Origin of the sequence: Enterobacter sp. CCUG 70166 (assembly GCF_020224095.1) — a bacterium.
Taxonomy (GTDB): domain Bacteria; phylum Pseudomonadota; class Gammaproteobacteria; order Enterobacterales; family Enterobacteriaceae; genus Enterobacter; species Enterobacter intestinihominis.
The window spans coordinates 113,144-169,712 of the sequence record NZ_NRIQ01000028.1; the positions used below are offsets into that span (position 1 = coordinate 113,144).

The 56,569-nt window shown below is 55.4% G+C and carries 54 protein-coding genes and 2 tRNA genes (2 of these 56 cut by a window edge); 30 read left to right on the forward strand and 26 right to left on the reverse strand.

Going from position 1 to position 56,569, the window contains the following annotated elements; genetic code table 11:
- Positions 1-1,104, forward strand: partial view of an Obg family GTPase CgtA gene (gene cgtA, locus CKK19_RS12765; protein WP_003861823.1) — the 3' portion only. It extends 72 nt beyond the left edge of the window; the window shows 1,104 of its 1,176 coding nt (coding positions 73-1,176); the start codon falls outside the window, past its left edge; it ends in the stop codon at positions 1,102-1,104.
- A 33-nt stretch (positions 1,105-1,137) separates the two neighbouring features.
- On the opposite strand, the gene pmrB is transcribed toward cgtA, so the two are convergent.
- Genes pmrB through dacB form a run of 3 tightly spaced genes read right to left on the reverse strand, consistent with a single transcriptional unit; the run spans position 1,138 to position 4,276 of the window.
- Positions 1,138-2,181 carry a two-component system sensor histidine kinase PmrB gene (pmrB, locus tag CKK19_RS12770; RefSeq protein WP_063853595.1) on the reverse strand — a complete coding sequence of 348 codons (1,044 nt, stop codon included), beginning with the start codon at positions 2,179-2,181 and terminating at the stop codon, positions 1,138-1,140.
- A complete protein-coding gene (gene pmrA / locus CKK19_RS12775; protein ID WP_003861819.1) occupies positions 2,178-2,840 on the reverse strand; it encodes a two-component system response regulator PmrA in 663 nt (220 codons plus the stop codon). The genes pmrB and pmrA overlap by 4 nt, the downstream gene beginning before the upstream one ends.
- Positions 2,841-2,842: 2 nt before the next feature.
- The gene (dacB, locus tag CKK19_RS12780) at positions 2,843-4,276 is read right to left on the reverse strand and encodes a serine-type D-Ala-D-Ala carboxypeptidase (protein ID WP_063853596.1); all 1,434 of its coding nucleotides are present in this window, start codon (positions 4,274-4,276) and stop codon (positions 2,843-2,845) included.
- Between the two features lie 228 nt (positions 4,277-4,504).
- Here dacB and greA point away from each other — a divergent pair, with 228 nt between their 5' ends.
- Complete coding sequence (gene greA / locus CKK19_RS12785) at positions 4,505-4,981, forward strand: transcription elongation factor GreA (protein WP_225455150.1); 477 nt, start codon at positions 4,505-4,507, stop codon at positions 4,979-4,981.
- Between the two features lie 151 nt (positions 4,982-5,132).
- On the opposite strand, the gene yhbY is transcribed toward greA, so the two are convergent.
- The gene (yhbY, locus tag CKK19_RS12790; protein ID WP_003861814.1) at positions 5,133-5,426 is read right to left on the reverse strand and encodes a ribosome assembly RNA-binding protein YhbY; all 294 of its coding nucleotides are present in this window, start codon (positions 5,424-5,426) and stop codon (positions 5,133-5,135) included.
- A 127-nt stretch (positions 5,427-5,553) separates the two neighbouring features.
- On the opposite strand from yhbY, the gene rlmE reads away from it, so the two are divergent.
- From rlmE to CKK19_RS12820, 6 genes are all read left to right on the forward strand, one after another.
- Complete coding sequence (gene rlmE / locus CKK19_RS12795) at positions 5,554-6,180, forward strand: 23S rRNA (uridine(2552)-2'-O)-methyltransferase RlmE (RefSeq protein WP_003861812.1); 627 nt, start codon at positions 5,554-5,556, stop codon at positions 6,178-6,180.
- A 102-nt stretch (positions 6,181-6,282) separates the two neighbouring features.
- On the forward strand, positions 6,283-8,217 hold the full coding sequence (gene ftsH / locus CKK19_RS12800; RefSeq protein WP_003861810.1) for an ATP-dependent zinc metalloprotease FtsH: 1,935 nt from the start codon (positions 6,283-6,285) through the stop codon (positions 8,215-8,217).
- Between the two features lie 98 nt (positions 8,218-8,315).
- Complete coding sequence (gene folP / locus CKK19_RS12805; RefSeq protein WP_063853597.1) at positions 8,316-9,164, forward strand: dihydropteroate synthase; 849 nt, start codon at positions 8,316-8,318, stop codon at positions 9,162-9,164.
- Positions 9,157-10,494 carry a phosphoglucosamine mutase gene (glmM, locus tag CKK19_RS12810; RefSeq protein WP_003861804.1) on the forward strand — a complete coding sequence of 446 codons (1,338 nt, stop codon included), beginning with the start codon at positions 9,157-9,159 and terminating at the stop codon, positions 10,492-10,494. Before folP ends, glmM begins: the two co-directional genes overlap by 8 nt.
- A 222-nt stretch (positions 10,495-10,716) precedes the next feature.
- A complete protein-coding gene (gene secG, locus CKK19_RS12815; protein WP_003861803.1) occupies positions 10,717-11,049 on the forward strand; it encodes a preprotein translocase subunit SecG in 333 nt (110 codons plus the stop codon).
- Between the two features lie 9 nt (positions 11,050-11,058).
- Positions 11,059-11,145, forward strand: a tRNA-Leu gene (locus CKK19_RS12820).
- Positions 11,146-11,332: 187 nt separating this feature from the next.
- Here the strand turns inward: CKK19_RS12820 and argG are convergent.
- Entirely contained in the window at positions 11,333-12,679 is a 1,347-nt protein-coding gene (argG, locus tag CKK19_RS12825; RefSeq protein WP_022649518.1) for an argininosuccinate synthase, read from the reverse strand.
- 287 nt (positions 12,680-12,966) lie between these two features.
- On the opposite strand from argG, the gene CKK19_RS12830 reads away from it, so the two are divergent.
- The 12 genes from CKK19_RS12830 (at position 12,967) to mtr (ending at position 26,637) form a co-directional block, all read left to right on the forward strand.
- Positions 12,967-13,043 (forward strand) — tRNA-Met (locus tag CKK19_RS12830).
- Positions 13,044-13,250: 207 nt separating this feature from the next.
- Positions 13,251-13,703, forward strand: a complete 453-nt coding sequence (rimP, locus tag CKK19_RS12835; protein ID WP_014833432.1) for a ribosome maturation factor RimP — start codon at positions 13,251-13,253, stop codon at positions 13,701-13,703.
- 28 nt (positions 13,704-13,731) lie between these two features.
- The gene (gene nusA, locus CKK19_RS12840) at positions 13,732-15,234 is read left to right on the forward strand and encodes a transcription termination factor NusA (RefSeq protein WP_003861798.1); all 1,503 of its coding nucleotides are present in this window, start codon (positions 13,732-13,734) and stop codon (positions 15,232-15,234) included.
- A 24-nt stretch (positions 15,235-15,258) separates the two neighbouring features.
- Positions 15,259-17,946 (forward strand): translation initiation factor IF-2, encoded by a 2,688-nt coding sequence (gene infB / locus CKK19_RS12845; RefSeq protein WP_022649517.1) that lies wholly within the window; start codon positions 15,259-15,261, stop codon positions 17,944-17,946.
- Positions 17,947-18,052: 106 nt separating this feature from the next.
- A complete protein-coding gene (gene rbfA, locus CKK19_RS12850) occupies positions 18,053-18,457 on the forward strand; it encodes a 30S ribosome-binding factor RbfA (protein WP_003861793.1) in 405 nt (134 codons plus the stop codon).
- Entirely contained in the window at positions 18,457-19,407 is a 951-nt protein-coding gene (truB, locus tag CKK19_RS12855) for a tRNA pseudouridine(55) synthase TruB (RefSeq protein ID WP_023298718.1), read from the forward strand. Before rbfA ends, truB begins: the two co-directional genes overlap by 1 nt.
- Positions 19,408-19,561: 154 nt before the next feature.
- On the forward strand, positions 19,562-19,831 hold the full coding sequence (gene rpsO, locus CKK19_RS12860) for a 30S ribosomal protein S15 (protein ID WP_003861789.1): 270 nt from the start codon (positions 19,562-19,564) through the stop codon (positions 19,829-19,831).
- 242 nt (positions 19,832-20,073) lie between these two features.
- Positions 20,074-22,212 (forward strand): polyribonucleotide nucleotidyltransferase, encoded by a 2,139-nt coding sequence (gene pnp, locus CKK19_RS12865; protein ID WP_022649515.1) that lies wholly within the window; start codon positions 20,074-20,076, stop codon positions 22,210-22,212.
- Positions 22,213-22,322: 110 nt separating this feature from the next.
- Positions 22,323-23,207: a lipoprotein NlpI gene (gene nlpI / locus CKK19_RS12870; RefSeq protein WP_003861782.1), complete on the forward strand. Its 885-nt coding sequence runs from the start codon at positions 22,323-22,325 to the stop codon at positions 23,205-23,207.
- 107 nt (positions 23,208-23,314) lie between these two features.
- Complete coding sequence (gene yrbN, locus CKK19_RS12875; protein ID WP_097397692.1) at positions 23,315-23,395, forward strand: protein YrbN; 81 nt, start codon at positions 23,315-23,317, stop codon at positions 23,393-23,395.
- Positions 23,388-25,250: a DEAD/DEAH family ATP-dependent RNA helicase gene (locus CKK19_RS12880; RefSeq protein WP_225455151.1), complete on the forward strand. Its 1,863-nt coding sequence runs from the start codon at positions 23,388-23,390 to the stop codon at positions 25,248-25,250. Before yrbN ends, CKK19_RS12880 begins: the two co-directional genes overlap by 8 nt.
- A 142-nt stretch (positions 25,251-25,392) precedes the next feature.
- A complete protein-coding gene (mtr, locus tag CKK19_RS12885) occupies positions 25,393-26,637 on the forward strand; it encodes a tryptophan permease (RefSeq protein ID WP_058677039.1) in 1,245 nt (414 codons plus the stop codon).
- Between the two features lie 84 nt (positions 26,638-26,721).
- On the opposite strand, the gene CKK19_RS12890 is transcribed toward mtr, so the two are convergent.
- From CKK19_RS12890 to ubiU, 3 genes are all read right to left on the reverse strand, one after another.
- Entirely contained in the window at positions 26,722-27,729 is a 1,008-nt protein-coding gene (locus CKK19_RS12890) for a luciferase-like monooxygenase (protein ID WP_063853598.1), read from the reverse strand.
- Between the two features lie 77 nt (positions 27,730-27,806).
- Positions 27,807-28,685 carry a U32 family peptidase gene (locus CKK19_RS12895; RefSeq protein ID WP_022649511.1) on the reverse strand — a complete coding sequence of 293 codons (879 nt, stop codon included), beginning with the start codon at positions 28,683-28,685 and terminating at the stop codon, positions 27,807-27,809.
- Positions 28,686-28,692: 7 nt separating this feature from the next.
- Entirely contained in the window at positions 28,693-29,688 is a 996-nt protein-coding gene (gene ubiU, locus CKK19_RS12900) for a ubiquinone anaerobic biosynthesis protein UbiU (RefSeq protein ID WP_022649510.1), read from the reverse strand.
- 221 nt (positions 29,689-29,909) lie between these two features.
- Between ubiU and ubiT the strand changes: the two genes are divergently transcribed.
- Positions 29,910-30,434, forward strand: coding sequence for a ubiquinone anaerobic biosynthesis accessory factor UbiT (ubiT, locus tag CKK19_RS12905; RefSeq protein ID WP_003861771.1), 525 nt, complete (start codon positions 29,910-29,912; stop codon positions 30,432-30,434).
- A complete protein-coding gene (locus CKK19_RS12910) occupies positions 30,428-30,931 on the forward strand; it encodes a GNAT family N-acetyltransferase (RefSeq protein ID WP_022649509.1) in 504 nt (167 codons plus the stop codon). The genes ubiT and CKK19_RS12910 overlap by 7 nt, the downstream gene beginning before the upstream one ends.
- On the opposite strand, the gene CKK19_RS12915 is transcribed toward CKK19_RS12910, so the two are convergent.
- Positions 30,918-31,247, reverse strand: a complete 330-nt coding sequence (locus CKK19_RS12915) for a GIY-YIG nuclease family protein (protein ID WP_003861768.1) — start codon at positions 31,245-31,247, stop codon at positions 30,918-30,920. The two genes, CKK19_RS12910 and CKK19_RS12915, sit on opposite strands and share 14 nt — an antisense overlap.
- A gap of 14 nt (positions 31,248-31,261) precedes the next feature.
- On the opposite strand from CKK19_RS12915, the gene CKK19_RS12920 reads away from it, so the two are divergent.
- On the forward strand, positions 31,262-31,696 hold the full coding sequence (locus CKK19_RS12920; protein WP_022649508.1) for a YhbP family protein: 435 nt from the start codon (positions 31,262-31,264) through the stop codon (positions 31,694-31,696).
- Here CKK19_RS12920 and CKK19_RS12925 read toward each other — a convergent pair.
- Positions 31,676-32,194 carry a type 1 glutamine amidotransferase domain-containing protein gene (locus tag CKK19_RS12925; RefSeq protein ID WP_015571965.1) on the reverse strand — a complete coding sequence of 173 codons (519 nt, stop codon included), beginning with the start codon at positions 32,192-32,194 and terminating at the stop codon, positions 31,676-31,678. The genes CKK19_RS12920 and CKK19_RS12925 overlap by 21 nt on opposite strands.
- Before the next feature lie 128 nt (positions 32,195-32,322).
- On the opposite strand from CKK19_RS12925, the gene CKK19_RS12930 reads away from it, so the two are divergent.
- Both CKK19_RS12930 and CKK19_RS12935 read left to right on the forward strand, forming a co-directional pair.
- A complete protein-coding gene (locus CKK19_RS12930) occupies positions 32,323-32,967 on the forward strand; it encodes an NAD(P)H-binding protein (RefSeq protein ID WP_063853599.1) in 645 nt (214 codons plus the stop codon).
- A gap of 40 nt (positions 32,968-33,007) precedes the next feature.
- A complete protein-coding gene (locus CKK19_RS12935; protein ID WP_063853600.1) occupies positions 33,008-34,045 on the forward strand; it encodes a permease in 1,038 nt (345 codons plus the stop codon).
- Positions 34,046-34,095: 50 nt separating this feature from the next.
- Here CKK19_RS12935 and dolP read toward each other — a convergent pair whose 3' ends face one another.
- The 4 genes from dolP to CKK19_RS12955 are packed head-to-tail and all read right to left on the reverse strand — an operon-like array spanning position 34,096 to position 37,784.
- Positions 34,096-34,671 (reverse strand): division/outer membrane stress-associated lipid-binding lipoprotein, encoded by a 576-nt coding sequence (gene dolP / locus CKK19_RS12940; protein ID WP_022649505.1) that lies wholly within the window; start codon positions 34,669-34,671, stop codon positions 34,096-34,098.
- A gap of 9 nt (positions 34,672-34,680) precedes the next feature.
- On the reverse strand, positions 34,681-35,271 hold the full coding sequence (diaA, locus tag CKK19_RS12945; RefSeq protein WP_003861754.1) for a DnaA initiator-associating protein DiaA: 591 nt from the start codon (positions 35,269-35,271) through the stop codon (positions 34,681-34,683).
- A 21-nt stretch (positions 35,272-35,292) separates the two neighbouring features.
- Positions 35,293-35,688, reverse strand: a complete 396-nt coding sequence (locus tag CKK19_RS12950) for a YraN family protein (RefSeq protein WP_022649504.1) — start codon at positions 35,686-35,688, stop codon at positions 35,293-35,295.
- The gene (locus CKK19_RS12955; RefSeq protein WP_022649503.1) at positions 35,646-37,784 is read right to left on the reverse strand and encodes a penicillin-binding protein activator; all 2,139 of its coding nucleotides are present in this window, start codon (positions 37,782-37,784) and stop codon (positions 35,646-35,648) included. Before CKK19_RS12955 ends, CKK19_RS12950 begins: the two co-directional genes overlap by 43 nt.
- 60 nt (positions 37,785-37,844) lie before the next feature.
- Here CKK19_RS12955 and rsmI point away from each other — a divergent pair, with 60 nt between their 5' ends.
- A complete protein-coding gene (gene rsmI, locus CKK19_RS12960; RefSeq protein WP_063146524.1) occupies positions 37,845-38,708 on the forward strand; it encodes a 16S rRNA (cytidine(1402)-2'-O)-methyltransferase in 864 nt (287 codons plus the stop codon).
- 67 nt (positions 38,709-38,775) lie between these two features.
- On the opposite strand, the gene CKK19_RS12965 is transcribed toward rsmI, so the two are convergent.
- From CKK19_RS12965 to kbaZ, 11 genes are all read right to left on the reverse strand, one after another.
- The gene (locus CKK19_RS12965) at positions 38,776-40,665 is read right to left on the reverse strand and encodes a hypothetical protein (protein WP_063853601.1); all 1,890 of its coding nucleotides are present in this window, start codon (positions 40,663-40,665) and stop codon (positions 38,776-38,778) included.
- A 16-nt stretch (positions 40,666-40,681) separates the two neighbouring features.
- Positions 40,682-41,854, reverse strand: a complete 1,173-nt coding sequence (locus CKK19_RS12970; RefSeq protein ID WP_023307051.1) for a MalY/PatB family protein — start codon at positions 41,852-41,854, stop codon at positions 40,682-40,684.
- A 12-nt stretch (positions 41,855-41,866) separates the two neighbouring features.
- Entirely contained in the window at positions 41,867-43,438 is a 1,572-nt protein-coding gene (gene malX, locus CKK19_RS12975; RefSeq protein ID WP_022649499.1) for a maltose/glucose-specific PTS transporter subunit IIBC, read from the reverse strand.
- Between the two features lie 116 nt (positions 43,439-43,554).
- Entirely contained in the window at positions 43,555-44,427 is an 873-nt protein-coding gene (kbaY, locus tag CKK19_RS12980) for a tagatose-bisphosphate aldolase subunit KbaY (RefSeq protein ID WP_003861740.1), read from the reverse strand.
- Positions 44,428-44,439: 12 nt separating this feature from the next.
- On the reverse strand, positions 44,440-45,585 hold the full coding sequence (locus CKK19_RS12985) for an SIS domain-containing protein (protein WP_023298709.1): 1,146 nt from the start codon (positions 45,583-45,585) through the stop codon (positions 44,440-44,442).
- Between the two features lie 246 nt (positions 45,586-45,831).
- Positions 45,832-46,965 carry an N-acetylglucosamine-6-phosphate deacetylase gene (gene nagA, locus CKK19_RS12990; protein WP_046620854.1) on the reverse strand — a complete coding sequence of 378 codons (1,134 nt, stop codon included), beginning with the start codon at positions 46,963-46,965 and terminating at the stop codon, positions 45,832-45,834.
- On the reverse strand, positions 46,962-47,396 hold the full coding sequence (gene agaF / locus CKK19_RS12995; RefSeq protein ID WP_048965966.1) for a PTS galactosamine/N-acetylgalactosamine transporter subunit IIA: 435 nt from the start codon (positions 47,394-47,396) through the stop codon (positions 46,962-46,964). The genes nagA and agaF overlap by 4 nt, the downstream gene beginning before the upstream one ends.
- A gap of 16 nt (positions 47,397-47,412) precedes the next feature.
- Positions 47,413-48,291: a PTS N-acetylgalactosamine transporter subunit IID gene (gene agaE, locus CKK19_RS13000; protein WP_022649494.1), complete on the reverse strand. Its 879-nt coding sequence runs from the start codon at positions 48,289-48,291 to the stop codon at positions 47,413-47,415.
- Complete coding sequence (gene agaW, locus CKK19_RS13005; protein ID WP_003861730.1) at positions 48,281-49,060, reverse strand: PTS N-acetylgalactosamine transporter subunit IIC; 780 nt, start codon at positions 49,058-49,060, stop codon at positions 48,281-48,283. The genes agaE and agaW overlap by 11 nt, the downstream gene beginning before the upstream one ends.
- A 10-nt stretch (positions 49,061-49,070) precedes the next feature.
- On the reverse strand, positions 49,071-49,544 hold the full coding sequence (gene agaV, locus CKK19_RS13010; protein ID WP_003861728.1) for a PTS N-acetylgalactosamine transporter subunit IIB: 474 nt from the start codon (positions 49,542-49,544) through the stop codon (positions 49,071-49,073).
- A 20-nt stretch (positions 49,545-49,564) separates the two neighbouring features.
- Positions 49,565-50,872, reverse strand: coding sequence for a tagatose-bisphosphate aldolase subunit KbaZ (gene kbaZ / locus CKK19_RS13015; RefSeq protein ID WP_063853603.1), 1,308 nt, complete (start codon positions 50,870-50,872; stop codon positions 49,565-49,567).
- Between the two features lie 239 nt (positions 50,873-51,111).
- On the opposite strand from kbaZ, the gene CKK19_RS13020 reads away from it, so the two are divergent.
- Positions 51,112-51,915: a DeoR family transcriptional regulator gene (locus CKK19_RS13020; protein WP_015571958.1), complete on the forward strand. Its 804-nt coding sequence runs from the start codon at positions 51,112-51,114 to the stop codon at positions 51,913-51,915.
- A gap of 107 nt (positions 51,916-52,022) precedes the next feature.
- On the opposite strand, the gene garD is transcribed toward CKK19_RS13020, so the two are convergent.
- Entirely contained in the window at positions 52,023-53,594 is a 1,572-nt protein-coding gene (gene garD, locus CKK19_RS13025) for a galactarate dehydratase (RefSeq protein WP_063853604.1), read from the reverse strand.
- A 366-nt stretch (positions 53,595-53,960) separates the two neighbouring features.
- On the opposite strand from garD, the gene garL reads away from it, so the two are divergent.
- The 3 genes in view from garL to garK are tightly spaced (at most 56 nt apart) and all read left to right on the forward strand, a layout consistent with a single transcriptional unit that may run on beyond the window.
- The gene (gene garL / locus CKK19_RS13030) at positions 53,961-54,731 is read left to right on the forward strand and encodes a 2-dehydro-3-deoxyglucarate aldolase (RefSeq protein WP_032626385.1); all 771 of its coding nucleotides are present in this window, start codon (positions 53,961-53,963) and stop codon (positions 54,729-54,731) included.
- Between the two features lie 21 nt (positions 54,732-54,752).
- Positions 54,753-55,643 carry a 2-hydroxy-3-oxopropionate reductase gene (garR, locus tag CKK19_RS13035; RefSeq protein ID WP_022649490.1) on the forward strand — a complete coding sequence of 297 codons (891 nt, stop codon included), beginning with the start codon at positions 54,753-54,755 and terminating at the stop codon, positions 55,641-55,643.
- Positions 55,644-55,699: 56 nt separating this feature from the next.
- Positions 55,700-56,569, forward strand: partial view of a glycerate 2-kinase gene (gene garK, locus CKK19_RS13040; RefSeq protein WP_022649489.1) — the 5' portion only. 276 nt of this gene lie beyond the right edge of the window; 870 of the gene's 1,146 nt are visible here — the first part of the coding sequence; it begins with the start codon at positions 55,700-55,702; its stop codon lies beyond the right edge, outside the window.

The window sequence follows — 56,569 nt, forward strand, 5'->3', positions numbered from 1 at the left end:
CGTGAAAAATATATTCCTCGTGGCGGTCCTGACGGCGGTGACGGTGGGGACGGTGGCGACGTGTGGCTGGAGGCGGATGAAAACCTCAACACGCTGATCGACTACCGTTTCGAAAAATCTTTCCGCGCCGAACGTGGGCAGAATGGCCAGAGCCGCGACTGTACCGGTAAACGCGGTAAAGACGTGACGATCAAAGTGCCGGTAGGTACGCGTGTCATCGATCAGGGCACGGGCGAAACCATGGGTGATATGACCAAACACGGTCAGCGCCTGATGGTGGCGAAAGGCGGCTGGCACGGTCTGGGTAACAGCCGTTTCAAATCTTCCGTTAACCGTACCCCGCGTCAGAAAACCATGGGTACCCCGGGTGATAAGCGCGACCTGCAACTGGAACTGATGCTGCTGGCGGATGTGGGGATGCTGGGTATGCCAAACGCCGGTAAATCGACGTTTATCCGTGCGGTCTCTGCGGCGAAACCAAAAGTGGCAGATTATCCGTTTACGACGCTGGTACCGAGCCTGGGCGTTGTCCGTATGGATAACGAGAAGAGCTTCGTGGTCGCTGACATCCCGGGTCTGATTGAAGGGGCAGCAGAAGGCGCCGGTCTGGGGATTCGCTTCCTGAAGCACCTTGAGCGTTGTCGCGTACTGTTGCACCTCATCGACATCGATCCAATCGACGGTTCCGATCCGGTTGAAAACGCCCGTATAATTATCGGTGAGCTGGAGAAATACAGTGAAAAACTGGCGCAAAAACCGCGCTGGCTGGTATTTAACAAGATCGACCTGATGGATAAAGCGGAAGCTGAAGCGAAAGCTAAAGCGATTGCCGAAGCGATGGGTTGGGAAGATAAGTACTACCTGATCTCTGCCGCCAGCCAGGTTGGCGTGAAAGATCTCTGCTGGGATGTGATGACCTTTATCATCGAGAATCCGGTTGTTCAGGCAGAAGAGGCGAAACAGCCTGAAAAAGTCGAATTCATGTGGGATGACTACCACCGCCAGCAGCTCGAAGAGCTGGAAGCGGAAGAAGATGATGAAGACTGGGACGATGACTGGGATGAAGACGACGAAGAAGGCGTCGAGTTCATCTACAAGCACTAACCTCAGTATAAAGCCCCTTAACGGGGCTTTTTTTTATCCTATTTTCGCCGGTAACCAACAGCTGGCGATGAGGCCGCCCGCAGCGCCGTTCTCCAGCGTTAAATGGCCATGATGGAGCTGTACGATACGCTGTACGATGCTCAGCCCAAGGCCGCTGCCGCCGTAGCGCTGGTCGAGACGTCGGAAAGGTTCGGTGATCGACTGGCGGTGTGCCTCATCAATACCCGGCCCCTGATCGGTAACGCTCACCTGGGTACCGCTTTCCGTCGCTGTTAATGCCACTTCAATGGTTGTGCCTGCCGGGCTGTAGCGGGCGGCATTCTCCAGAAGGTTCCTTACCATCAGACGTAACAGGACGGCGTCCCCCTGAACCGTCAGCGCGCTGTGGGCCGGCCATATCACCGTATGCTCTTTGGCTTCATGCTCCAGGCTAAGCGGAGCAATGATCGTCTCAGTCCAGTTCACGGTATCGTAATGGCCGCTGGCCATCGCCTGTCCGGCACGCGCCAGCATCAGCAGCTGTTCCACCGTGTGCATCAACTGATCGATCCGGTTTATCAGTGGCGTGGCCTGCGGGGAACCGGACTGAGCCATCAGTTCCAGATGGAGCCTGATCCCCGCAAGCGGCGTACGTAACTCGTGTGCCGCATCGGCGGTAAACAGGCGTTCCTGTTGAATAGTGTGGTCCAGCCGGGCGAGGAGTTGATTGAGCGATGTGGTCACAGCGCCTATCTCTTCCATATCAGAATACATCGGCAGGGGAGTCAGATTATCCGCCGAACGGTTCGCAAGGCTGACGCGAAGTTTGTTGAGTGGTCGGGTGATCCAGGTGACGGCCCAGAATGAGAAGAACAGGGTAAAACCGACCATCACCAGAGAAGGGACCAGCAGGGAGGCAATGGCTTCGCGGATCTCTTTTTCGACATGGTTGTTGCGCGCTTTCGCAGACAATGTTTCGTTCACCAGAAAACCGATTTGCTCGCGGCTCTCATGCCACAGCCAGACTACGCTAACCAGTTGAAAAAATAGCAGTATAACCGCCAGCAACACCATTAATCGCCGGCGCATACTGTTCATTTCTGGCTCTCCAGACGGTAACCCACGCCACGTACGGTTTTGATGCGATCTTTACCGAGCTTGCGGCGCAGATTATGAATGTGAACTTCAAGCGTGTTTGATCCTGGATCGTCCTGCCAGGAGTAGATGTCCTGTTGCAGCGTTTCACGGTGCACGGTCTGCCCGCTGCGCATGATCAGACGCGTCAGCAGAGCGAACTCTTTTGGGGTCACTTCCACAGGCTGAGACTGGCGCAGCACCTGCTGAGTTTGCAGATTGAGGGTGATATCCCCGTCCGTCAGCAGGTTGTCGCTGTGGCCCTGATAGCGGCGGATTAACGCCCGTACGCGAGCCTGTAGCTCGGCAAGGGCGAAGGGTTTTACCAGATAATCGTCAGCGCCAGAATCCAGCCCGTTAATTCTGTCTTCAATGGCATCGCGGGCGGTGAGAATCAATACGGGATTCTCCACTCCGCGACGACGCCACTGGCAGAGCAGCGTCGCGCCGTCTTTATCCGGCAGTCCCAAATCCAGGATCACAAGGCTGTATTCTCCGCTCTGGATCAAGGCATCTGCTTCAGCCGCCGTGGCGGCACAATCCAGGGCGTAGCCCTCATTCCCCAGTGCCAGCGCTAACCCTTCCTGTAATAACAGATCGTCTTCAACTATCAGTAGTTTCATCGCTAGTTATTCTGGTAGATGTCCTTATAGAGCCTGCTTTCGAAACGCACCAGTGGAATACGACGATTGCGCTGGTCAGCCGGTTCGACGGCATAGCCGGACAGATACTGCACAAAGGCCATGCGTTGCCCGCTGGCTGTCGTGATAAAACCGGCAAGGTTGTAAACGCCCTGCAGGGAACCCGTTTTGGCTGACACTTTGCCATCCACGCCTGCAGCGTGAAGGCCCGCACGGTACTGAAGTGACCCATCGTGTCCGGCGAGCGGCAGCATTGTAATAAAGTTTAGCTCAGCGTCATGCTGAGCGATGTACTGCAACACCTGCATCATGGTGGCCGGTGAGATCAGGTTATGGCGCGATAAACCGGAACCGTCGACAGCGATCGTATTGCCCAGATCGATACCCGCCTGCTGGCGCAGGATCTGACGTACGGCATCAGAACCGGCCCGCCAGGTTCCTGGCACACCAAAGCGCGCGTGTCCAATCATACGGAACACCGTGTCGGCAATCATGTTATCCGACTTTTTCAGCATAATCTTAAGCAAATCATGCAGTGGCGCGGACTGTTTACTGGCAATCACCGTGCCTGGTTCATTCACCTGCGTCTGGCGCAGCAGCGTTCCGGTGTAGGTTATGCCCGCCTGCTTCAGTTCATCTTTAAAAATGGCACCGGCATAGCCTGCGCCATCCTGAATGGCAAAGGCCAGCGGGAGGGGATCGGCCCGCTGGGTCAGGCAGCCGGTGAGCGTATAGCGATTGAGATCGCCCGGTACCACGTCGAGCTCACAATACTGTGCCTCCGGGGAGCCTTTCGCCAGCGTCCGCACCTGGCTGAACATCGTGACCGGGTAGTAAGACGCCACGCGGATAAACGCTAAGTCATTGGGTTTTGGCGCGCTGTAAAGCGATACGGAGAAGCAGTTACGGTCAACGATGGCGGCGGCTGGCGGGGCGCTAAAGCACTGCGTCATGTCGTTCCATGGCCAGCCAGGCGCTTTATCGTGGCTGGCGAAAATGGAGGTGTCGATCAGCACGTTGCCATCAATTTTTGTTACGCCGGATTTTTTCAGTACCGCCACCATGTTGCGGACATCCTGGCGCTTAAAGGTGGGATCGCCACCAAAACGGGCGATAAGATCGCCTTTCAGTTTGCCACCCTCAACGTTACCTCTGGTTTCAAGGGTGGTAGTAAAACGGAAGTCAGGCCCGAGCTGGAGCAGGGCGGCGAGGGCAGTGATCACCTTCTGGGTACTGGCAGGCAGCGCCATCTGTTGACTGTGATAGTCAATCTCGGGAGCCTGCGCGCCAACCTTCTGCACCATCAGGGCAAGGTTCGCGCCGGCGGGCAGTTGATTAATGTACTCATCAACATTCGCGGCCTGAACGGTGAACGTTATACTGGTAGTCAATCCGATGATAAAACTGGAAAATCGCATAATCTCGCGCTAACAACCCGAAAACAAACCGTCATACTACGGTGCATGGCACTGTAAAGTAAACGATGACCCATAGTGAACTTCGCGGTAAAATGCGTATCAAATTGAAAAATTGCTGCTGACCTGGGGCGTTGCTCCCGGGTCGGTTTTCTTTTTGCTTCTGGCCTGTTCAGGTGGGCTGGAGCAGGGAACACTGCTCCCAACAGGAATGTTTAAGAGGTATAACAAATGCAAGCTATTCCGATGACCTTACGTGGTGCCGAAAAACTGCGCGAAGAGCTGGATTTTCTGAAATCCGTACGTCGCCCTGAAATCATCTCCGCTATCGCGGATGCGCGTGAGCATGGCGACCTGAAAGAGAATGCTGAATACCACGCGGCGCGTGAGCAGCAGGGTTTCTGCGAGGGACGCATCAAAGATATCGAAGCGAAACTGTCCAATGCGCAGGTTATCGATATCACTAAAATGCCAAACAACGGTCGCGTGATCTTCGGCTCTACCGTCACCGTCCTGAATCTGGACAACGACGAAGAGCAAACCTATCGCATCGTGGGTGATGATGAAGCGGACTTCAAACAGAACCTGATTTCGGTGAACTCCCCGATTGCTCGCGGCCTGATTGGCAAAGAGCAGGATGATGTTGTGACTATCCGCACCCCGGGTGGCGAAGTGGAATACGAAATTATTAAGGTTGAATACCTGTAATTCGCTTCTCTTCTAAGATGTTGATACATTGTAAAGAAAAGAAAAAGGCCGCATAGCGGCCTTTTATCAACTCAAGGAGCATGGCATTTTGCTCGCCTGCTGAAAGAAATCCCTCGTTTCACACAGAAAATGTGTTTGATTCAGGATATCCTTAACGTGGCAGCGAGATTTTGCGCTCTTTAGATGGGCGATAGAGCACCAGCGTTTTACCGATGACCTGTACATTACAGGCGCCGGTTTCGCGCACGATGGCTTCCACGATCAGGTTTTTAGTGTCTCTGTCTTCAGAGGCGATTTTCACCTTGATCAGCTCGTGGTGTTCCAGCGCTTGTTCAATCTCGGCAAGCACCCCTTCGGTCAAACCATTGTTGCCAAGCATCACTACAGGCTTGAGCGGATGTGCCAGACCTTTAAGGTGCTGTTTTTGTTTAGTACTCAGATTCATCGTATATTTTTGCTTACGTTGGGATTGAAAACGGTTCATTCTACCGCCATCTCCCTAATATCGCCAAATAGCTGCGTAGAAATTTACGTCACAGGCAAGTAACGATGAACCAGGACGGAAATGTTAAATGACAGGTAAAAAGCGTTCTGCCAGCTCCAGCCGCTGGCTTCAGGAACACTTTAGCGATAAATATGTTCAACAGGCGCAGAAAAAGGGGTTACGTTCCCGCGCCTGGTTTAAACTTGATGAAATACAGCAAAGTGACAAACTTTTTAAACCGGGAATGACGGTGGTCGACCTCGGTGCGGCACCTGGCGGATGGTCCCAGTATGCGGTTACGCAGATCGGCGGAACGGGCCGAATCATCGCATGCGATCTTTTACCAATGGATCCCATCGTCGGTGTCGACTTCCTTCAGGGCGACTTTCGTGATGAATTAGTGCTTAAAGCATTACTTGATCGTGTAGGTGACAGTAAGGTCCAGGTTGTCATGTCGGATATGGCACCAAATATGTGTGGAACACCGGCGGTGGATATCCCCCGCGCCATGTATCTGGTGGAACTAGCGTTAGAAATGTGTCGTGATGTACTAGCGCCTGGTGGTAGTTTTGTTGTGAAGGTGTTTCAGGGCGAAGGTTTCGAGGAGTATCTTAAGGAAATTCGCTCCCTGTTTGCGAAGGTCAAAGTTCGTAAGCCGGACTCTTCCCGGGCCCGTTCCCGTGAAGTGTATATTGTAGCGACCGGGCGAAAATGATAACCGGTAGATTTCAGGCGAAAGTTTGAATGAAACTGGATATAGAGTATCCTGACGCTGTTTTTAACACAGTTGTAATATGAGGTTAATCCCTTGAGTGACATGGCGAAAAACCTAATACTCTGGCTGGTCATTGCCGTTGTGCTGATGTCAGTTTTCCAGAGCTTTGGGCCCAGCGAGTCGAATGGCCGCAAGGTGGATTATTCTACCTTCCTGCAAGAGGTCAATCAGGACCAGGTTCGCGAAGCGCGTATCAACGGACGTGAGATCAACGTTACCAAGAAAGATAGTAACCGTTACACGACTTACATCCCGGTGAACGATCCTAAGCTGCTTGATAACCTTCTGACCAAAAACGTCAAAGTGGTAGGCGAGCCGCCGGAAGAACCAAGCCTGTTGGCTTCTATCTTCATTTCCTGGTTCCCGATGCTGCTTCTTATCGGCGTCTGGATCTTCTTTATGCGCCAGATGCAGGGCGGTGGTGGCAAAGGTGCCATGTCGTTCGGTAAGAGCAAGGCGCGTATGCTGACGGAAGACCAGATCAAGACCACCTTTGCTGACGTAGCAGGTTGTGACGAAGCAAAAGAAGAGGTGGGTGAACTGGTTGAATACCTGCGCGAGCCGAGCCGTTTCCAGAAACTGGGCGGTAAGATCCCGAAAGGCGTCCTGATGGTCGGCCCTCCGGGTACCGGTAAAACCCTGCTGGCAAAAGCCATCGCGGGTGAAGCGAAGGTGCCGTTCTTTACTATTTCAGGTTCTGACTTCGTTGAAATGTTCGTGGGTGTCGGTGCATCTCGTGTGCGTGACATGTTCGAGCAGGCTAAGAAGGCAGCACCGTGCATCATCTTCATCGATGAAATCGACGCCGTTGGCCGCCAGCGTGGCGCAGGCCTGGGCGGTGGTCACGATGAACGTGAGCAGACCCTGAACCAGATGCTGGTTGAAATGGACGGCTTTGAAGGTAACGAAGGTATCATCGTTATCGCGGCAACTAACCGTCCAGACGTACTCGACCCTGCGCTGCTGCGTCCAGGCCGTTTCGACCGTCAGGTTGTGGTCGGTCTGCCGGATGTTCGTGGTCGTGAACAGATCCTGAAAGTGCATATGCGTCGCGTACCGCTGGCACCAGATATCGACGCGGCAATCATCGCGCGTGGTACTCCAGGCTTCTCCGGTGCGGATCTGGCTAACCTGGTCAACGAGGCAGCACTGTTTGCCGCTCGCGGTAACAAGCGTGTAGTGTCCATGGTGGAATTTGAGAAAGCGAAAGACAAAATCATGATGGGTGCGGAACGTCGCTCCATGGTGATGACGGAAGCGCAGAAAGAGTCCACGGCATATCACGAAGCGGGCCACGCGATTATCGGTCGTCTGGTGCCGGAACACGATCCGGTACACAAGGTGACGATCATTCCACGCGGTCGTGCGTTGGGTGTGACCTTCTTCCTGCCTGAAGGTGACGCGATCAGCGCCAGCCGTCAGAAGCTGGAAAGTCAGATTTCAACCCTGTACGGCGGTCGTCTGGCAGAAGAGATCATCTACGGTGCGGAACATGTTTCCACCGGTGCGTCGAACGATATTAAAGTGGCGACAAACCTGGCACGTAACATGGTGACCCAGTGGGGCTTCTCCGACAAACTCGGTCCGCTGCTCTATGCAGAAGAAGAGGGCGAAGTATTCCTGGGCCGCTCCGTGGCAAAAGCGAAACATATGTCCGATGAAACGGCTCGTATCATCGACCAGGAAGTGAAAGCGCTGATTGAGCGTAACTACGCTCGCGCCCGTCAGATCCTGAATGACAATATGGACATCCTGCATTCGATGAAAGATGCGCTCATGAAATATGAGACCATCGATGCGCCGCAGATTGACGACCTGATGGCTCGCCGCGAAGTGCGTCCGCCAGCAGGCTGGGAAGACCCAGGCGCGTCTAACAATTCTGACAACAATGGCACCCCGCGTGCACCGCGTCCGGTCGATGAACCGCGTACGCCAAACCCGGGCAACACCATGTCAGAGCAGTTGGGCGACAAGTAAGTCACTGCTGTTGAAGCGTTTGTCTGTACATCAAACCCTGGAGCATGCTCCGGGGTTTTTCTTTTTTATATAACCATGCAAATAACAGGGATTTAGCCATGAAACTCTTCGCCCAGGACTCGCATCTCGACCTTTCACATCCGCATGTGATGGGGATCCTGAATGTCACGCCTGATTCCTTCTCTGACGGCGGCACGCATAACTCGCTTATCGACGCGGTTAAACACGCGAATTTAATGATCAACGCGGGTGCCACCATCATTGACGTTGGAGGGGAGTCAACGCGGCCTGGCGCGGCGGAGGTTTCGGTGGAAGAAGAGCTGGCGCGCGTGGTGCCGGTGGTGGAGGCTATCGCCCGGCGCTTTGAAGTGTGGATCTCCGTTGATACCTCCAAACCCGAAGTGATCCTTGAAGTGGCGAGAGTGGGCGCTCACATTATCAATGATATCCGCTCGCTGACCGAGCCGGGCGCAATTGAAGCCGCCGCTGAAACCGGGCTACCGGTGTGTCTGATGCATATGCAGGGCCAGCCTAAGACAATGCAGGAGGCGCCAAAATATGAAGATGTGTTTGCCGACGTCACCCGCTTCTTTATTGAGCATATCGAACGCTGTGAACGTGCGGGTATCGCAAAAGAGAAATTGCTGCTCGACCCGGGCTTCGGTTTCGGTAAAAATCTCTCACACAATTACGCGTTGCTTGCGCGCTTATCAGAGTTTCATCAGTTCGGCCTGCCACTGCTGGTGGGAATGTCGAGAAAATCGATGATTGGTCAGTTGTTGAATGTCGGGCCGAACGAACGTCTGAGCGGCAGTCTGGCCTGCGCGGTGATTGCCGCGATGCAAGGTGCACACATCATTCGCGTCCATGACGTAAAAGAAACAGTAGAAGCCATGCGTGTGGTGGAAGCCACACTGGCAGCGAAGGAAAACAAACGCTATGAGTAATCGTAAATATTTTGGTACCGATGGCATCCGTGGGCGCGTAGGCGATGCGCCAATTACCCCTGACTTTGTCCTGAAGCTGGGTTGGGCGGCGGGTAAGGTACTGGCGCGTCATGGCTCCCGTAAGATCATTATTGGTAAAGATACCCGTATTTCAGGTTATATGCTGGAGTCCGCGCTGGAAGCCGGGCTGGCGGCGGCGGGGCTTTCAGCTTCCTTTACGGGGCCAATGCCGACCCCTGCTGTTGCCTATCTGACTCGTACCTTCCGTGCGGAAGCGGGCATCGTCATTTCAGCTTCTCATAATCCGTTCTATGACAACGGTATCAAATTCTTCTCCATCGACGGCACTAAACTGCCGGATGACGTGGAAGAGGCGATTGAAGCGGAAATGGAGAAAGAGATCACCTGTGTCGACTCCGCTGAGCTGGGTAAAGCCAACCGTATTGTCGATGCCGCAGGCCGCTACATTGAATTCTGCAAAGGCACGTTCCCGAATGAACTGAGCCTGGCACACCTCAAAATTGTGGTGGACTGTGCAAACGGTGCGACCTATCACATTGCGCCGAATGTTTTCCGCGAGCTGGGTGCGAAAGTGATCACCATCGGCTGCGAGCCGGACGGTCTGAACATCAATGAAGAAGTCGGCGCGACAGACGTGCGTGCCTTGCAGGCGCGTGTACTGGCTGAAAAAGCCGATCTGGGTATTGCCCTGGATGGCGATGGCGACCGTGTGATCATGGTTGACCACGAAGGTAACAAGGTCGATGGCGATCAGATCCTCTACATCATTGCGCGTGAAGGCCTGCGTCAGGGGCAACTGCGCGGTGGCGCGGTGGGCACGCTGATGAGCAATATGGGTCTGGAGCTGGCGCTGAAACAGCTGGGCATCCCGTTTGTTCGCGCGAAAGTGGGTGACCGCTACGTGCTGGAAAAACTTCAGGAAAAAGGCTGGCGCATTGGCGCGGAAAACTCCGGCCACGTGATCCTGCTCGATAAAACCACCACCGGTGACGGCATTGTGGCGGCGCTTCAGGTTGTTGCCGCGATGGCGCGTAACCATATGAGCCTGCACGATCTCTGCAGCGGCATGAAAATGTTCCCGCAGATCCTGGTAAACGTGCGTTTCACCGCTGGTAAAGGCGACCCGCTGGAAAATGATAACGTGAAAGCGGTGATGGCAGAGGTGGAAGCGACGCTTGGCAGCCGTGGACGCGTCCTGCTGCGTAAGTCGGGTACCGAGCCGCTGATCCGCGTGATGGTGGAAGGCGAAGACGAAGCGCAGGTAACTGAATTTGCGCACCGCATTGCGGATGCAGTGAAAGCTGCATAATCTTTCAGAATAAGTGTTTAAAAAGGCGGCGTTTGCCGCCTTTGTTTTAAGCAATTAATGGCTTTTTGCTGTTTTTTTCCGCAGTTGATACAATGCCTCGAAAATGCCCTTGCGAAGGTGATTCGCTTTGGTTAGTATTCACACCCGCTTCAGTGGGAAACAAAATCCTGCTAATTGGTCGAAGCATTGGTATGCGGCAAATCCGCAAGGAACAGGTTGATTATGTACGAAGCTCTTTTAGTTATTTTCCTTATTGTAGCCATCGCTCTCGTAGCGCTGATTATGCTGCAGCAAGGTAAAGGCGCTGATATGGGAGCCTCCTTCGGAGCAGGCGCTTCCGGTACGCTGTTCGGTTCAAGTGGTTCTGCGAACTTCATGACCCGTACGACGGCGATTCTGGCTACGCTGTTCTTCATCATCAGTCTGGTGCTGGGCAATATCAACAGCAACAAGACCAGTAAAGGAAGCGAGTGGGAAAATCTGAGCGCGCCAGCAAAAACTGAGCAAACTCAGCCAGCTGCACCGGCTAAGCCAACCAGCGATATCCCGCAGTAAGTATTCAGTACCGAGGTGGTGGAATTGGTAGACACGCTACCTTGAGGTGGTAGTGCCCTAACGGGCTTGTGGGTTCGAGTCCCATCCTCGGTACCAATATTCCAGAAGAAAGACGTCGCAAGACGTCTTTTTTTTCGTCTGTAGATTCTGTGTTTCCGATCTATTGTAGGGCGGGTAAGCGCAGCGCCGCCCGCCGTTTTGCCCGGTGGCGCTGCGCTTACCGGGCCTACGAAGACCACAAAAAAGGCGCCCATTGGGCGCCTTTTGCATGTCTTGCTGTCGATCACTTCTTATCGCTGTGTTCCAGGTTCTCAACCTGCGGCAGACCATTACCGGAATTCGCGGAGAGCAGGCCATTCTCAACATAGTTGAACAGCTTCTCACGGGTATCGGTGATGTCCAGGTTACGCATGGTCAGCTGGCCAATACGATCGTCCGGAGAGAATACTGACTCACCTTTCTCCATGGTCAGACGCTCTGCTTTATAGGTCAGGTTGTCAGACACGGTATTGAGGATGGAGTAATCATTGCCGCGACGCAGTTCCAGCGTCACTTCGCCGGTGATTGCGCTCGCCACCCAACGTTGCAGGGCGTCACGCAGCATCAGCGCTTGTGGATCAAACCAGCGACCCTGATACAGCAGTTTGCCCAGCTGACGGCCATGAGCGTGATACTGCTCAATGGTGTCTTCGTTGTGAATACCGGTCAGCAGACGCTCGTAAGCGATGTGCAGCAGCGCCATCCCCGGAGCTTCGTAAATGCCACGGCTTTTCGCTTCGATGATACGGTTTTCGATCTGATCGCTCATACCCAGACCGTGACGACCGCCGATGCGGTTTGCTTCCAGCATCAGTTCAACATCGTCTGAGAAGGTTTTACCGTTCAGGGCAACCGGATGACCGCGTTCGAAACGCACGGTCACTTCTTCCGCCGGGATCTTCACGTTCTCATCCCAGAATTTTACGCCCATGATCGGGTTAACGATCTTCACGCTGGAGTTCAGGAATTCCAGGTCTTTCGCTTCGTGCGTCGCACCCAGCATGTTGGAGTCGGTTGAGTAGGCTTTCTCAACGGACATCTTATAGTCAAAGCCGCAGGCAATCATAAACTCAGACATTTCATGACGGCCACCCAGTTCGTCGATGAAGTCGGTATCCAGCCACGGTTTGTAGATCTGCAACTCGGCGTTGGTCAGCAGACCGTAACGATAGAAACGTTCAATATCGTTGCCTTTATAGGTACTGCCATCACCCCAGATGTTCACGCCATCTTCTTTCATGGCGGCGACCAGCATGGTGCCGGTGACAGCACGACCCAGCGGAGTGGTATTAAAATAGGTCAGGCCGCCGGTAGTGTTATGAAAAGCACCGCACTGGATAGCGGCAATGCCTTCAGCGACCAGTTGCTTACGGCAGTCAATCAGACGTGCGTTCTCTGCGCCATACTCCATGGCACGACGAGGGATCGCGTCATAATCTTCCTCGTCCGGCTGACCCAGGTTCGCAGTATATGCATACGGAACCGCTCCCTTCTGGCGCATCCACAGCAGTGCAGCGCTGGTATCCAGGCCGCCTGAGAAAGCGATGCCAATACGTTGTCCTACCGGAAGATGCTTGAGAATCGTCGTCATAGAATAAAACCCTGCTTGATTGACTGATTAGAGACCGCTTTCGCTCTCTTGTGCATTTTTATGCAAAATAAGTGAGTATTCATTTAATCATCTTTTGTCGAAGACCGGAAGAGACTCGTGCGTTTTTTGTAAAAAAATTGGTCTGTTCTGTCTGGCAGAAGCTGGGTTGACAGGTGGGGTCAACTATCAATATACTAAACGCCGATTTTACGTCCCGTCTTCGGTACCAAATCCCAGCATTATTTGCAAATTCTGTCCAAAACGCGTAGAATTTGCCACGTTTCAGGCGCGGGGTGGAGCAGCCTGGTAGCTCGTCGGGCTCATAACCCGAAGGTCGTCGGTTCAAATCCGGCCCCCGCAACCACTTTCCTATAAAGTTCTTTTTCAAATATACTGTGAAGACTTAGAGCCTTCGTAGCTGGATTTGAAAAAATTCTTTCGGAAAGTGCTCCAGGCCACAGTTGTGGCTATAGGGTTCAGTTATCTAAAGCCCCGATTTATCGGGGTTTTTTGTTATCTGACTACAGAATAACTGGGCTTTACGCCCTTTTTTTATGTCTTGGGGGTGGGCTTGTCCACATTAGAGCAAAAATTAACAGAGATGATTACTGCACCGGTCGAAGCACTGGGCTACGAACTGGTCGGCATCGAATTCGTTCGCGGCCGCACATCGACGCTGCGCATCTATATTGATAGTGAAGATGGCATCAATGTTGATGATTGTGCTGATGTCAGCCACCAGGTGAGTGCGGTTCTTGATGTTGAAGATCCGATTACCGTTGCGTACAACCTGGAAGTTTCCTCACCTGGCCTCGATCGTCCGATGTTCACGGCCGAGCACTATGTGCGCTTTACCGGTGAAGAAGTGGCTCTCGTTCTGCGTATGGCCGTACAGAACCGCCGTAAATGGCAGGGAATTATCAAAGCCGTTGATGGTGAAATGATCACGGTGACAGTCGAAGGCAAAGATGAAGTGTTCGCGCTGAGTAATATCCAGAAGGCGAACCTGGTTCCCCACTTTTAACAGTCTGGATTGAGGTGAAAAGCCCGCGATGAACAAAGAAATTTTGGCTGTTGTTGAAGCCGTCTCCAACGAGAAATCACTGCCGCGTGAGAAGATTTTCGAAGCGCTGGAAAGTGCACTGGCTACAGCAACCAAGAAAAAATACGAACAAGAGATCGATGTTCGCGTAGAAATCGATCGTAAAAGCGGTGACTTCGATACATTCCGTCGTTGGGTAATCGTTGAAGAAGTGACCCAACCGACCAAAGAGATCACCCTGGAAGCGGCACGTTTTGAAGACGAAAGTCTGAACGTGGGTGACTACGTTGAAGATCAGATTGAATCTGTCACCTTCGACCGTATCACCACCCAGACCGCGAAGCAGGTTATCGTGCAGAAAGTTCGCGAAGCCGAGCGCGCGCTGGTTGTCGATCAGTTTCGCGATCAGGAAGGCGAAATCATCACTGGCGTGGTGAAGAAAGTGAACCGCGATAACATCTCTCTGGAGATCAAATCCGAAGGGCTGCCGGGTAACGCTGAAGCTGTTATCCTGCGTGAAGACATGCTGCCGCGTGAAAACTTCCGCCCAGGCGACCGTATTCGTGGTGTGCTGTATGCCGTACGTCCTGAAGCACGTGGTGCACAGCTGTTCGTGACGCGTTCTAAACCAGAAATGCTGGTTGAACTGTTCCGTATCGAAGTGCCGGAAATCGGCGAAGAAGTTATCGAAATCAAAGCGGCGGCCCGCGATCCGGGTTCCCGTGCGAAAATTGCGGTGAAAACCAACGACAAGCGTATCGACCCGGTCGGTGCTTGCGTCGGTATGCGTGGCGCACGTGTTCAGGCGGTTTCTACCGAACTGGGCGGCGAGCGTATTGATATCGTTCTGTGGGACGACAATCCGGCGCAGTTCGTGATCAACGCAATGGCACCGGCTGATGTGGCGTCTATCGTTGTTGACGAAGACAAACACACCATGGATATCGCTGTAGAAGCGGGCAACCTGGCGCAGGCGATTGGCCGTAACGGTCAGAACGTACGTCTGGCGTCACAGCTGAGCGGCTGGGAACTCAACGTGATGACCGTTGATGACCTTCAGGCCAAGCATCAGGCTGAAGCCCACGCGGCGATCGATACCTTCACCAAATACCTGGACATTGACGAAGACTTCGCCACTGTGCTGGTTGAAGAAGGTTTCTCTACGCTGGAAGAACTGGCCTACGTGCCAATGAAAGAGCTGCTGGAAATTGACGGTCTGGATGAACCAACCGTTGAAGCCCTGCGTGAACGCGCTAAAAACGCACTGACCACCCTGGCGCTGGCTCAGGAAGAAAGCCTTGGCGATAAGAAGCCGGCTGATGACCTGCTGAATCTGGAAGGTCTTGATCGTGCGATTGCGTTCAAGCTGGCTGCCCGTGGTGTTTGTACGCTGGAAGATCTCGCTGAGCAAGGCGTTGATGACCTGGCCGATATCGAAGGTTTAACCGACGAGAAAGCCGGCGAACTCATCATGGCCGCACGTAATATTTGCTGGTTCGGCGACGAAGCGTAATAAACTGTAGCAGGAAGGAACAGCATGACTGATGTAACTGTAAAATCGCTGGCTGCTGAGATTCAGACCTCCGTGGACCGCCTGGTACAGCAATTTGCTGATGCAGGGATCCCGAAGGCCGCTGATGACTCGGTGACCGCGCAAGAAAAACAAACCTTGTTAGCGCACCTGAACCGTGAACACGGCTCTACGCCTGACAAGTTAACGCTGCAGCGCAAAACGCGTAGCACGTTGAACATCCCTGGTACCGGTGGCAAAAGCAAATCGGTACAAATTGAAGTCCGCAAGACGCGCACCTTTGTAAAACGTGATCCGCAAGAGGCAGAACGCCTTGCTGCGGAAGAGCAGGCACAGCGTGAAGCGGAAGAACAAGCTCAGCGTGAGGCAGAAGCCACTGCCAAACGCGAAGCAGAATTAAAAGCTGAACGTGAGGCCGCAGAAAAAGCGAAACGCGACGCCGGTGAAAAAGCGAAGCGTGACGCTGCGGAAAAAGACAAAGTGAGCAATCAACAGACCGACGAAATGACCAAAACTGCCCAGGCTGAAAAAGCCCGCCGTGAAAATGAAGCTGCCGAGCTGAAGCGTAAAGCGGAAGAAGAAGCCCGCCGCAAGCTTGAAGAAGAAGCTCGCCGCGTCGCCGAAGAAGCGCGTCGCATGGCAGAAGAAAACGAGAAGAACGGTGTGAATACCGCTGAACCAACTGAAGACAACAGCGATTATCACGTAACCACTTCTCAGCATGCGCGCCAGGCAGAAGACGATAACGACCGTGAAGTTGAAGGTGGTCGTGGCCGTACTCGCAGTACAAAAGCGGCGCGTCCTGCGAAAAAAGGTAACAAGCACGCTGAATCTAAAGCTGACCGTGAAGAAGCACGTGCAGCGGTTCGCGGTGGTAAAGGCGGTAAGCGTAAAGGTTCCGCTCTGCAGCAGGGCTTCCAGAAGCCAGCTCAGGCCGTTAACCGTGACGTTGTGATCGGCGAAACCATCACCGTTGGCGAACTGGCTAACAAGATGGCGGTGAAAGGCTCTCAGGTCATCAAAGCGATGATGAAGCTGGGCGCAATGGCCACCATCAACCAGGTCATCGACCAGGAAACCGCACAGCTGGTTGCCGAGGAGATGGGCCACAAAGTTATCCTGCGTCGTGAAAACGAGCTGGAAGAAGCAGTAATGAGCGACCGTGATACGGGCGCAGCGGCTGAACCGCGCGCACCGGTTGTGACCATCATGGGTCACGTTGACCACGGTAAAACCTCTCTGCTTGACTACATTCGTTCTACTAAGGTTGCCTCCGGCGAAGCGGGTGGTATTACCCAGCATATCGGTGCTTACCACGTAGAAACCGAAAACGGCATGATCACCTTCCTGGATACCCCAGGCCACGCAGCGTTTACCTCAATGCGTGCTCGTGGTGCTCAGGCAACGGATATCGTTGTTCTGGTTGTTGCTGCCGATGATGGCGTGATGCCACAGACCATTGAAGCTATCCAGCACGCGAAAGCGGCGCAGGTGCCTTTGGTTGTTGCAGTCAACAAAATCGATAAGCCAGAAGCCGATATGGATCGCGTTAAGAACGAACTGTCACAGTACGGCGTTATGCCGGAAGAGTGGGGCGGTGAAGCGCAGTTCATCCCTGTATCTGCAAAAGCAGGCACCGGTATCGACGACCTGCTGAACGCTATCCTGCTTCAGGCTGAAGTTCTGGAGCTGAAAGCGGTTCGTAAAGGTATGGCGAGCGGCGCGGTAATCGAATCCTTCCTGGATAAAGGTCGTGGTCCGGTTGCAACCGTTCTGGTTCGCGAAGGTACTCTGCACAAGGGCGACATCGTTCTGTGTGGTTTCGAATACGGTCGCGTTCGTGCGATGCGTAACGAACTGGGTCAGGAAGTGCTGGAAGCGGGTCCGTCCATCCCAGTGGAAATCCTCGGCCTGTCCGGTGTTCCGGCTGCCGGTGACGAAGTAACCGTGGTACGTGACGAGAAGAAAGCACGTGAAGTGGCGCTGTATCGTCAGGGTAAATTCCGTGAGGTGAAACTGGCTCGCCAGCAGAAATCTAAACTCGAGAACATGTTCGCCAACATGACTGAAGGCGAAGTTCACGAAGTGAACATCGTTCTGAAAGCGGACGTACAGGGTTCTGTGGAAGCGATCTCCGACTCCTTGCTGAAACTGTCTACCGACGAAGTGAAAGTGAAGATCATCGGTTCTGGCGTAGGTGGTATCACCGAAACCGACGCAACCCTGGCAGCCGCGTCCAACGCTATCCTGGTTGGCTTCAACGTTCGTGCTGACGCATCTGCGCGTAAAGTTATCGATGCTGAAAGCCTGGATCTGCGTTACTACTCCGTCATCTATAACCTGATTGACGAAGTGAAAGCAGCGATGAGCGGCATGCTGTCTCCTGAGCTGAAACAGCAGATCATCGGTCTGGCTGAAGTACGTGACGTGTTCAAATCACCGAAATTCGGTGCGATCGCGGGCTGTATGGTTACCGAAGGGACCATTAAGCGTCACAACCCAATCCGCGTACTGCGCGACAACGTGGTTATCTACGAAGGTGAGCTGGAATCCCTGCGCCGCTTCAAAGATGACGTTAACGAAGTTCGTAACGGCATGGAATGTGGTATCGGTGTTAAGAACTACAACGACGTTCGCGTTGGCGATATGATCGAAGTGTTCGAGATCATCGAAATTCAGCGTACCATCGCGTAATCTTCGTCAACTGAAGATTAATTAGCGTAGGCCGGGTAAGCGAAGCGCCACCCGGCAGTAATTTTAAAAAGGGGCTTAAGCCCCTTTTTTGTCTGGAGAATTTATTATGGCGAAAGAATTTGGTCGCCCACAGCGCGTCGCGCAGGAGATGCAGAAAGAGATCGCTCTCATTCTGCAACGTGAAATCAAAGATCCACGCGTGGGGATGATGACCACCGTGTCTGGCGTGGAAATGTCCCGCGACCTGGCGTACGCCAAAGTGTTTGTGACATTCCTGAATGACCAGGATGAAGACGCCGTGAAGAACGGCATTAAAGCGCTGCAGGAAGCCTCTGGTTTCATCCGCTCTCTGCTTGGCAAAGCGATGCGTCTGCGTATTGTGCCGGAGCTGACCTTCTTCTACGACAACTCGCTGGTTGAGGGTATGCGTATGTCCAACCTGGTGACCAGCGTGGTGAAACATGACGATGAGCGTCGTGTTAACCCGGCGGACGACAGCAAGGAGGACTGATGAGTCGTCCTCGTCGTCGCGGTCGTGACGTGCATGGCGTGCTGTTGCTGGATAAACCACAGGGCGCATCCAGCAACGACGTGCTGCAAAAAGTAAAGCGTATTTATAACGCCAATCGCGCGGGGCACACCGGCGCGCTGGATCCGCTGGCAACCGGGATGCTCCCGATCTGCCTGGGTGAAGCGACAAAGTTTTCCCAGTATCTGCTGGATTCCGATAAGCGCTACCGCGTGATTGCCAAACTGGGCCAGCGCACGGACACTTCCGATGCGGATGGTCAGGTGGTTGAAGAGCGCCCGGTAACCTTCAGCGCAGAGCAACTTGATGCGGCGCTGGAGAGCTTCCGGGGCGACACAATGCAGGTGCCGTCGATGTATTCGGCGTTGAAATATCAGGGCAAGAAGCTTTACGAATATGCGCGTCAGGGCATTGACGTTCCGCGTGAAGCCCGTCCGATTACCGTGTATGAGCTGTTGTTCATTCGCCACGAAGGTGATGAGCTGGAGCTGGAAGTACACTGTTCGAAAGGGACCTACATCCGCACCATCATTGACGACCTCGGTGAAAAGCTGGGCTGCGGCGCGCATGTGATTTATCTGCGTCGTCTGGCGGTCAGCAAGTATCCGGTCGAACGTATGGTAACGCTTGAGCATCTGCACGCCCTGGCTGAACAGGCGCAAGCGCAGGGAATTGCGCCGGCAGATCTGCTGGATCCGCTGCTGATGCCAATGGACAGTCCGGCAGCAGATTTCCCGGTTGTTAATCTTCCTTTAACATCGTCCGTTTACTTTAAGAACGGAAACCCGGTCCGCACAACGGGGGCGCCGCTTGAGGGCCTGGTCCGTGTGACGGAAGGGGAGGAAGGCAAGTTTATCGGGATGGGCGAAATGGACGGTGAAGGGCGCGTTGCCCCGCGTCGTCTGGTCGTCGAATACCCGGTCGAAGCGTGACGGTGATAACGCCTCACCTTGCGATAAGCAGGGGAGACGAGTAGAATATCGCCGCTTAACGCCTGGTAAATTGTTTAACAATCTGCGGGGCGTACATGGGATAGCTGAATTAGAGATCGGCATCCTTACATTCTTTATACTTTGGAGTTTGAAAATGTCTCTAAGCGTTGAAGCTAAAGCTAAAATCGTTTCTGAGTTTGGTCGTGGTACTAACGACAGCGGTTCTACCGAAGTTCAGGTTGCACTGCTGACTGCACAGATTAACCACCTGCAGGGTCACTTTGCAGAGCACAAAAAAGATCACCACAGCCGTCGTGGTCTGCTGCGTATGGTTTCTCAGCGTCGTAAACTGCTCGACTACCTGAAGCGTAAAGATGTTGCACGCTACACCGCGCTGATCGAGCGTCTGGGTCTGCGTCGCTAATTCTTGCGAGTTTCAGAAAAGGGGGCCTGATGGCCCCTTTTTTCAACCAGACGGCAGCAATTCAGGGGAAACTATTGTATTGTTGCTATAAATGATCTTCATTGCAGAGGTTCGCGCGGCTAATGAGAGGCTTCACCCATGGGGGTGTCGGTTGTCATTAGTCGCGAGGATGCGAAGAAGGTCGGGTTAAATCGTCAGCACACCTGAGGTGTGCTTTCAAACATTTAAGAAAGGACAGAATTTTGCTGAATCCGATCGTTCGTAAATTCCAGTATGGTCAGCATACCGTCACGCTGGAAACCGGCATGATGGCTCGTCAGGCTACTGCTGCCGTAATGGTAAGCATGGATGACACTGCTGTATTCGTTACCGTAGTTGGCCAGAAAAAAGCTAAACCAGGTCAGGACTTCTTCCCACTGACCGTGAACTACCAGGAGCGTACCTACGCTGCCGGTAAAATCCCGGGTGGCTTCTTCCGTCGTGAAGGCCGTCCAAGCGAAGGCGAAACCCTGATCGCGCGTCTGATTGACCGCCCGGTTCGTCCGCTGTTCCCGGAAGGTTTCGTCAATGAAGTGCAGGTTATCGCAACCGTTGTTTCCGTTAACCCACAGGTTAACCCGGACATCGTAGCGATGATCGGTGCGTCTGCTGCCCTGTCACTGTCTGGTATCCCATTCAATGGCCCAATCGGTGCCGCGCGCGTCGGTTACATCAACGACCAGTACGTGCTGAACCCAACTCAGGAAGAGCTGAAAGAGAGTAAGCTGGATCTGGTTGTTGCCGGTACTGAAGCAGCAGTTCTGATGGTTGAATCTGAAGCAGAATTGCTGAGTGAAGACCAGATGCTGGGTGCAGTGGTCTTCGGCCACGACCAGCAGCAGATTGTTATCCAGAACATCAACGACCTGGTGAAAGAAGCTGGTAAACCACGTTGGGACTGGCAGCCAGAAGCGGTAAACGACGCGCTGAACGCACGCGTAGCTGCACTGGCAGAATCTCGTCTGAGCGATGCATATCGCATTACAGACAAACAGGAGCGTTATGCTCAGGTTGACGTGATCAAAGATGAAACCATCGCAACCCTGATCGCGGAAGACGAAACGCTGGACGCTAACGAGCTGAGCGAAATCCTGCACGCTATTGAGAAAAACGTTGTTCGTAGTCGCGTACTGGCAGGCGAGCCGCGTATTGATGGCCGTGAAAAGGACATGATCCGTGGTCTGGATGTGCGTACTGGCGTGCTGCCACGTACTCACGGTTCCGCGCTGTTCACCCGTGGTGAAACCCAGGCGCTGGTTACCGCTACCCTGGGTACTGCACGTGACGCACAGAACATCGATGAACTGATGGGCGAGCGCACTGACAGCTTCCTGTTCCACTACAACTTCCCTCCGTACTCTGTGGGCGAGACCGGTATGGTTGGCTCACCGAAGCGTCGTGAAATTGGTCACGGTCGTCTGGCGAAGCGCGGCGTGCTGGCAGTAATGCCAGAAGCAGACAAATTCCCGTACACCGTACGTGTCGTGTCTGAAATCACTGAATCCAACGGTTCTTCTTCCATGGCTTCCGTGTGTGGTGCCTCTCTGGCGCTGATGGATGCAGGCGTGCCGATCAAAGCCGCCGTTGCGGGTATCGCAATGGGTCTGGTGAAAGAAGGCGACAACTTCGTTGTTCTGTCTGACATTCTGGGTGACGAAGATCACCTGGGTGATATGGACTTCAAAGTGGCGGGTTCCCGCGACGGTATCTCTGCCCTGCAGATGGATATCAAAATTGAAGGTATCACCAAAGAGATCATGCAGGTTGCTCTGAACCAGGCTAAAGGTGCGCGTCTGCACATTCTGGGCGTGATGGAACAGGCTATCAACGCACCACGCGGTGATATCTCTGAATTCGCTCCGCGTATTCACACCATCAAGATCAATCCAGACAAGATCAAAGATGTTATCGGTAAGGGCGGTTCTGTTATCCGTGCACTGACCGAAGAAACGGGCACCACCATCGAAATCGAAGATGACGGTACTGTGAAAATCGCAGCAACCGACGGTGAGAAAGCGAAATATGCTATCCGCCGTATCGAAGAGATTACAGCAGAAATCGAAGTGGGCCGTATCTACAATGGTAAAGTGACCCGTATCGTTGACTTTGGTGCATTCGTTGCCATCGGTGGCGGTAAAGAAGGTCTGGTACATATCTCTCAGATCGCTGACAAGCGCGTTGAGAAAGTGACCGATTACCTGCAAATGGGTCAGGAAGTACCGGTGAAAGTTCTGGAAGTTGACCGCCAGGGCCGTATCCGTCTGAGCATTAAAGAAGCAACCGAGCAGTCTCAGCCTGCTGCGGCGCCGGAAGCTCCGGCTGCCGAACAGCAAGGCGAGTAAGGTTGCCATTTGCCCTCCGCGCAGGCGGAGGGCTTATTATCAGGCAGGACGCCTTGTTAAGCCGCCGGGGGACAGGACGTTCATCCAATAGTTGTCTTCGGGAGTGGGAAATGAAGCCTTTTTTGCGCTGGTGTTTCGTTGCGACAGCTTTAACGCTGGCAGGATGCAGCAACTCTGCCTGGCGTAAGAGCGAAGTCCTCGCAGTGCCATTGCAACCGACTTTGCAGCAGGAAGTGATTCTGGCACGCATGGAACAAATACTTGCCAGTCGGGCTTTAACCGATGACGAACGCGCACAGCTTTTATATGAGCGCGGAGTGTTGTATGATAGTCTCGGTCTGAGGGCATTAGCGCGAAATGATTTTTCACAAGCGCTGGCAATTCGACCTGATATGCCTGAAGTATTCAATTACTTAGGCATTTATTTAACGCAGGCAGGCAATTTTGATGCTGCCTATGAAGCGTTTGATTCTGTACTTGAGCTTGATCCAACTTACAACTACGCGCACTTGAATCGCGGTATCGCATTGTATTACGGCGGTCGTGATAAGTTAGCGCAAGATGATCTGCTGGCGTTTTATCAAGACGATCCTAATGATCCTTTCCGCAGCCTGTGGCTTTACATCGTTGAGCAGAAGCTCGATGAGAAGCAGGCCAAAGAAGCACTGAAACAGCGCTTCGAGAAATCGGACAAGGAACAGTGGGGATGGAACATTGTCGAGTTCTACCTGGGCAACATTAGCGAAGCAACGCTGATGGAACGCCTCAAGGCGGACGCAACGGATAACACCTCGCTCGCTGAGCATCTCAGTGAAACCAACTTCTATTTAGGTAAGTACTACCTAAGTCTGGGGGATATGGACAGCGCTACGGCACTGTTCAAATTAGCGGTTGCTAACAACGTACATAACTTCGTTGAGCACCGTTATGCATTGTTGGAATTATCGCTCTTGGGCCAGGAGCAAGACGACCTGGCAGAATCGGACCAGCAATAGCTGACGACATAAACATCAGCCCGTAATCTTTTGATTGCCATCACCTTCACTGGTGAGGGCGTTGTTGTTCGTCAATACACCTAATTTGAGCCGGTTCACACTTTTCAATGAAAATTGCTAATCATTTTCACGATGAGCTAAGTAGACTGGCCGCCATTAATATCGAGGCACTTGTACTACATGGCTGAATTCGAAACCACTTTTGCAGATCTGGGCCTGAAGGCTCCTATCCTTGAAGCCCTTAACGATCTGGGTTACGAAAAACCATCTCCGATCCAGGCTGAGTGTATCCCACACCTGCTTTCTGGTCGTGACGTGCTGGGCATGGCCCAGACCGGTAGCGGTAAAACCGCAGCATTCTCGCTGCCGCTGCTGAACAACATTGATCCGGACCTGCGTGCACCGCAGATCCTCGTCCTGGCTCCAACCCGTGAACTGGCTGTTCAGGTTGCTGAAGCAATGACGGAATTCTCTAAACATATGCGCGGCGTAAACGTGGTAGCCCTGTACGGCGGCCAGCGTTATGACGTGCAGTTACGCGCCCTGCGCCAGGGCCCACAGATTGTTGTCGGTACGCCGGGCCGTCTGCTGGATCACCTGAAGCGCGGTACCCTGGACCTCTCTAAGCTGAGCGGCCTGGTACTGGATGAAGCAGATGAAATGCTGCGTATGGGCTTCATCGAAGACGTTGAAACCATCATGGCGCAGATCCCGGAAGGTCATCAGACCGCTCTGTTCTCTGCAACCATGCCAGAAGCGATCCGTCGCATTACCCGCCGCTTCATGAAAGAGCCGCAGGAAGTGCGTATTCAGTCTAGCGTGACCACTCGCCCGGACATCAGCCAGAGCTACTGGTCTGTATACGGCATGCGCAAAAACGAAGCGCTGGTCCGTTTCCTGGAAGCGGAAGATTTTGATGCGGCGATTATCTTCGTACGTACCAAAAACGCGACCCTGGAAGTGGCTGAAGCGCTGGAGCGTAGCGGCTACAACAGCGCAGCGCTGAACGGCGACATGAACCAGGCGCTGCGTGAGCAGACTCTGGAGCGTCTGAAAGATGGTCGTCTGGATATCCTCATTGCAACCGACGTGGCAGCACGTGGTCTGGACGTTGAGCGTATCAGCCTGGTTGTAAACTACGATATCCCAATGGACTCCGAGTCTTACGTTCACCGTATCGGCCGTACCGGTCGTGCGGGTCGTGCGGGCCGTGCGCTGCTGTTCGTTGAGAACCGCGAGCGTCGTCTGCTGCGTAACATTGAACGCACCATGAAGCTGACCATTCCAGAAGCTGAGCTGCCAAACGCAGAACTGCTGGGCAAACGCCGTCTGGAAAAATTCGCCGCGAAAGTACAGCAGCAGCTGGAAAGCAGCGATCTGGATCAGTACCGTGCGCTGCTGTCCCAGATCCAGCCTGTCGCTGAAGGCGAAGAGCTGGACATGGAAACACTGGCCGCAGCACTGCTGAAAATGGCGCAGGGCGAACGTAGCCTGATCGTGCCACCTGATGCACCGATGCGTCCTAAGCGTGAGTTCCGTGACCGTGACGATCGTTTCGAACGTCGTGGCGACCGTAACGACCGTGGTCCACGCGGTGACCGTCCAGAGCGTGGTGGTGAAGACCGTCCACGTCGCGAGCGTCGTGACGCTGGCGAAATGGAACTGTATCGCATTGAAGTGGGCCGTGATGATGGTGTTGAAGTTCGTCACATCGTTGGCGCGATCGCTAATGAAGGCGACATCAGCAGCCGTTACATCGGTAACATCAAGCTGTTCGGTTCACACTCAACGATCGAGCTGCCAAAAGGCATGCCGGGCGAAGTACTGCAGCACTTTACTCGCACCCGCATTCTGAACAAGCCAATGAACATGCAACTGATGGGTGATGCACAGCCTCGCTCTGACCGCGGTGGCGAGCGTCGTGAAGGCGGTCGTAGCGAAGGTCGCACTGGCGAACCTCGTCGTTTCTCCGGCGAGCGCCGTGAAAATCGTGGCCCACGCCGCGAAGAAGGCACCAGCCGTCGTCGTTTCGGTGACGCGTAAGCCTTTTCGCTTTTGACGTAAAGTAAAATATACAGCCCCGATAGTTGTTATCGGGGCTTTTTTTATTCCTTTTGTACTCTTGTACTGGTACAGTGCATCACATTAAAATGCACACCACATTTTTGACTGGAGATAAGGCCGCATGGCAACACTAACCACCACCCAAACGTCACCTTCGCTGCTTGGCGGCGTGGTGATCATCGGCGGAACCATTATTGGTGCCGGGATGTTCTCCCTGCCAGTGGTTATGTCCGGTGCGTGGTTCTTCTGGTCGCTGGCGGCGCTGGTTTTCACCTGGTTCTGCATGCTCCATTCCGGGCTGATGATCCTTGAAGCAAACCTGAATTACCGCATTGGCTCCAGCTTCGACACCATCACCCGAGATCTGCTGGGCAAAGGCTGGAACATGGTGAACGGGGTGTCCATCGCGTTTGTACTCTATATCCTGACCTACGCGTACATTTCAGCGAGCGGATCGATTCTGCATCACACCTTCTCCGAGATGTCGCTGAATGTTCCGGCGCGTCTGGCGGGTCTCTGCTTCGCGCTGGGCGTGGCGTTTATCGTCTGGATGAGCACCAAAGCGGTCAGCCGCATGACGGCGATCGTGTTGGGCGCCAAGGTCATCACCTTCTTCCTGACCTTCGGCAGCCTGCTGGGGCACGTCACGCCGGCCACGCTGTTTAACGTTGCGGAAGTGAACACCTCCTACACGCCATACCTGCTTATGACGTTGCCATTCTGTCTGGCGTCGTTCGGCTACCACGGCAACGTACCGAGCCTGATGAAGTACTACGGCAAGGATCCGCGCACCATCGTGAAATGCCTGATTTACGGCACGCTGCTGGCGCTGGGGCTGTATGTGATCTGGCTGCTGGGGACGATGGGTAACATCCCGCGTCCGGAATTTATCGGCATTGCGCAGAAGGGCGGTAACATTGATGTGCTGGTACAGGCGCTGAGTGGCGTGCTGAACAGCCGCAGTCTGGATCTGCTTCTGGTGGTCTTCTCTAACTTTGCGGTGGCGAGCTCATTTCTCGGCGTGACGCTGGGCCTGTTTGACTACCTGGCAGATCTGTTTGGTTTTGATGACTCTGCGATGGGGCGCTTCAAAACGGCGCTGTTAACCTTCCTGCCGCCGATTGTGGGCGGCCTGCTGTGGCCGAACGGTTTCCTGTACGCCATCGGCTATGCAGGACTGGCGGCTACCATCTGGGCGGCGATTGTACCGGCGCTGCTGGCGCGTAAATCACGTAAGCGCTTCGGCAGCCCGAAATTCCGCGTCTGGGGCGGAAAACCGATGATTGCGCTGATCCTGGTATTTGGTCTCGGCAATGCGGTTGTGCACATGCTGTCGAGTTTTAATCTGTTGCCTGTGTATCAGTAAACAGAAAGCCCGGTGGCGCTACGCTTACCGGGCCTACAGGGATCGCGTAGGCCGGATAAGGCGAAGCCGCCATCCGGCAAAAAACTACCCCACCAACTCCTCTTTCACCTGCATCGCCAGATCAAATGAATGCAAACGCGCCTGATGATCGAAAATCTGGCCGTTGACCATAATTTCATCCGCCTGCGTTTCTCGTAGCACTGCCTCCAGACCGTGACGCACCTTCGCCTTATCACCCACCAGCGACATGCTCAGGGCCTGCTGCACGCCATACTGCTCGGAGGCCGACCACAGCTGATGCATATTTTCTACCGGTGGTGGCAACTGGCCCGTCTCGCCGCGACGCAGCTTCACAAACGCCTGCTGCATGGAGGTAAACAGGAATTCCGCGTCGCGGTTGCTGTCGGCGGCAATGATATTGATGCACACCATCGCATACGGCTTCTCAAGACGCTCGGAAGGCTTGAAGTTTGTGCGGTAGAGATGCAGAGCCTGATGCAGCATATCCGGTGCGAAGTGGGAAGCGAACGCGAACGGCAGCCCCAGCTGTGCGGCAAGCTGTGCGCTGTACAGACTTGAGCCTAACAGCCACACCGGGATTTTCTCGCCGTAGCCCGGCACCGGGCGCACGTGCGGGTTAGGATCGCTCGCATCGAACCAGTCTACCAGCTCCGCTACATCACGCGGGAAGTTGTCGATATCGCCGCTCATATGGCGACGCAGGGCGCGCATGGTCGGCTGGTCGCTGCCCGGCGCGCGGCCAAGACCCAAATCAATGCGACCGGGGTAGAGTGTATTCAGGGTGCCAAACTGCTCGGCAATCACCAGCGGGGCATGGTTCGGCAGCATCACGCCACCGGAGCCAAGGTGCAAAGTAGTGGTATTCGCCGCCAGATAGCTAATCAGCACTGAGGTGGCAGCGCTGGCGATGCCCACCATATTATGGTGCTCCGCCAGCCAGTAGCGGTGATAGCCACGTTTTTCGGCAAGCTGAGCCAGATCCAGAGAGTGCGAAAAGGCTTCTCTTGCCGAGGAGCCTTGTGGAATCGGTGCCAGATCCAGCACCGAAAACGGAATGGTTTTGTCAGTCATAACAGCTCACTTTGTCGACGGTCAATCTTTAATACTGCATTAAAAAATGATAACCGTTGTTAACAAAGTGAGCTTTTTTACCCCTGCAATTCCAGTCCGGCGAGACGTTTCCAGTAACCGTTGCAGTCGCTGTTTGCCGTCAGCGGCAGCGGCGAGGTGCCGTTTTCGTTGGCACGGAAGGCGTCCAGCATGGCGAACACGCCGGTATCGAGCGGCGAAAGACGCACCATATCCACCAGCCCATGCATTGACGCCAGCTCGTTGCCGAGGTTATAGACGTAACCGCTCATAGTCTGAATGCCGTTGAGGACAAACACCTGCTGATTCTCCTGCGACAGCATGCTGCGTCCGTTCGGGTACTTAATGCAGCAGGTTTCACACTCGTCTTTCGGGCGATCTTCGGAACGCGCGGTGAAGCAGCGGGCAGAGTAGGCCAGCGGCAGATGGCCGTAGCTCAGCACTTCGACTTCAAACTGATTGCGAATGCCCAGCTCGTCACACTGATTTAGCAGGTTGACCAGCCAGTCGCGGGAGAGCTCAACCGGCATGCACCAGCGTGTCATCCCCTGTTTGAGCAGCAGGCGCAAGGTCACCGCGTTATAGCAGTTCAGCGCATGTCCGGCGACAAACGGCAGCTTACGCTCGGCGCACATGTTCACCACGCCCAGGTCGCTCGCCTCCAGCAGGAACTCACCGTTTTCGACGTAGCGCTTCAGCTCGCCCAGTTCAGAGGACGCCTGCACCAGCGCCAGCGTCGAGAGCACCACCTGCTTGCCGCTGCCGGCCAGGCTTTTCGCCATATCCAGCCAGTCGCCCACTTTGGTGGCGCGGCGCTTGCTGCACACCGCTTCGCCGAGGTAAATCACATCGGCGCTGCTGTTAGCCGCCTGCTGGTAAAAATCTTCCAGCGTCTCTTTTGGCCAGTAGTAAAGCACCGGCCCTAATGAATATTTCATGATTATCTCACTGCCATTTACGGTGATACGCGCCGAGCGTGGTTTGCGTGCCTTCGGACATCGCGCCGAGCGTCTCCATCCAGGCCGCCTGCGGGGCGTAGTTTTGCGGGTCGGCCATGCAGCGGTCGATGGCCTGACGCCACACCTTCGCCACCTGGCTCACGTAGGCCGGGCTACGCTGGCGGCCTTCGATTTTCACCGAGGCAATGTTGGCGGCCAGCAGTTCCGGCAGCAGCTCCAGCGTGTTGAGGCTGGTGGGCTCCTCCAGCGCGTGGTAGCGCTCGCCGTCCACCAGATAGCGGCCTTTGCACAGTGTCGGGTAGCCCGCGTTTTCACCGTCCTGATAGCGGTCGATTAACACGTTATTCAGGCGCGACTCCAGTCCCTGCGGCGTTTGCTGCCAGCGAACGAAGCGGGCAGGCGAGCAGGCACCGACGGTGTTTGGCGATTCCCCGGTAAGATAGGAAGAAAGATAGCAGCGGCCTTCGGCCATGATGCACAGGCTGCCGAAGGCAAAAACCTCCAGCGGCACTGGCGTGACGCGCGCCAGTTGCTTAACCTGATGAATAGAGAGCACGCGCGGCAGCACCACGCGAGCCACGTCAAAGTGTCGATGATAAAAACGCACGGCCTCTTCATTGGTGGCCGATGCCTGAACAGAGACGTGGCGCTCAATATGCGGATAACGTTCTGCCGCATACTCAAGCATAGCGAGGTCGGCCAGGATCAACGCATCGGCGCCCAGCTGGGCCGCCATATCCACGGCGCGCTGCCAGCGGGCGTAGCCATCAGGATGGGCAAAGGTATTGATGGCGATGTGCAGTTTGCGCCGGTGCTGGTGAACGAAGTTAACGGCTTCCTGAAGCTTTTTCTCCGTAAAGTTAAGACCCGCAAAATGGCGGGCATTGGTATCATCTTTCAGCCCGATATAGACCGCATCGGCCCCATTTTCGATGGCCGCCTTAAGCGCCGGAAGGTTTCCGGCAGGGCAGAGCAGCTCCATAATTTATCCCGATGTTGTCGATCGCAGGGATCGTAAAAAATGTTAACGAGCTGGGATTTTAATTAACCCATACGCGACAATTTTTGATTTAAGGCAGCTAATGGCGTATTGATGGCACCAATAATGAGGTATACCGGACAACGGTTTGTTGATTTACGCCGCTATCTTCTTGTCGGGATATGGCAAAATAGCAGGATTATAGCTATCAGGGAGTAAAGCTCGTGCTGGATAAACTGCGTTCACGTCTCGTACAATTCGGTCCATCAATGCTGAGCGTGCCGGTAAAACTGGCGCCGTTCGCGCTTAAACGCCAGGTGCTGGAACAGGTACTGAGCTGGCAGTTCCGCCAGGCGCTACAGGACGGTGAGCTTGAGTTTCTGGAAGGCCGCTGGTTAAAGATTGAAGTACGCGATATCGGGTTGCGCTGGTTTACTTCCGTAGAGAACGATCGGCTTATCGTCCGTGAAACCGCCGAGGCGGATGTCAGCTTTAGCGCGGATGCCAGCGATCTGCTGATGATCGCCGCGCGCAAACAGGATCCGGACACCCTCTTCTTCCAGCGTCGTCTGGTGATTGAAGGCGACACGGAGCTCGGTCTGTACGTCAAAAATTTAATGGATGCCATTGAGCTGGAGCAGATGCCGAAAGCACTGCGTATGATGTTGATGCAAATGGCAGATTTCGTTGAGGCCGGGCTAAAAACCCCGCCGGACAGTAAACACACTTCAGTAGGTGAACCATGCTGATTCGAGTCGAAATTGGGATTGATGCGCCGGGTATCGATGCGTTGTTACGCCGCTCTTTTGCAGGCGACGCCGAAGCTCAACTGGTTCACGATCTTCGCGAAGATGGCCTGATTACGCTGGGTCTGGTTGCCACCGACGATGAGGGGCAGGTGGTCGGCTACGTGGCGTTCAGTCCGGTGATTGTGCAGGGCGAAGAGTTACAGTGGGTCGGCATGGCGCCGCTGGCTGTGGATGAAAACTACCGTGGACAGGGCCTGGCACGCCAGCTGGTCTATGAAGGGCTGGATTCCCTGAATGAATTCGGCTATGCCGCTGTCGTCGTTCTGGGCGATCCGGCGTTCTACGAGCGTTTAGGCTTTGAGCCAGCGTCCAGATACGATCTGCGCTGCCACTGGCCAGGCACGGAAACATCTTTCCTGGTACATCCTCTGGCGGACGATTCGCTCGACGGCGTTACCGGTCTGGTGGAGTACCACGATCATTTCAATCGTTTTTAAGCAGGCTTTCGCGTAGCGCTTCGAAAGAGCCGTCCCCGTTGACGAGACGCTCTTTCTGGCGCTTCGTCAGCTGCTTGATGCGGTATTCCAGCCTGAGCGCCAGGGATCTGTCGCCCACGGCGGCTGAAAACGCCAGCTGAAGTTCACCTTTCCCCCGCAGTGCTTTCGCCCCTTTTCCCGTTTGATGTTGTAAAAAACGCCGTGCCACATCGGTAGTGATCCCGGTGTAGAGTGCGTTATCAGCGGTTCGGACAAGATAGAGAAACCAGCACACGGTAAACAGATTCAGTATGTTAAGGTGAACGCACCATAGCATGAGAGAGAGCGAAAATGGAAACACTGGCCGCCATTAACCGCTGGCTGGCAAAGCAGCATGTTGTGACCTGGTGCGTCTGTAAAGACGAGGAGATGTGGTGCGCAAATGCCTTTTATTACTACGATCCCGAGCGCGTGGCCTTTTACGTGATGAGCGAAGACAAAACGCGGCATGCGCAGATGACGGGCCAACAGGCAAAAGTGGCGGGCACGGTAAATGGTCAGCCTAAAACCGTTGCGCTGATCCGCGGGGTCCAGTTTAAAGGCGAAATTCGTCGCCTGGAAGGTGAGGAAAGCGACGCCCAGCGTAAACGCTATACGCGCCGCTTCCCGGTGGCCGCAGCGCTAAAAGCCCCAGTGTGGGAAATCCGCCTCGATGAGCTGAAATTTACCGACAACACCCTGGGCTTTGGCAAGAAGCTGCACTGGTTACGCACCGAGCAGGCGTAGCGCTTCGCGGTTAAACGCTGGAAGATCGTCCGGCGTACGGCTGGTGATCAGCTGATCGTTATCGTTCACCACTTCCTGATCGTAGAACTCGGCACCGGCGTTTTTCAGATCGATAACGATCGGTTTCACCGCGGTGAGCTTACGCCCGCGTACCACCTCGGCGCTGATCAGCAGCTGCGGACCGTGGCAAATGGCAAACACCGGTTTACCGGTGCCGACGAAGTCACGGGTAAAGGTGACGAAACGCTCGTCCCCGCGCAGGGAATCCGGTGAATGGCCGCCCGGTAACAGCAGGGCGTCGAAATCCGACGGGCTGACGTTATCAATGGATTCGTCAATGGTCACGCTGGCTTCACCCTTGTGGCCCTTCACGGTTTTACCCGCTTCTTTTTCGATGGTGACCACCTCGTGGCCCGCCTTGCGGAATGCCTCTGCTGGCGACGTAAATTCTGAATCTTCAAACTCGTCGGTAATCAAGACTGCGATTTTTTTACCCATGCTTCCTCCGTTGTTTTCGCTTCAGACTGTTTTTTTCCCGTTTGTGGTAAATACTTACCGGTAACAGACTTTTAAGTGTGGTAGAGCAGGCCCAGATCGCAAACGGACAATTCTGTAAAGGGGACAAGATGAGTCAGGTACTGATTACCGGCGCAACCGGGCTGGTGGGTGGACATTTGCTGCGGCTGTTGATCCAGGATCGGCATATCAACTATATCGCCGCCCCGACGCGTCGCCCGCTGTTGGATATCACCGGCGTCTATAACCCGCACGATCCCCAGCTTACCGACGCGCTGGCGCAGGTGCAGGATCCCATTGATATCGCCTTTTGCTGCCTTGGCACCACCCGACGGGAAGCGGGCAGTAAAGAAGCCTTTGTCCATACAGATTACACGCTGGTGGTAGATACCGCCCTGACGGCCAAGAAGCTGGGTGCTAAGCATTTCCTGGTGGTCAGCGCGCACGGCGCGAACGCAGGCTCGCCGTTTTTTTACAACCAGGTGAAGGGCAAAATGGAAGAGGCGTTAATCGCGCAGCAATGGGAGCGCCTGACCATCGTACGGCCTTCCATGCTGATGGGCCACCGCGACGAACGGCGTTTTAACGAGTCTTTTTTCGCTCCGCTGTTTCGCATCCTGCCCGGTAACTGGAAGTCCATCGAGGCGCGGGATGTCGCGCAGGCGATGCTGAAAGAGGCACTGGCTCCGTCGCAAGAGGGGGTTAATATTATCCCTTCGGCAAAACTGCGTGAAATCGCGCAGGGCGAGGCGTAAACTTCCCCGGCTTATTAAATAACACCTTCCGGGGAATGGTATGACTGGTCAGTCTTCATCTCAGGCGGCAACACCTGTTCAGTGGTGGAAGCCCGCACTCTTCTTTATCGTGGTCATCATTGGCCTCTGGTATGTGAAATGGCAGCCGTACTACGGTAAAGCCTTCACCGCCGCCGACACCCACAGCATCGGTAAATCGATTCTCGCGCAGGCCGATTCCAGCCCGCTTCGCGCGGCGTGGGATTACGCAATGGTCTATTTTCTTGCCGTCTGGAAAGCGGCGGTATTAGGCGTATTGCTGGGCTCGCTGATTCAGGTACTTATCCCGCGTAACTGGCTGATAAAAACCCTGGGACAACCGCGCTTGCAGGGCACGCTGCTGGGAACGATTTTCTCCCTGCCGGGCATGATGTGCTCCTGCTGCGCTGCACCGGTGGCGGCGGGTATGCGCCGACAGCGCGTGTCGATGGGCGGCGCGCTTGCCTTCTGGATGGGTAACCCCCTGCTGAACCCGGCAACGCTGGTGTTTATGGGCTTCGTTCTCGGCTGGCATTTCGCGTTTATCCGTCTGGCGGCTGGCCTGCTGACGGTGGTGCTTGTCGCTACGCTGGTGCAGCACCTGGTGAAAGACAACGAGGCCGGGCCTGCCTCCGTTGAGCTGGACCTCAGCGATCCGCAGGGCAGTTTCTTATCTCGCTGGGGCAAAGCGCTGTGGCAGCTTTTCTGGAGCACAATCCCGGTCTATATCCTGGCCGTACTGGTGCTCGGGGCGGCGCGCGTCTGGCTGTTCCCGCATGCGGATGGCGCTATCGACAACACGCTGATGTGGGTGATTGCGATGGCGGTGGCCGGTTGCCTGTTTGTGATCCCAACCGCGGCGGAGATCCCGATTATTCAGACCATGATGATGGCTGGCATGGGTACCGCACCGGCGCTGGCGCTGCTCATCACGCTGCCGGCGGTGAGCCTGCCGTCGCTGATCATGCTGCGTAAGTCATTCCCGGCGAAAGCGCTGTGGCTGACGGCGGGGCTGGTGGCGTTGAGCGGAGTGATTGTGGGGAGTATGGCGCTGGTGTGAAAGAAAGCCCGGTGGCGCTGGCGCTTACCGGGCTTACAGTCAGGTGTGAATTACTTGATATAAGTAAAGGCGGTGGTGACGTGCTTCACGCCGCTCACCCGGCTGGCGATATCCGCCGCCGCTTTCCCTTCACGTTCTGTCACCAGGCCCAGCAGGAACACTTCGCCGTTCTCCGTGGTTACTTTCACGTTTGAGGATTTCACCTGGTCGGTACCCAGCAGCTGGGAACGCACTTTGGTGGTGATCCAGGTATCAGATGACGCGGTGCCGAGACCAATCGGCTGGCCCTGGCGGATCTCGTTAAACACTTCTGCCGTACCTTCTACGCCCATCGCGATCTGTTTGGCGCGCGAGGCGAGTTCAGGGGTTGGCGCCTGGCCTGCCAGCAGAACTTTGCCCTGATAAGCCGTCACGTTAATGCGTGCTTCCTTCTTGATCTGTTCGTCTTTCGACAGCGCACTGTTTACGCGCAGCTCAAGCGTACCGTCATCCACCTGCGTCCCAACGGTACGCGGATCGGTCGCTGCTTTGGTGCCGACCGCTGCGGTACCGACTACAGCGGCAGCGATGCATCCCTGAAGCAATAATGCAGACATCACGACTGCAAGGGCCGATAAAACCTTCATGAGAACTCCTTAATCATCCTGGTGAGGGAAAAGCGTGTTATCGATCAGATCGCATAAGCAGTTCACCGTGAGCATATGCATCTCCTGGATGCGGGCGCTACGGTGCGAAGGAATGCGGATTTCCACATCCTGCGGCCCCAGCAGGCCAGCCAGCTCACCGCCGTCGTAACCGGTCAGGGCGACAATCGTCATGTCCCGGGTTACTGCCGCTTCAACCGCCTTAACGATATCCCGGCTGTTACCGCGCGTGGAGATCGCCAGCAGCACGTCTCCGGCATGGCCTAAGGCGCGCACCTGCTTGGCGTAAATTTCGTCATGCAGACGATCGTTGGCAATCGCAGTTAAGACCACGTTATCGGTGTTTAGTGCAATGGCTGGTAAACTCGGTCGCTCGGTTTCGAAGCGATTGATCATGCTGGCAGCAAAATGCTGTGCGTTGGCGGCGGACGTGCCATTGCCACAACAGAGGATTTTGTTGCCGTTGAGCAGCGACTGAACCAGCGTCATCGCTGCACGCGAGATCGCGTCCGGAAGGGCTTCCGCTGCGGCAATCTGCGTTTGAATGCTTTCTGTGAAGCACACTTTTATTCGTTCGAGCACGGTATCCCTTTAAAATCTTATTTATGCGTCTTCGCCAAACGCGTTTTTAAGCCAGTCGATCGCATTTCCGGTGAAGGCTACCACATCGAAACGGCAATCCACAGTATCAAAACTCCCATTATGGCGGGCAAGCCACAAGTGGGCAGTCTGTAATAATTTTTGTTGTTTGGCGAGCGTCACGCTGGCGGCAGCACCGCCAAAACGGGACGACTGTCGGTAGCGTACTTCAACAAACACGATGGTTTGACCGTCTTTCATAATCAGGTCAATCTCGCCGCCGCGCCCGCGAACGTTGGCGGCGACAAAGCGCAGTCCTTTGCCTTCAAGCCAGCGGCGCGCTTTTAGCTCCCACGCGTCGCCGGTCTCTTTGCGGCTTAACTGGCCGGGACGATCTGCCCCTGCTGGTATTTGAGCCATGATAACTTCCTGTTAATCACACAATCCTGATCGGCGGTCAGATCGCCGGTATTCCCGTTAAGCTCAAAGCCCGGTACCTGGCGCATCTGGGTAAAGTGGTTTGCCAGCGCCCAGGCATCGACGCCCATCGCGTACAGACGCGCCAGGGAATAATCATTGCGCACCGCGCCCAGCGCCTGCTGCATCAACTGCGGGTTGCTGCCTGCCAGCATAGGGATCTCGCTGTATTGCAGTCCTTCCATTTCCAGACGGAAATCCGGGCCTGCGGTACCCTGTGCGCTGCGGGAGCTGGCGTAGAGCGTTGCGCCGCTCTGGCTGCCGTTACGCATGGCGATCATTGGTTTGATAAAGGCGATCTCTTCCGGCGTAGCGACGATGTACGCCGAATCCACTTTACCGCCGCCGCTGATTTGCGCGTCGGTAGGGGGGGCTGGGATCGTCAGACCGCCGATGGTGACGCTCTGCTGCTGCGGCAGGCTGGCGGATACCGGGCTACCGTTGAGGGCAATACCTGCCCCGCCGTTCACGCCCGCTCTCAGTTCGGAAGCTGAGCCAAATTTCTGCTGCAACACCACGCCACCGCCAAGGGTCTGCCACTCTTGCGCAAAGGCGTTGGCAACGCGGTCGCCCAGCGTGCTGCGTGGGATCAGCAGCAGCGGCGCCTGTTTGCCCTGCTCGTGGATATGACGGGCCGCATCGCGGGCTTCATCCTCCGGAGAGAGGGCGAAGTAACAGATATTGGCGCGGTTCTGAACCTGCTCTGGCTGGTTCAGCGCAAGCACGTTCAGCGTGGTGTTGCTCTTCATCAGCGCTTCCACGTTGTTTTTCAACAGCGGGCCGACAACGATGCTGGCCCCGTCCTGCTGAACCTGCGCCAGCACCTGGTCAAGCGGCTGGGCGCTGGTGTCGTAGATTTTCAACTCTGCACCAGGGTTAGCGCTGGTGGTGGCCACAGCCTGCGGCTGGGCTGCTGGCTGCTGTTCCGGCTGCGCGGTTTGCGGCTGAGGTTGTTCTGCCGTCGCGGGCGCCGGAGTTTCAGCCGGGGCCTGTGTTGCCGCAGGCGCTGAGGTAGCGGGTTGCGTCGTTGGGGCGGTAACCGGATTCTGCATGGTGCCCTGGGCAGGGGTTTGCGCGGTGGTCAGGTCGCTGGTTTCGGCGGCTGACGGACTGACGACGTCATTCACATTCGCCGCCTGTGCTGCCTGCGCCGGAACGGCGCTGCCGGTGACGGCGGTAGTGCCGTTTTTCGCGGCTTCAAAACCTTGCTGAATGGCGCGGCCAAACACCGCTGCCTGGCCGTTTAACGGCAGCAGCAGGGCGATTTTGCTGGTGGAGGCGGGCTTAAAGTTTTGCACGTTCACCAGCTGCGTTGGCAGCATTTTTGCTCCCGGGTTTTGCGGGTAGCGCTTTTGCCAGTCGGTAATGCCGGCTTTCAGCATGTTCGGATCGCTGCGGTTGTTGAACCACATCTGTTGCAGATCCAGCCAGCCTTGCAGGACATTTTCATCGGCGTTGATCACCAGCGCTCTGGCCTGATCCTGGGTCATGGAGGCGAGTGCCTGCCAGGTTGCGTCAATATTTTTCTGCTTGTCCGCACCCGCAAGCAGAGGCTCCTGGGCAATCAGCGCGCGGAGAAGCGTCAGGGAGGGGCGACCCTGCTCAGCGGTGATACCGGCCTGCCAGAAACGGGCCTGCTGATTCTTATCCAGCGCGCTCAGTTCGATAGTGCCGAGGATCTTCTTCGCGCCGTCGAAATCTTTCAGCGCGACCTTCAGTTCTGCCGACAGCAGCGTCTGCTCATGGTGCTGATCGTCGTTAAGATCCTGCGGCAGCTGGCTGAACAGCTCGGCGGCCTGCTGGGTTTTTCCTTCCTTCAGCAGTGCACGAATGGCGAGTAATTGCCAGTTGATCCTGGTATCATTTGAACTCTGCGACATTTGTTGCAGATAAAAGCCAGAATCAGCCTGAGCGGATCCCTGCATATGAGCAGTGCTCTGGTCGGGTGCCTGAGTGCCGCAGCCTGTAAAGATCAGAGCTGCCAGCAGGAGGGGCACGCTGTGCGCGGCTTTTTTACGAAGAAACGTTAACGGTACCATACTGTATCCAGTGATTTTTTACGCAATGCTCAATATTAAATCGGCAATACGGACGAAACAATGAAACAACACGAAACGGCAGATAATTCTCAAGGCCAGCTTTATATTGTACCTACTCCTATCGGGAATTTGTCTGATATTACCCAACGTGCACTCACTGTATTGCAAGCTGTTGATTTAATTGCTGCTGAAGACACCCGTCATACCGGTTTACTGCTGCAGCACTTTGCCATTAACGCCCGTCTGTTTGCCCTGCACGATCACAATGAGCAACAAAAAGCCGAAACGCTGGTGGCGAAGCTGAAAGAAGGGCAGAACATCGCGCTGGTCTCCGATGCGGGTACGCCGCTTATCAACGATCCGGGCTACCATCTGGTGCGCACCTGCCGTGAAGCAGGGATCCGCGTTGTGCCGCTGCCGGGGCCGTGTGCTGCTATTGCCGCATTAAGTGCGGCGGGCCTGCCGTCCGATCGTTTCTGCTACGAAGGTTTCCTGCCTGCTAAATCCAAAGGCCGTCGCGACGTGTTAAAGGATCTGGAAGCAGAGCCGCGTACCCTGATTTTTTACGAATCAACCCACCGCCTGCTGGAAAGCCTGGAGGATATGGTTACCGTCTGGGGCGAATCCCGCTACGTGGTGCTGGCGCGCGAGCTGACCAAAACCTGGGAAACCATTCACGGCGCGCCGGTTGGCGAACTGCTGGCGTGGGTGAAAGAGGATGAGAACCGCCGCAAGGGCGAAATGGTGCTGATTGTCGAAGGGCATAAAGCGCAGGAAGACGCCCTGCCTGCCGATGCGCTGCGTACGCTGGCCCTGCTACAGGCTGAACTCCCCCTGAAAAAAGCGGCGGCGCTGGCGGCGGAGATCCACGGCGTGAAGAAAAATGCGCTGTATAAATATGCGCTGGAGCAGCAGGGGGAGTAAGCCCCTGCCGCCTGTTTTGCCGGGTGGCGGCTTCGCCTTACCCGGCCTACACCGTGTCAAAGCCTCACTATTTTCCCGGCATCGCCTCAAACACCAGCGTTTCCAGCGGTTGCAGCGTAATCACCACAGCGTTTTTATACTCCTCTGGTACGGTCGAATTACTGCCGTACACGGCTTTCAGGGTAAACTGCGAGCGCTCTCCTGCCGGGATCTCAAAATCTTTGGTTAAATCCAGGTAGTAACGTTGCGGCTTATCCGACGGGTTGCGTAAACCAAAAATCGCTTTGTCTTTACTCCATGAGGCCCAGCCGTAAACCTCAAGCGAAGTTGGGTCACCGCCAATCCAGTGCGTATCCACCAGCACGCTGGCATTCTCACGCGACCACTTCGCCGCCTGTGCCAGGGTGTCCCACTTCGCCTTGTTAAGCATGGACGGCGTGATGTACAGCTCCTGAAGTTGAGTTCCGGTCGCGAAGTAGCTCCAGACCTGATCGGCAAAATCACCGTCCGTTTGTACTTTCTCCAGTCCATAGTAAGCGTTCTCTGCACTGACGATCCCGTGGTACATCAGGGAGTTCAGCGGGAACAGCGGGCCTTTGCGTACGATGGAGCGATAAGTTTCGGCATCCCGGTAGGTCATCCACTGCTGCACTGGCGTGCCGGGACCGTACAGGTTGATATCATCGCCCTGACGCCAGATTGAATCAGCATAGAACAGCCAGGACGGGCTCGCGTCGGTCCCGGTGGTCAGGTTGATAAACAGGTTCGGGTTTGCGCTGCGCATGTTGTGCAGCAGGGCAATGGACGCGTCAAAATCCGATGCAAATGGGCTGTCCTTGATATGCGAATTGGCGTTACCCATTCCGTCGAGCTTGAACGAGGTAATGTGCTCGTTTTTGATCAGCTTAATGATCTGATCGTTAAAGTTTTTAAAGTAGTTCGGCCCCGACAGCGCCAGCTTGCCGTCTACGGTTTCGAAACCATACTCTTTTGCATGCGAGACGCGAATATCGCGCGGCTTGTTGTAACCGCCCCACGGTGAAAGCCACAGCCCAACCGAGCTATGCAGGCTATCGGCTTTTTCCCTGACTTTGCCAAAACCGTTGCTGAATGCCGGGCCAAACAGCCAGCGTCCGGTGCGATCGTCCCAGCCATCGTCCAGCAGGAACGCGTCCAGCGCCACCCCGCGTCCGGCAATAAAGTCTTTATTCCATTCGTCCATCCGCCCAATGACATCCTGCTCGGAGTAAGGAGTAAAGAAGCCAATGTCCATCCAGCTGTTGTAGTGCAGATAAGGCTTATAAGGCCGCGGGCGCACGGCATCGATAAACTGGTTTACGCTGCGCCGCAGCTGATTAGTTTCCGGGAAAGTGCCGAACCAGGTGGTAAAACTGACCGGTGTCTCAGGCAGAATTGGGGTTTTCAGCTCCACGTTGAGGTTCGTGGTGGCTTCATAAGCGTAAGTATTCACAATCGGTTTGTCTGGCAGGATGAAGAACGAGTCGGCCACGATTGGCGAGCTGTTAATCGCCCCGTCAACGTAAGGTGCCTGAGACTGCTTCTTCGTCGGGAAGAAGGTCATTTTCGCTACGTCCCGCGGCTGCCCGACGGCGGCGATGGTGTAGCCGATGCTGGCGTATTTTCCCTTCACCAGGTTCAGTTTCACCGTTACGTTAAAATCCGGATGCGTAAAGTCGATGACTATCGCGTTGTCCTGCTTTTCGACGTGCTTGATTTTGAAATCAGCGGTGTGGATTTTTGTTTCATCCGGCAGCGTCAGAAAGAACAACTCCTGGGGCGTGAGCGGATGGTTAGCTTTGCTGTCCGTTACCACTACCGTTGCATTTGCATCATCAAACGAAAGGGCAATATTGTTGTTACTGAGCGCGTAGTTTGCTGCCGCCGCGCCATGAGAAACACAGAGAGCCAGCAGCGAGAGAGTGAGCCTTGTTTTCATCGGGGTAAGATCCTTATCAGTAATGCTTCAGCATTCGGTTGATGGACTGTTCCAGCCAGTAGCGCTGGGTGCCGAAGTTAATACGCAGGTAGTTTTCGCCGTTTTGTACGTAGTGGCTGCCATCTTCGATGACCACGCCAGCCTGTTTGGCGAAATGTTGGGTTAGCGCCGTCGCACTGCGATCGTCCGCACTGACGTCTATCCAGGCGAGATACGACGACTCCGGGTTCATCATCTTCCATGCAGGGAAGTGGGTCTGGATGGCATCCGCAAGGTAGCGGGCATTGCCGCGCAGATAACCATTCAGCGCGTCGAGCCATGGCAGACCTTGCTGATAGGCCAGAATAATCCCCCACACGCCGAAGATATTCGGCGAGGTAATGGAGTTCTTCTCCAACTGCTGGCGGAAACGCTGGCGCAGCGAATCGTCTGGAATCATTGAGTAGGATGTTTTTAGCCCGCCAAGGTTGAAGGCTTTATTGGGGGAGGTCAGCACAATCAGGTTGTCCTGGGCGGCACAGCCCGAAGTCAGACAGCTGACGAATGTACCGTCCAGAATGTGCTCGGCGTGAACCTCATCAACCACCAGAATCGTGCCGTAGCGCTTACAGAGATCGGACACCTGGCGTATCTCATCCGCGCGCCAGATGCGGCCCGAGGGGTTATGCGGCGAGCAGAAGAACCACAGTTTTGGACGGTGAGTTTTGAGCTGAACTTCAATCAGATTAAAATCCAGCTGATAGCGGTTTTCCTTCACGCTCAGCGGATTTGCAAGCACCCGCACGCCCTGTCGCTGTGTCGCCATCGCAAACGGGTCATACACCGGGGTGTTCATCATCACGCAGTCGCCGGGATTGCAGAACGCCTGAACCGTATAGTGCAGCGTAGAAACGGTGCCGTAGGTCAGGGTGATCCATGACTTATGCACCTCAACCTGATGACGGGTGCGCTGGAAGGCGATGACCGCATCGTAGAATTCGTCGAAGCACCAGGTGTAACCGAAGGTGCCATGCTCCACGATGCGCTGAAAGCCTTCAATCACGGCGGGTGGCGAGGTGAAATCCATGTCTGCTATCCACAGCGGGATAAATCCCTCCGGGACATCACCGAAACGCGAACACACAAACGCATGATCCCATTTACGGCATTTATCGCTTTTACGCTCAATGATTCTGTCGAAATCAAACACAACGACCCCCTGTTAAATTAAGGCTTCAATGCCGGATTTGACGCTCTGCACCTGCGGGCCGATGATCACCTGAACGCTGTGGGCATCAAGCACCACGACTGACAAGGCGCCAGCGGCCTTCAGCGCCTGCTGGTCGATAAGCCCCATATCTTTCACCACCAGACGTAAGCGGGTAATGCAGTTGTCGAGCGACTCAATATTCTCTTTACCGCCAAGCGCGCGAAGAATAAGCCCATGATCGTATTTTGATTTTCCACGTGCCCGGGTATTGGCTTCCACCGCCTGGAGCGCACCCTGCGCGTCAACCTCACGGCCTGGCGTTTTTATATCGTGCTTGAGGATGTACCAGCGGAAGACGAAGAAGTAGATAGCAAACCAGGCAATACCCACCGGGAACAGCAGATACCATTTGGTCGACATCCCCTGCATGACGCCGAAGATCAGCAGATCCAGAATACCGCCGTCAGTGTTGCCGATGGTGACGCCGAGCAGCGCCATCACCATCAGCGCCAGGCCAGACATAACGATATGAAACGCGTAAAGCACAGGGGCAATAAACAGGAACAGGAACTCAATCGGCTCTGAAATACCCGTGACAACTGAAACCAGCACGCCTGAAAGCAGCAGCCCTTTAATCACCGGACGGTTTTCCGGGCGCGCGGTGCGGTAGATAGCGTAAGCCACGGCAGGCAGGCCGAAGATAAAGGTCGGCATAAACCCTTGCGATAAAAATGCCGTAACGTGCGGGCTAAACGGCAGACCCGCTTTCAGCTCGGCGTAGAAAATGTTCAGCGCACCGGCCACTTCCTGGCCGTTAACCATCTCAATGCCGCCCGCCGGGGTGAAGCGCACCATCGCCAGCAGAATGTGATGCAGGCCAAAAGGTTTGAGTAGCAGCACGCCCACGCCATACAGGAACGGTCCAAAGACGCTGGTGCTCTGGATGATATGACCAATCCCGGCAATGCCCATTGCCACATATTCCCACAGCAGGGGGATGACCAGGCCGACCAGCGACAGGGTGAGGGCGGTAACAATCGGTACAAAACGAATGCCGCTAAAGAAGGCAAATGCGTCGTGCAGCACCGTGTCCTGGAAGCGTTCGTGCAGGAAGTAGGTGATCACCCCTACCACAATACCGCCGAGCACGCCCATCTCCAGCGTTTGAATGCCAAGCACGATGGATTGTCCCACCTGTCTCATGGTGGCGGCATCCGCAAGCTGGTGGGTGGCGGTCAGGTAGTAGTTGATGCTCATGTTCATCAGCATGTAGCCAACGAATCCGGCAAAAGCGCCCACCGCTTTATTACGCCTGGCAAGGCCCATTGGGATCGCCATGGCAAACATCAGCGGCAGATAGGTAAAAGCAAAGCCACCGACCATGGCGATAAAACCAAAGGTGAGCTGCGTTAACTCGCCGCCCAGAAAGGGAAAACTTTTGATGGTGGAAGGGCTGGTGACAGAACTACCGATACCTAACAACAACCCCATAAAGGCCAATAGCGAAACCGGGAACATAAACGTCTTTCCCAGGCTCTGGAAAAACTCCCACGCTTTCGATTTAAACGACTTTTCCTGTGTCATGTAGGGACTCCTCGGATTTTTAGGATAATGGAAGGCGCTGTCCGGCTTAAGGACGCGCCTTCATATTTGCGAGGCTTATAGTTATTTTTTAGGTACTAACGTTATGCGCGATGGGTTCAGGCTTCAGCCGGAAGCAGCAGCCGGTTCGCCGAGCCGCAAACGGTGATTTTGCTTCTGACCACCTCTTTCATGGCATCCATGCCGACGCGCATGTAGAAGCGCGGATCGTTGCCCTGTGGGTTCTCGGCAAACCAGGCTTTGACTGCGTCAGAGAAGGCGATTTTCAGCTCTGTTGCGACGTTAACTTTGCAGACGCCCAGCTCAATGGTGCGGCGCACATCCTCATCCGGAACATCGCTCGCACCGTGCAGTACCAGCGGCACTGTCACTACCTCGCGGATCTCGGCCAGCCGCTGGAAGTCGATTTTTGGGCGTTTGGTATAGAGGCCGTGCGCGGTTCCGATGGCAACGGCGAGGCTGTCCACGCCTGTCAGTTCGACAAAGCGTTTTGCTTCCTGCGGGTCTGTCAGGAACGCGCTTTCGGCGTCGACGCTCATGTCATCTTCCACTCCACCCAGTCGGCCCAGTTCGGCCTCGACGCTACAGTCGTTGAGGTGACAGAAATCGACGACCGATTTCACCAGCTTGACGTTTTGTTCGAAGGGGTAATGGCTACCGTCGATCATTGCGCTACGTACGCCGGCATGGACTTTGCGGCGAATGTCATCCAGCGATTCGTGGTGATCGAGGTGTAGCGCCAGCGGCATGTCATAAGTAAGGGAATATGCGCTGCACAAGGCGTAGATCTCTTCCAGCGCAATATGTTTAAACGTCCCCGGCGTACCCGCGAGGATCACCGGGGATCGCATTTCGCTACAGACTTCGAGGATCGCCTGGATCGTCTCGGCGTTATGAATGTTAAAGGCCGGAACGGCATAGCCCTTTGCCTGTGCGTCCTGCAAAAGATATTTGGTGGAAATAATACTCATGAGCCTGTCCTCTTAAGCCTGCCACGGATGAATAACGACGCCCTGGACCACACGGTTAACCGTACCGCTGGCGGATGGCGTATCTGGCGTATTGCCAACGTGCAGAGACTGGGTCAGTGCGAAGACCTGGGCGTACATCAGGAAGCAGAACGCCTGCTCCATATCGTTAAATGAACGAGAAGGCGGCAGCAGGATATGCGGGCCAGCTTCAATGACCGGATCCGTTTCGGCTGCAATGGCTACCACGCGCATAGCCTGACGATCGCGACGCAGCTCGGCGAGCAGATCCAGATCGTACTGACGCGTGTACGGATGGCTGGAGACAAACACGACGACCAGCGTTTCGTTGTCCACCAGCGACTTAGGCCCGTGACGGAAACCCGTTGGCGAATCGTAGAATGCCGCCAGCTTGCCGGCGGTCAGCTCCAGCACTTTCAGCGCAGACTCCCGTGCGGCGCCCTGTAATCCACCGCTGCCCAGATAAACAATGCGTTTCCACGGTTCGTTACCAAAGACGCCGGGGCTGAAATCGCCAAGCGATGTGAGGATCGCCTGACAGCGATCGGACACGTCGCGGAACGTTTTGCTGTTGATCGTTTCCGGTGCGAATACCGCCAGGCAGCTCGCCATCATGGTGGTGATGCTGCTTGTCATCGCGAACCCGCGATCGTGCGTTTCGGCTGGCATGAGCAGAGCGCAGGCGTTATCGCTGTCGACGGCATTCTGGTACAGGCTGCCCGCTTCATTACAGGTGATCGACAGGTGGTAGCACTCCGGTACGAACTGATTCGCCAGCTCAACGGCGGCGACGCTCTCCGGGCTATTGCCAGAACGGGCGAAAGAGACCAGAAGCAGCGGGTGCGCAGGGCTGAAATAATCCATCGGGTTGGTGACCAGATCGGTCGTAGGTATCGCGGTGATGTTTTTCCCCGTGTGGCTGGCAAGCCATGGCGCAATGATGTCGCCGATAAAAGCGGACGTACCCGCGCCGGTCAGAACGATCCGCAGATCGGGCTTGCGCAACAGTGGTGTCAGAAAACTGTCGATCGACGCGCGCAGGTTATCAATATTGTTGAGCGAGCGAAGCCAGCTGGCTGGCTGCTGGCGGATCTCTTTTTCGGTCCAGGTGCCGGTGGCGGCGGTAGTGGTTTGTGGCATAACTCAGTCCTTAGTCGTGTGAATTCCACATCAGACGCTGGCAAACGTGTCGCTATCTTTCGTTTCGTTTCACTTGTTCACTTTAGCAGTTAAATAAAATCTATAGAAAAGAAATCGAAAGTTCAATGGCGTAAAAGAAATAAAACGAAAAGTGTGATCGCGAAAGGAAAGGAGAAAGTCAAGGAAAGGAAAAGAAAGGCCTTACGATCGTCTTCCGTAAGGCCAACAGGGCACACTGTGAAAGGGCTACAGGGAAAGAGCCTGACCCTGGATCCAAATCTGCCGGAGGTGTAAACCCGCATCCAGCGCAATAATATTGGCGCGTTTGCCAGGCGCTAACGATCCCAGCAGGTGATCCATACCGAGCAGACGGGCGGGATGCAGTGAAGCCATATGGATAGCTTGCTCTGGGGCGACCCCCGTATGCTCCACCATATTTCGCACGGCGGCATCCAGCGCGAGCGTGCTGCCCGCCAGCCCGCCTGAGGCCGTGCGGACAACGCCGCCCTGCATCTCGACACTTTCACCACACAACGTATAGCCCCCATCAGGCATACCCGCCGCCTGCATGGCATCGGTAATCAGCACCGTACGATCCTTCGCGCAGCAACAACACAGCCGCATGGCTCCAGGATGAACGTGATGCCCGTCGGCAATAAGCTCCAGCCACGCGCGTGGGTCCGTAAGGCCAGCGCCAACCATGCCGGGCTCCCGGTGGTGTAACCCCGTCATGCCGTTGTAGCAGTGCACCAGCCCGGCTGCGCCTGCATCAAATGCGGCCAGGGTTTGCGCGTATGTAGCGGCGCTGTGGCCCAGCATGACGCGTATCCCTTTTTGCTTGAGGTGATGGATCGCCTTCAGGGCTTCCGCTTTTTCCGGAGCAAGCGCCACTACCCGCAGCGTGTTCTGCGAAACCGCAATCAGATCATCAAGTTCCGCGAGATCCAGTTCGCGAAACAGTTCTTGCGGATGTGCCCCTTTGTTCTGCGGCGTAAAGTACGGGCCTTCCAGATAGCTGCCCAGGACCTGCGCACCGGGGCCACCGACATGACAGCGTCGGGCAATGCGCCGTAACGCGCTATGGATCGCCTCCAGCGGAGCGGTGACGGTGGTAGGCAGAAACGCCCCCACGCCTTCACGCGCTTTATGCATGGCTAACCGGTCCAGCACGTCGGGGGCATCATCCATCACATCCACACCCGCGCCGCCGTGGACGTGGATATCAATGTATGCCGGGCAAAGCAGGTCTGCCTCGCGGGTGTTAACCCCTGCCGGAATCGGCTCGATGGCGGTGATGACGCCTCTATCCATGCGCAGCTGATGGTCATCCAGCCAGCCCTGCCCGGTAAGCAGACGACGCGCGCGCAGCAGCTGGCTCATATCCCTTCCTCGGCGGGCGCTTCCTCGCGACAGCGTGCAAGCTCATCCACCAGGCTGGTCAGGCCGCGATGGCCGCACTCCAGCGCCTGCAAACGAAATGCTTCACTGCTTAACCCTTCGCGCTCCAGAACCATCTCCAGCAAAAGCTGGAGATTGGTGCCGGTGATCACTTCGCTGCCGGGGTGTTGCATCGCGAGGGTAGAGGCCACACGAAACGGCGTACCGCCGAGAAGATCGGTGAGAAACACGATATCGTGCTCTGCATCCAAATCATTCACTGCCTTCTCAAGCTGCGCGGTCAGCCGCGCAGTGGTGGAGCTTTCCGGAAAATCGATGGCGATAAACTGCGGCTGTTCGCCGAGGATTTGCTTCATCGCCTGTTCCAGCCCGCTGGCAAAACCGCCATGACCCGTCAAAATAATGCCTAACATCGCAACCTCTTTGCTTTTACAGGAAGTGACAGAATTTACCGACAACGCCCAGCACCACGGTGATACCAATCAGGCGCAGCGGGCTCCAGCCACGGCGTACCAGCCAGAACATGGTCAGGGTGTAGACCAGCGGCAGAAAGGCGGGCATCAGTTTGTCGATCACGTCGGTTTGCAGTTTGACGACCGCATCCCCGGCTTTAATCTCGAGTGTGGTATTCAGGCGCACATAGGTTGCCACCAGTGCACCAATCACCGTCATCCCGACAATGGACGCAGCATGACCAACCTTTTTGGTGTTGGCCTTGATCAGCGGGATCGCGGCGACACCCATCCGGTAGGCATAGTGCGCCAGACCAAAACGCAGGCCGAGATGCACCACGTTAAACAGCACGATAAAGACCACGGCGCCAAGAATGGATCCCTGTAGCGCCAGGCTGGCGCCAATCCCCCCGCAAATAGGCAGCAGGGTTAGCCAGAACATGGCGTCACCAATGCCACCGAGCGGTGCACCGACGGCAATTTTAGTGCTCTGGATGCTGTTCACATCCTGCTTGGAACGCTCCATTGCCAGAATAATGCCGATGACGAAGGTCACCAGGAACGGGTGGGTGTTAAAGAAGCCCATATGGCCTTTCATGGCGCGCGCCAGGTCCCGCTTATTGGTGTGGATCTTTTTCAGCGCGGGCAGTAGCCCATACAGCCAGCCGGAGGCCTGCATTCGCTCGTAGTTGAACGAGGCCTGTAGCAGCATGGAACGCCAGGCGACACGGTTAATATCCTTTTTCGTTAGCTCAGCGCCAATACTCTGGTCTTCGTAGACGTTTTCATTCACGCCGGTCAGCAGCGTCTCTTCACTTTCAGACACGCCCGGCAGGGTGGTTGGATTAGATGCCATCTTCAAATTCCTCTTTCTGGGCCGCAGGTGCCGTCGGTTCAGGCGATTTGCGCAGCAGGTCGATCAGCGCCATCGCCAGCGCAGCCGCGGCAATCGCCAGCACCGGCAGTTTCAGCCAGGCCGCGGCGACAAAGCCGATAATGAAGTAAGGGATGTAGACGTTTTTCATCATGATCTTCAGCAGCACGGCGAAGCCGATCGCTGGCATGATGCCGCCCGCGACGCCCAGACCGTCGATCAGACGTTCTGGCAGGACATCAATGGCGGTTTTCGCATGTTCAGCCCCGAAGTAGATGGGCAGAAACGCACACAGGAAGTAGAAGACGCCGAGCGCTAGCAGTGCCAGATAGTTGACCCGTTCAATACCACGGGTGTCTGCGTTAGCCGCCATGCGATCGCAGCGGGACATCACGCCGGACATCACCGAGAAGAGGAAAGTGATCCCCATCTGAACCGCCACGGCAAACGGCACGGCGACCCCAACGGCGACATCCGGTTTCACGCCTGTGGTAATGGCAAATGTGGTGCCAACGATGGTGCCGATAATCACGTTTGGCGGCTGCGCGCCCGCCAGCGGCGCGAGACCCATCCAGACCAGTTCTAACGTACCGCCGGTCAGAATTCCGGTGTGCAGATCGCCCAGAATCAGGCCAACCAGTGGCCCGAGCACCACCGGACGGTGCATGTGTGTTAAGCCGTTAAACATATCCAGGCCCGCGATAAAGGCGAGAAGCCCCAGCGCGAAAGCCTGCAACAGACTGATTTCCATTGTGAATCCCTCAGAGCAGTTTAAAGAGATCCAAAGCAGTCTCTGTTGGAACGCCCTGAACGAAGCATTCCACTCCGGCCGCCTTCAGGCCGTTAAACGCGGCGATATCGTTCGCGTCTACAGATACCGTTTTGGCAATTTGCTGTTTGCCACTGGCGTAATGCATATTTCCGACGTTGATACGGGTGATGGGCACGCCGCCCTCGACCAGCGTTAAAAAATCAGCCGGTGTTTTACAAACCAGCAGAATTTTCTGCCGGTCGGCGGCGCGATGAATGTTGTCGATCACTTTTTGCAGGGACCAGAAACGCACGGCGATGCCTTCCGCAAGCACCATCTCCATCAGGTTTTGCTGAACCGGATCGTCTGCAACCTCGTCATTTGCCACCAGCACCAGGTTCGCCCCCGCAAACCCCACCCACTGTACGCCCACCTGACCGTGGATCAGGCGTTCATCAATGCGGCATAAGACAATGTTTGGCATAGCGTTTTCCTCTTTTTTAATTATGCGTGTTGAGTCGTTACGCCTTCGCAGGCGGCATGGTACTGCTGGAGTATGTCCTGAATGTGGTCGAGAATGAGCTCCTGTGGTGTGGACCTGAGAGCACCCTCGCGAACTTTGCTGTACTGCAACGGCAGATACTGGCTGATCAGCGGCAGCGGGATCGGTTCATCCGCCAGGTTGCGTACCAGTCGCTCAAAAGCCTCGTCAATCTGACTGTCTGGCCAGTAATAGCGCACGCGGTCGGAATAGCTGTAACCGCGGGCCAGGCGACGGGCATTGCCGTCGCCGTGATAGTGGCTTTGCCAGTATTCCGGGCGATCGAGCATCACGTTTTCCAGGACGTGACGCAGTCCTGAGCAGGCTTTTGCCGGTAAAAGCTCTTCTTCAATTGCAGCCAGTGAGAACAGCGCTTCGCGCAGCGCGAAGGTTAGCGCAGGGCCGACTTTCAGAATGGCGAAGTGATCTTTCACCAACTGGCGCAGCGCCTGCGGCGTCTGGTAATCGGTAGAGTGTGCTTCAAATACGAGCGTGTCGTAGGCTTCAACCATCTTGCTCAGTGCGACGGCTTTATGCGGTTGATAGTCACAAACGTGCGCATGGTCGAACTCAACGCCAGGCTGAACCACCAGGCCAATAATGCGCGGCCAGATGTCGCTTAACCCTTCCTTCTCGAATGCGTGGCGGTGTGCCTCAAGCGTGGCACGTGCCGCCTCTGGTGTGGTGACCTCAAGCTCGGTCAGCGTTTCGTGTGCCCCACCGGTAACCGGAACTTCCGTGCCGATAACGTAGACCAGATCCGCTACGCCAAATTGCTCGAGACAGGTGGTTTCGGCAATTTTAGCCAGCCGAGCGGCACGCCCGGCAACGATTGCATCGGTTAAAGGAACCGGATCGTCTTCGCAGGACATGCTGCAATCGAGGTGAATTTTTTTAAATCCGGCCGCCACGTAGCTCCTGATCAGATCGTCGGCGTTCGCCATCGCCTGCAAAGCTGGCAGGTTTTGCCAGCGGTTAGGACCTAAATGATCGCCGCCAAGGATCAGCTGTGAGGTGGGGAAACCGAGGGATCCTGCCAGCTTGCAGACAAACCCATAAAAATCGGCGGGCGTCATACCGGTATAGCCGCCAAACTGATCCACCTGGTTTGAGGTGGCTTCAATCAGCAGAGGCGTCTGCTGTGAATGGGCGTAACGAATTGCAGCTTCAAGTACCAATGGATGTGCGGAACAGACGGCGTAAATCCCGTTTGTATTCCCCCGTTTATGTTGTTCCACCATTTCTGTCAGATGTTTCACTTTCCTCTCCATTTCGGATGGTGTTGGTATTCATCTTTCGTTTTGTTTCATTTGATACTGCATTATGGTGGGGTAAAAATAAAACGAAAGATAATAGTTTTCCAATCTGTTTCACAAAAGAAACATAATGAAAGGTTTCAGCGGCGGTTAAGCTTGCGTCTGCTCACCATACAGGGCTTGCATTCCCTCAAAAGAAAGGCGTTAATAAGCAAAACGAAATGAAACGAAAGTTTATTTACTAAGGAGCTCGTATGAGCAGCACCGATTCATCCGCAGAGAAGCGCATCACCGGCACCAGTGAAAGGCGAGAGCAGATCATTCAGCGGTTGCGGGCGCAGGGAAGCGTGCAGGTTAACGATCTTTCTCTTTTATACGGCGTGTCGACGGTGACGATCCGTAACGATCTGGCCTTTCTGGAAAAGCAGGGGATTGCCGTTCGCGCTTACGGCGGCGCGCTGATTTGCGAAGGTAATGCCCCCGGCGTGGAGCCGTCCGTTGAGGACAAAAGTTCCCTTAATACGGCTGTGAAGCGCAGCATCGCGCAGGCGGCGGCTGAACTGGTGAAGCCGGGTCACCGCATTATTCTGGACTCCGGCACCACGACCTTTGAAATTGCCCGCATGCTGCGCCAGCATACCGATGTCATTGCCATGACCAACGGGATGAACGTGGCAAACGCGCTGCTGGAAGCGGAGGGCGTAGAGCTGCTGATGACCGGCGGGCACTTGCGCCGTCAGTCGCAGTCCTTCTATGGTGACCAGGCGGAGCAGTCCTTACAGAATTACCATTTTGACCTGCTGTTCCTGGGCGTCGATGCCATCGATCTCGATCGGGGGGTGAGTACGCACAACGAGGATGAAGCCCGTCTGAACCGGAAAATGTGCGAGGTGGCGGAGCGTATTATCGTTGTCACTGATTCCAGCAAGTTTAACCGTTCAAGCCTGCATAAAATCATTGATACTCAGCGGATCGACATGATTATCGTTGATGAAGGTATTCCGGCGGAAAGCCTGGAAGGGTTACGCAAAAGCGGGATCGATGTGGTGCTGGTCTAAAGAGGCTTTTCCCCTCACCCTAACCCTCTCCCCATAGGGGAGAGGGGACTGCTCGGTGCGGTTTTTTTACCCTCTCCCCGGTGGGGAGAGGGCAGGGTGAGGGGCCATCACGTCACCGGTGCCGGGTTAAACACCGCCAGCGAGTTATGCAATCCCCATTGATCGGAGAAGGTTTTCTTCCGTCCGCTTGCCACATCCAGAATGAAGTGGAACAGCTTCCAGCCCACCTCTTCAATACTCTCTTCCCCGGTGGCGATGGTGCCCGCGTTGATATCCATTAAGTCATACCAGCGGTTTGCCAGCTCGGTGCGGGTCGCCATTTTGATCACCGGTACCGCCATCAGGCCGTACGGCGTGCCGCGTCCGGTGGTAAAGACCTGTACCGTAATGCCGGATGCTACCTGCTGGGTGCCGCACACGAAATCACTGGCAGGCGTTGCCGCGTAGATCAGACCGCGTTTGGTTGGTCGCTGGCCAGGTGAGAGCACTTCCACAATCGCGCTCTGGCCGGATTTGGCAATCGACCCGAGGGCCTTTTCCACCACGTTCGCCAGGCCGCCTTTCTTGTTACCCGGAGACGGGTTGGCGCTGCGGTCGGTTTTGCCCATGTCGAGATAGTTATCGTACCAGGCCATCTCCTCCAGCAGGCGTTTGCCCACCTCTTCGTTAACGGCGCGCGGCGTGAGCAGGTGGATAGCATCACGCACCTCGGTGACTTCAGAGAACATCACCGTGGCGCCGCAGCGCACGAACAGATCGGAGGCATAACCTACCGCCGGGTTAGCGGTGACGCCGGAAAACGCATCGCTGCCGCCACACTGTGTCCCAACCACCAGTTCAGAGGCCGGGCAGGTTTCACGCTGGCGTTTGTTCAGCTTCTCCAGATGGCGCTCTGCCACCTGTAAAATGTCGTCGACCATCGATCTGAAGCCGACATGGTGTTCATCCTGAAGACGCACAATACTGGCCTCGTCAACCGGAATGGCTTTCACATCCTCAGTACCCTGCAACAGGCGTTCTGGCTGCAATTTTTCACAGCCGAGGCCAATCACCATCACCTCGCCGCCAAAGTTCGGGTTAAGGGCGATATTGTGGATCGTGCGGATCGGCACGACCGCTGCGGGCGCGTTGATCGCCACGCCGCAGCCGTACAGGTGGTTAAGCCCCACCACGCCGTCAACGTTGGGGTATTTCGGCAGCAGATCGCGCTCAATAATTTTCACCACGTAATCCACGACACCCGCCACGCAATGCACGCTGGTGGTGATGCCAAGCAGGTTTTTGGTTCCCACGCCGCCATCCGCGTTGCGGTAACCTTCGAAGGTATAACCCTCCAGCGGAGGTAACGGCTCAGGGACGCGGGTAGCCAGCGGCAACGTCTCCAGCGGCGGGGCGGTGGGCAGCTCAACCAGCGACTCCTCAATCCAGCTACCCTGCGGGATAGCGCGCACCGCATAGCCGATGACTTCGCCGTAGCGCACGATTTCGCCCTGCGCCGGGATATCGACCAGTGCGACTTTGTGCCCCTGCGGAATGTGCTCAATCAGCTCCAGCCCGTCCGGAAAGCGGGTACCCGCTTTTAAGCCATTGTCGTTGACAATAATCGCCACGTTATCGGTATCGTGCACTTTTATATAGAACGCCGTCGGCGACGCCTGTCGAATTTCAATATCGGCCATTGTTCACTCATCTCCAGCAAAATATCTGATACTAAATATAGCCAGATGGTTAATCGTTTCTTATTGAGGAAATAAAGAATGTCAGGAGAGGAAAAGTGAGAATGTGATCGCGATCGCTCCCGACACACTAATCGTTGATTCTGTGCATCAGCGCCCACTGCATTGGGCAAATGCTCAAAATAGCGTGCTAATCCCGTTGGATAATTGAGCATTGAGACAATGTGCTGCCGGGTGGTGACGATTATACTGAATGACGATTTTATAACGCCAAAATTCAGTCAGTAAATAAATATAACGCTGACGCTGAGTCGGAATAAATAAGAAAAGCTACTGGCTAAAACTGCGGAATTAAAAAAGGTATACGTAATGAGTAACGACATCTTCCCGAATAAATTTAAAGCGGCCCTTGCGGCGCATCAGATTCAGATTGGCTGCTGGTCTGCGCTGGCCAACCCCATCAGCACCGAAGTGCTGGGCCTGGCCGGATTCGACTGGCTGGTGCTGGACGGCGAACATGCGCCAAACGATATCAACACGTTTATTCCGCAGCTGATGGCGCTGAAAGGCAGCCACAGCGCGCCGGTGGTGCGTGTACCTACCAACGAGCCGGTGATCATCAAGCGTCTGCTGGATATCGGCTTCTACAACTTCCTGATCCCGTTTGTTGAAACGGAAGAAGAAGCGGTGCTGGCCGTAGCTGCCACCCGCTATCCGCCGGAAGGGATCCGCGGCGTGTCTGTCTCGCACCGCGCCAACATGTTTGGCACCGTGCCGGACTATTTCGCCCAGTCCAACAAGAACATCACCATTCTGGTTCAGATCGAGAGCCAGCAGGGGGTCGATAACGTCGACGCCATTGCCGCGACCGAAGGTGTCGACGGTATTTTCGTCGGCCCGAGCGATCTGGCGGCCGCCTTTGGTCATCTGGGCAACGCCAGCCACCCGGACGTGCAGCGGGCAATCCAGCACATTTTTGCCCGTGCCAAAGCGCACGGTAAACCGTGCGGCATTCTGGCGCCGGTGGAAGCCGATGCCCGCCGCTACCTGGAGTGGGGCGCAACGTTTGTCGCCGTCGGCAGCGACCTCGGCGTATTCCGCGCCGCCACGCAGAAATTAGCGGACGCTTTTCAAAAATAACCATCATTGAGGAAACAGATTATGACGCTGAAAGTGGGTTTTATTGGCCTGGGTATCATGGGCAAACCAATGAGCAAAAACCTCATCAAAGCAGGTTACTCACTGGTGGTTTTAGATCGTAATTCAGACGCGGTGGCAGAAGTGATTGCGGCTGGCGCAGAAACGGCGACAACTGCAAAAGCGATCGCCGAGCAGTGCGATGTCATTATCACCATGCTGCCAAACTCCCCGCACGTGAAAGAGGTGGCGCTGGGTGAGAACGGCATTATCGACGGCGCGAAGCCGGGTCTGGTGGTGATCGACATGAGTTCTATCGCGCCGCTGGCGAGCCGCGAAATCAGCGAGGCGCTGAAAGCGAAGGGCGTGGAGATGCTGGATGCGCCGGTCAGCGGCGGCGAACCGAAAGCCATCGACGGTACTCTGTCGGTGATGGTGGGGGGCGATAAAGCCGTGTTCGACAAATACTACGACCTGATGAAAGCCATGGCTGGCTCCGTGGTGCATACCGGTGAAATAGGCGCAGGCAACGTCACCAAGCTGGCAAACCAGGTGATTGTGGCGTTGAACATCGCGGCCATGTCCGAAGCACTTACGCTGGCCACCAAAGCGGGCGTTAATCCGGATCTGGTCTATCAGGCCATTCGCGGTGGTCTTGCGGGCAGCACCGTGCTGGATGCCAAGGCACCGATGGTGATGGATCGTAACTTCAAGCCGGGCTTCCGCATCGATCTGCACATTAAAGATCTGGCGAATGCGCTGGATACCTCCCACGGCGTGGGCGCGCAGTTGCCGCTGACTGCCGCCGTCATGGAGATGATGCAGGCGCTGCGTGCGGACGGTCTGGGCACCGCCGATCACAGCGCGTTAGCGTGCTATTACGAAAAGCTGGCGAAGGTTGAAATTGCTCGCTAATGACGTCCCGCCCGGTGGCGTTACGCTTACCGGGCCTACGGCTCAGGCATACAACTATGAAAATCGTAATCGCGCCAGACTCTTATAAAGAAAGCCTGTCTGCCACTGAGGTGGCGCAGGCGATAGAAAAAGGATTTCGGGAAATTTTCCCCGACGCTCATTACGTGTCTGTTCCCGTTGCTGACGGCGGAGAAGGTACGGTTGAAGCGATGATCGCCGCGACGCAGGGCACCTGGCAGCAGGCTGTCGTCACCGGCCCGTTAGGGGAAAAGGTGAAGGCCAGCTGGGGGATCTCGGGCGACGGTACCACCGCGTTTATCGAGATGGCCGCCGCCAGCGGCCTGGTACTTGTTCCTCCCGCGCAGCGTAACCCGCTGGTCACGACGTCGCGCGGGACGGGGGAGCTGATCCTCCGCGCGCTGGATAAAGGCGCGCGCAACATCATTATCGGTATCGGCGGGAGCGCAACCAACGATGGGGGCGCGGGTATGATGCAGGCGCTGGGCGCGAGGTTTACGGATGCGAACGGGACGGAGATCGGCTACGGCGGCGGCAGCCTGATGGCGCTGAACCGTATTGATATTTCGGATCTTGATCCGCGTCTTCAGGGGTGCGCAATCCGCGTCGCCTGTGACGTGACGAATCCGCTGGTCGGTGAAAGCGGCGCGTCGCGTATCTTTGGCCCGCAAAAAGGCGCCACGGAGGAGATGATCCTCGAACTCGACGCCAGTCTTAGCCACTACGCCAACGTGATCAAAAAATCCCTGCGCATTGACGTCAACCCGGTTCCGGGGGCAGGAGCGGCGGGCGGCATGGGCGCGGCGCTGATGGCCTTCCTGGGCGCTGAGCTGAAAAGCGGCATTGAGATTGTCACTCAGGCGCTCAATCTTGAAGAACATATTCACGACTGCACGTGGGTGCTGACG

Excerpts from the sequence above, each read along its gene's own strand:
- agaV (WP_003861728.1), bottom strand. The coding sequence starts at position 49,544 with ATGCCAAACATTGTCTTATGCCGCATTGATGAACGCCTGATCCACGGT.
- agaF (WP_048965966.1), bottom strand. The coding sequence starts at position 47,396 with ATGTTAGGCATTATTTTGACGGGTCATGGCGGTTTTGCCAGCGGGCTG.
- pmrA (WP_003861819.1), bottom strand. The coding sequence starts at position 2,840 with ATGAAACTACTGATAGTTGAAGACGATCTGTTATTACAGGAAGGGTTA.
- glmM (WP_003861804.1), top strand. The coding sequence starts at position 9,157 with ATGAGTAATCGTAAATATTTTGGTACCGATGGCATCCGTGGGCGCGTA.
- mtr (WP_058677039.1), top strand. The coding sequence starts at position 25,393 with ATGGCAACACTAACCACCACCCAAACGTCACCTTCGCTGCTTGGCGGC.
- rpsO (WP_003861789.1), top strand. The coding sequence starts at position 19,562 with ATGTCTCTAAGCGTTGAAGCTAAAGCTAAAATCGTTTCTGAGTTTGGT.
- truB (WP_023298718.1), top strand. The coding sequence starts at position 18,457 with ATGAGTCGTCCTCGTCGTCGCGGTCGTGACGTGCATGGCGTGCTGTTG.
- CKK19_RS12955 (WP_022649503.1), bottom strand. The coding sequence starts at position 37,784 with ATGGTACCGTTAACGTTTCTTCGTAAAAAAGCCGCGCACAGCGTGCCC.
- malX (WP_022649499.1), bottom strand. The coding sequence starts at position 43,438 with ATGACACAGGAAAAGTCGTTTAAATCGAAAGCGTGGGAGTTTTTCCAG.
- CKK19_RS12935 (WP_063853600.1), top strand. The coding sequence starts at position 33,008 with ATGACTGGTCAGTCTTCATCTCAGGCGGCAACACCTGTTCAGTGGTGG.
- CKK19_RS12930 (WP_063853599.1), top strand. The coding sequence starts at position 32,323 with ATGAGTCAGGTACTGATTACCGGCGCAACCGGGCTGGTGGGTGGACAT.
- rlmE (WP_003861812.1), top strand. The coding sequence starts at position 5,554 with ATGACAGGTAAAAAGCGTTCTGCCAGCTCCAGCCGCTGGCTTCAGGAA.
- garD (WP_063853604.1), bottom strand. The coding sequence starts at position 53,594 with ATGGCCGATATTGAAATTCGACAGGCGTCGCCGACGGCGTTCTATATA.
- dolP (WP_022649505.1), bottom strand. The coding sequence starts at position 34,671 with ATGAAGGTTTTATCGGCCCTTGCAGTCGTGATGTCTGCATTATTGCTT.
- yrbN (WP_097397692.1), top strand. The coding sequence starts at position 23,315 with ATGAAAATTGCTAATCATTTTCACGATGAGCTAAGTAGACTGGCCGCC.
- CKK19_RS12915 (WP_003861768.1), bottom strand. The coding sequence starts at position 31,247 with ATGCTATGGTGCGTTCACCTTAACATACTGAATCTGTTTACCGTGTGC.
- kbaZ (WP_063853603.1), bottom strand. The coding sequence starts at position 50,872 with ATGGAGAGGAAAGTGAAACATCTGACAGAAATGGTGGAACAACATAAA.
- garL (WP_032626385.1), top strand. The coding sequence starts at position 53,961 with ATGAGTAACGACATCTTCCCGAATAAATTTAAAGCGGCCCTTGCGGCG.
- ubiU (WP_022649510.1), bottom strand. The coding sequence starts at position 29,688 with ATGGAGCTGCTCTGCCCTGCCGGAAACCTTCCGGCGCTTAAGGCGGCC.
- argG (WP_022649518.1), bottom strand. The coding sequence starts at position 12,679 with ATGACGACGATTCTCAAGCATCTTCCGGTAGGACAACGTATTGGCATC.
- rbfA (WP_003861793.1), top strand. The coding sequence starts at position 18,053 with ATGGCGAAAGAATTTGGTCGCCCACAGCGCGTCGCGCAGGAGATGCAG.
- CKK19_RS12880 (WP_225455151.1), top strand. The coding sequence starts at position 23,388 with ATGGCTGAATTCGAAACCACTTTTGCAGATCTGGGCCTGAAGGCTCCT.
- CKK19_RS12890 (WP_063853598.1), bottom strand. The coding sequence starts at position 27,729 with ATGACTGACAAAACCATTCCGTTTTCGGTGCTGGATCTGGCACCGATT.
- agaW (WP_003861730.1), bottom strand. The coding sequence starts at position 49,060 with ATGGAAATCAGTCTGTTGCAGGCTTTCGCGCTGGGGCTTCTCGCCTTT.
- agaE (WP_022649494.1), bottom strand. The coding sequence starts at position 48,291 with ATGGCATCTAATCCAACCACCCTGCCGGGCGTGTCTGAAAGTGAAGAG.
- pmrB (WP_063853595.1), bottom strand. The coding sequence starts at position 2,181 with ATGAACAGTATGCGCCGGCGATTAATGGTGTTGCTGGCGGTTATACTG.
- nusA (WP_003861798.1), top strand. The coding sequence starts at position 13,732 with ATGAACAAAGAAATTTTGGCTGTTGTTGAAGCCGTCTCCAACGAGAAA.
- secG (WP_003861803.1), top strand. The coding sequence starts at position 10,717 with ATGTACGAAGCTCTTTTAGTTATTTTCCTTATTGTAGCCATCGCTCTC.
- CKK19_RS12985 (WP_023298709.1), bottom strand. The coding sequence starts at position 45,585 with ATGCCACAAACCACTACCGCCGCCACCGGCACCTGGACCGAAAAAGAG.
- nagA (WP_046620854.1), bottom strand. The coding sequence starts at position 46,965 with ATGAGCCAGCTGCTGCGCGCGCGTCGTCTGCTTACCGGGCAGGGCTGG.
- folP (WP_063853597.1), top strand. The coding sequence starts at position 8,316 with ATGAAACTCTTCGCCCAGGACTCGCATCTCGACCTTTCACATCCGCAT.
- dacB (WP_063853596.1), bottom strand. The coding sequence starts at position 4,276 with ATGCGATTTTCCAGTTTTATCATCGGATTGACTACCAGTATAACGTTC.
- greA (WP_225455150.1), top strand. The coding sequence starts at position 4,505 with ATGCAAGCTATTCCGATGACCTTACGTGGTGCCGAAAAACTGCGCGAA.
- CKK19_RS12965 (WP_063853601.1), bottom strand. The coding sequence starts at position 40,665 with ATGAAAACAAGGCTCACTCTCTCGCTGCTGGCTCTCTGTGTTTCTCAT.
- rsmI (WP_063146524.1), top strand. The coding sequence starts at position 37,845 with ATGAAACAACACGAAACGGCAGATAATTCTCAAGGCCAGCTTTATATT.
- nlpI (WP_003861782.1), top strand. The coding sequence starts at position 22,323 with ATGAAGCCTTTTTTGCGCTGGTGTTTCGTTGCGACAGCTTTAACGCTG.
- CKK19_RS12920 (WP_022649508.1), top strand. The coding sequence starts at position 31,262 with ATGGAAACACTGGCCGCCATTAACCGCTGGCTGGCAAAGCAGCATGTT.
- kbaY (WP_003861740.1), bottom strand. The coding sequence starts at position 44,427 with ATGAGTATTATTTCCACCAAATATCTTTTGCAGGACGCACAGGCAAAG.
- CKK19_RS12895 (WP_022649511.1), bottom strand. The coding sequence starts at position 28,685 with ATGAAATATTCATTAGGGCCGGTGCTTTACTACTGGCCAAAAGAGACG.
- CKK19_RS13020 (WP_015571958.1), top strand. The coding sequence starts at position 51,112 with ATGAGCAGCACCGATTCATCCGCAGAGAAGCGCATCACCGGCACCAGT.
- yhbY (WP_003861814.1), bottom strand. The coding sequence starts at position 5,426 with ATGAATCTGAGTACTAAACAAAAACAGCACCTTAAAGGTCTGGCACAT.
- infB (WP_022649517.1), top strand. The coding sequence starts at position 15,259 with ATGACTGATGTAACTGTAAAATCGCTGGCTGCTGAGATTCAGACCTCC.
- ftsH (WP_003861810.1), top strand. The coding sequence starts at position 6,283 with ATGGCGAAAAACCTAATACTCTGGCTGGTCATTGCCGTTGTGCTGATG.
- CKK19_RS12950 (WP_022649504.1), bottom strand. The coding sequence starts at position 35,688 with ATGGCTCAAATACCAGCAGGGGCAGATCGTCCCGGCCAGTTAAGCCGC.
- CKK19_RS12910 (WP_022649509.1), top strand. The coding sequence starts at position 30,428 with ATGCTGATTCGAGTCGAAATTGGGATTGATGCGCCGGGTATCGATGCG.
- garR (WP_022649490.1), top strand. The coding sequence starts at position 54,753 with ATGACGCTGAAAGTGGGTTTTATTGGCCTGGGTATCATGGGCAAACCA.
- CKK19_RS12925 (WP_015571965.1), bottom strand. The coding sequence starts at position 32,194 with ATGGGTAAAAAAATCGCAGTCTTGATTACCGACGAGTTTGAAGATTCA.